General features: G+C 71.2%; 59 protein-coding genes (2 of these 59 running past the window's edge). 31 read left to right on the forward strand and 28 right to left on the reverse strand.

Annotated elements, in window-relative coordinates; all coding sequences use genetic code 11:
• The 9 genes in view from ACGFJ7_RS25390 to ACGFJ7_RS25430 are tightly spaced (at most 30 nt apart) and all read left to right on the forward strand, a layout consistent with a single transcriptional unit that may run on beyond the window.
• Window positions 1-135: the 3' end of an ArsR family transcriptional regulator gene (locus ACGFJ7_RS25390; RefSeq protein WP_360259403.1), read on the forward strand. It extends 603 nt beyond the left edge of the window; the window shows 135 of its 738 coding nt (coding positions 604-738); its start codon lies off the left edge, out of view; the stop codon is at window positions 133-135.
• The gene (gene sufB, locus ACGFJ7_RS25395; protein ID WP_360259405.1) at window positions 132-1,553 is read left to right on the forward strand and encodes a Fe-S cluster assembly protein SufB; all 1,422 of its coding nucleotides are present in this window, start codon (window positions 132-134) and stop codon (window positions 1,551-1,553) included. Before ACGFJ7_RS25390 ends, sufB begins: the two co-directional genes overlap by 4 nt.
• Window positions 1,554-1,583: 30 nt before the next feature.
• The gene (gene sufD, locus ACGFJ7_RS25400) at window positions 1,584-2,714 is read left to right on the forward strand and encodes a Fe-S cluster assembly protein SufD (RefSeq protein ID WP_392644130.1); all 1,131 of its coding nucleotides are present in this window, start codon (window positions 1,584-1,586) and stop codon (window positions 2,712-2,714) included.
• 2 nt (window positions 2,715-2,716) lie between these two features.
• The gene (locus tag ACGFJ7_RS25405) at window positions 2,717-3,049 is read left to right on the forward strand and encodes a non-heme iron oxygenase ferredoxin subunit (protein ID WP_360259410.1); all 333 of its coding nucleotides are present in this window, start codon (window positions 2,717-2,719) and stop codon (window positions 3,047-3,049) included.
• The gene (gene sufC / locus ACGFJ7_RS25410) at window positions 3,046-3,807 is read left to right on the forward strand and encodes a Fe-S cluster assembly ATPase SufC (protein ID WP_097322442.1); all 762 of its coding nucleotides are present in this window, start codon (window positions 3,046-3,048) and stop codon (window positions 3,805-3,807) included. Before ACGFJ7_RS25405 ends, sufC begins: the two co-directional genes overlap by 4 nt.
• A 21-nt stretch (window positions 3,808-3,828) precedes the next feature.
• On the forward strand, window positions 3,829-5,058 hold the full coding sequence (locus ACGFJ7_RS25415; RefSeq protein WP_360259413.1) for a cysteine desulfurase: 1,230 nt from the start codon (window positions 3,829-3,831) through the stop codon (window positions 5,056-5,058).
• Window positions 5,058-5,513, forward strand: coding sequence for a Fe-S cluster assembly sulfur transfer protein SufU (sufU, locus tag ACGFJ7_RS25420; RefSeq protein WP_360259416.1), 456 nt, complete (start codon window positions 5,058-5,060; stop codon window positions 5,511-5,513). The genes ACGFJ7_RS25415 and sufU overlap by 1 nt, the downstream gene beginning before the upstream one ends.
• Window positions 5,426-5,848 carry a metal-sulfur cluster assembly factor gene (locus tag ACGFJ7_RS25425; RefSeq protein WP_392644133.1) on the forward strand — a complete coding sequence of 141 codons (423 nt, stop codon included), beginning with the start codon at window positions 5,426-5,428 and terminating at the stop codon, window positions 5,846-5,848. Before sufU ends, ACGFJ7_RS25425 begins: the two co-directional genes overlap by 88 nt.
• 30 nt (window positions 5,849-5,878) lie before the next feature.
• Window positions 5,879-6,628 carry a maleylpyruvate isomerase family mycothiol-dependent enzyme gene (locus tag ACGFJ7_RS25430; RefSeq protein WP_392644135.1) on the forward strand — a complete coding sequence of 250 codons (750 nt, stop codon included), beginning with the start codon at window positions 5,879-5,881 and terminating at the stop codon, window positions 6,626-6,628.
• Window positions 6,629-6,633: 5 nt separating this feature from the next.
• Here ACGFJ7_RS25430 and ACGFJ7_RS25435 read toward each other — a convergent pair whose 3' ends face one another.
• The 3 genes from ACGFJ7_RS25435 to ACGFJ7_RS25445 form a co-directional block, all read right to left on the reverse strand.
• Window positions 6,634-8,073: a type II CAAX prenyl endopeptidase Rce1 family protein gene (locus ACGFJ7_RS25435; RefSeq protein WP_392644137.1), complete on the reverse strand. Its 1,440-nt coding sequence runs from the start codon at window positions 8,071-8,073 to the stop codon at window positions 6,634-6,636.
• A 61-nt stretch (window positions 8,074-8,134) separates the two neighbouring features.
• A complete protein-coding gene (locus ACGFJ7_RS25440) occupies window positions 8,135-8,830 on the reverse strand; it encodes a histidine phosphatase family protein (RefSeq protein WP_360259423.1) in 696 nt (231 codons plus the stop codon).
• Between the two features lie 9 nt (window positions 8,831-8,839).
• Entirely contained in the window at window positions 8,840-9,823 is a 984-nt protein-coding gene (locus tag ACGFJ7_RS25445) for a GlxA family transcriptional regulator (protein WP_392644139.1), read from the reverse strand.
• Between the two features lie 70 nt (window positions 9,824-9,893).
• Between ACGFJ7_RS25445 and ACGFJ7_RS25450 the strand changes: the two genes are divergently transcribed.
• The 3 genes from ACGFJ7_RS25450 (at window position 9,894) to ACGFJ7_RS25460 (ending at window position 12,434) form a co-directional block, all read left to right on the forward strand.
• Window positions 9,894-10,625: an MBL fold metallo-hydrolase gene (locus ACGFJ7_RS25450; RefSeq protein WP_392644141.1), complete on the forward strand. Its 732-nt coding sequence runs from the start codon at window positions 9,894-9,896 to the stop codon at window positions 10,623-10,625.
• 6 nt (window positions 10,626-10,631) lie between these two features.
• On the forward strand, window positions 10,632-11,531 hold the full coding sequence (locus ACGFJ7_RS25455; RefSeq protein ID WP_392644143.1) for a hypothetical protein: 900 nt from the start codon (window positions 10,632-10,634) through the stop codon (window positions 11,529-11,531).
• A gap of 144 nt (window positions 11,532-11,675) precedes the next feature.
• Window positions 11,676-12,434 (forward strand): LysE family transporter, encoded by a 759-nt coding sequence (locus tag ACGFJ7_RS25460; RefSeq protein ID WP_360259433.1) that lies wholly within the window; start codon window positions 11,676-11,678, stop codon window positions 12,432-12,434.
• On the opposite strand, the gene ACGFJ7_RS25465 is transcribed toward ACGFJ7_RS25460, so the two are convergent.
• Entirely contained in the window at window positions 12,431-13,099 is a 669-nt protein-coding gene (locus ACGFJ7_RS25465) for a DNA alkylation repair protein (protein WP_360259436.1), read from the reverse strand. The genes ACGFJ7_RS25460 and ACGFJ7_RS25465 overlap by 4 nt on opposite strands.
• 32 nt (window positions 13,100-13,131) lie before the next feature.
• Between ACGFJ7_RS25465 and ACGFJ7_RS25470 the strand changes: the two genes are divergently transcribed.
• Window positions 13,132-13,764, forward strand: coding sequence for an acVLRF1 family peptidyl-tRNA hydrolase (locus tag ACGFJ7_RS25470; protein WP_360259438.1), 633 nt, complete (start codon window positions 13,132-13,134; stop codon window positions 13,762-13,764).
• Here the strand turns inward: ACGFJ7_RS25470 and ACGFJ7_RS25475 are convergent.
• A complete protein-coding gene (locus ACGFJ7_RS25475; protein WP_392644145.1) occupies window positions 13,761-14,672 on the reverse strand; it encodes a neutral zinc metallopeptidase in 912 nt (303 codons plus the stop codon). The genes ACGFJ7_RS25470 and ACGFJ7_RS25475 overlap by 4 nt on opposite strands.
• A gap of 209 nt (window positions 14,673-14,881) precedes the next feature.
• Between ACGFJ7_RS25475 and ACGFJ7_RS25480 the strand changes: the two genes are divergently transcribed.
• The 4 genes from ACGFJ7_RS25480 to ACGFJ7_RS25495 all read left to right on the forward strand — a co-directional run bounded on the left by ACGFJ7_RS25480 (window position 14,882) and on the right by ACGFJ7_RS25495 (window position 20,006).
• Window positions 14,882-16,486: an ABC-F family ATP-binding cassette domain-containing protein gene (locus tag ACGFJ7_RS25480; RefSeq protein ID WP_360259442.1), complete on the forward strand. Its 1,605-nt coding sequence runs from the start codon at window positions 14,882-14,884 to the stop codon at window positions 16,484-16,486.
• 440 nt (window positions 16,487-16,926) lie between these two features.
• Window positions 16,927-17,154, forward strand: coding sequence for a helix-turn-helix domain-containing protein (locus ACGFJ7_RS25485; RefSeq protein ID WP_097322431.1), 228 nt, complete (start codon window positions 16,927-16,929; stop codon window positions 17,152-17,154).
• A gap of 23 nt (window positions 17,155-17,177) precedes the next feature.
• On the forward strand, window positions 17,178-17,945 hold the full coding sequence (locus tag ACGFJ7_RS25490; RefSeq protein ID WP_360259524.1) for an enoyl-CoA hydratase/isomerase family protein: 768 nt from the start codon (window positions 17,178-17,180) through the stop codon (window positions 17,943-17,945).
• Between the two features lie 138 nt (window positions 17,946-18,083).
• Window positions 18,084-20,006, forward strand: coding sequence for an ABC transporter ATP-binding protein (locus ACGFJ7_RS25495; protein WP_360259526.1), 1,923 nt, complete (start codon window positions 18,084-18,086; stop codon window positions 20,004-20,006).
• On the opposite strand, the gene ACGFJ7_RS25500 is transcribed toward ACGFJ7_RS25495, so the two are convergent.
• From ACGFJ7_RS25500 to ACGFJ7_RS25515, 4 genes are read right to left on the reverse strand one after another with little or no spacing between them, the layout of a single operon-like run.
• Window positions 20,003-20,560 (reverse strand): TIGR03086 family metal-binding protein, encoded by a 558-nt coding sequence (locus tag ACGFJ7_RS25500; protein WP_360259444.1) that lies wholly within the window; start codon window positions 20,558-20,560, stop codon window positions 20,003-20,005. The two genes, ACGFJ7_RS25495 and ACGFJ7_RS25500, sit on opposite strands and share 4 nt — an antisense overlap.
• Window positions 20,557-21,105, reverse strand: coding sequence for a G/U mismatch-specific DNA glycosylase (gene mug, locus ACGFJ7_RS25505; RefSeq protein ID WP_392644147.1), 549 nt, complete (start codon window positions 21,103-21,105; stop codon window positions 20,557-20,559). Before mug ends, ACGFJ7_RS25500 begins: the two co-directional genes overlap by 4 nt.
• A complete protein-coding gene (locus tag ACGFJ7_RS25510; protein WP_360259449.1) occupies window positions 21,102-21,863 on the reverse strand; it encodes an SDR family oxidoreductase in 762 nt (253 codons plus the stop codon). Before ACGFJ7_RS25510 ends, mug begins: the two co-directional genes overlap by 4 nt.
• A gap of 24 nt (window positions 21,864-21,887) precedes the next feature.
• Window positions 21,888-22,604 carry a helix-turn-helix transcriptional regulator gene (locus ACGFJ7_RS25515; RefSeq protein ID WP_360259452.1) on the reverse strand — a complete coding sequence of 239 codons (717 nt, stop codon included), beginning with the start codon at window positions 22,602-22,604 and terminating at the stop codon, window positions 21,888-21,890.
• Window positions 22,605-22,716: 112 nt separating this feature from the next.
• On the opposite strand from ACGFJ7_RS25515, the gene ACGFJ7_RS25520 reads away from it, so the two are divergent.
• Together ACGFJ7_RS25520 and ACGFJ7_RS25525 are read left to right on the forward strand one after the other, a co-directional pair.
• Window positions 22,717-23,055: a nuclear transport factor 2 family protein gene (locus tag ACGFJ7_RS25520; RefSeq protein ID WP_360259454.1), complete on the forward strand. Its 339-nt coding sequence runs from the start codon at window positions 22,717-22,719 to the stop codon at window positions 23,053-23,055.
• A 196-nt stretch (window positions 23,056-23,251) separates the two neighbouring features.
• On the forward strand, window positions 23,252-23,704 hold the full coding sequence (locus ACGFJ7_RS25525) for a DUF3592 domain-containing protein (protein ID WP_392644274.1): 453 nt from the start codon (window positions 23,252-23,254) through the stop codon (window positions 23,702-23,704).
• On the opposite strand, the gene ACGFJ7_RS25530 is transcribed toward ACGFJ7_RS25525, so the two are convergent.
• From ACGFJ7_RS25530 to ACGFJ7_RS25545, 4 genes are all read right to left on the reverse strand, one after another.
• Window positions 23,643-24,086, reverse strand: coding sequence for a hypothetical protein (locus ACGFJ7_RS25530; RefSeq protein WP_360259456.1), 444 nt, complete (start codon window positions 24,084-24,086; stop codon window positions 23,643-23,645). The two genes, ACGFJ7_RS25525 and ACGFJ7_RS25530, sit on opposite strands and share 62 nt — an antisense overlap.
• Entirely contained in the window at window positions 24,083-24,934 is an 852-nt protein-coding gene (locus tag ACGFJ7_RS25535) for a DUF692 domain-containing protein (protein WP_392644150.1), read from the reverse strand. The genes ACGFJ7_RS25530 and ACGFJ7_RS25535 overlap by 4 nt, the downstream gene beginning before the upstream one ends.
• On the reverse strand, window positions 24,927-25,838 hold the full coding sequence (locus ACGFJ7_RS25540; protein ID WP_392644151.1) for a TIGR04222 domain-containing membrane protein: 912 nt from the start codon (window positions 25,836-25,838) through the stop codon (window positions 24,927-24,929). Before ACGFJ7_RS25540 ends, ACGFJ7_RS25535 begins: the two co-directional genes overlap by 8 nt.
• A gap of 68 nt (window positions 25,839-25,906) precedes the next feature.
• Complete coding sequence (locus ACGFJ7_RS25545; protein WP_360259461.1) at window positions 25,907-26,485, reverse strand: helix-turn-helix domain-containing protein; 579 nt, start codon at window positions 26,483-26,485, stop codon at window positions 25,907-25,909.
• Between the two features lie 165 nt (window positions 26,486-26,650).
• Here ACGFJ7_RS25545 and ACGFJ7_RS25550 point away from each other — a divergent pair, with 165 nt between their 5' ends.
• Window positions 26,651-27,301 carry an HAD family hydrolase gene (locus ACGFJ7_RS25550; protein WP_360259463.1) on the forward strand — a complete coding sequence of 217 codons (651 nt, stop codon included), beginning with the start codon at window positions 26,651-26,653 and terminating at the stop codon, window positions 27,299-27,301.
• Window positions 27,302-27,446: 145 nt separating this feature from the next.
• Window positions 27,447-28,364, forward strand: a complete 918-nt coding sequence (locus ACGFJ7_RS25555; protein WP_392644153.1) for a serine protein kinase RIO — start codon at window positions 27,447-27,449, stop codon at window positions 28,362-28,364.
• Between the two features lie 52 nt (window positions 28,365-28,416).
• On the opposite strand, the gene ACGFJ7_RS25560 is transcribed toward ACGFJ7_RS25555, so the two are convergent.
• From ACGFJ7_RS25560 to ACGFJ7_RS25570, 3 genes are all read right to left on the reverse strand, one after another.
• Window positions 28,417-28,662, reverse strand: coding sequence for a DUF2630 family protein (locus ACGFJ7_RS25560; RefSeq protein WP_360259465.1), 246 nt, complete (start codon window positions 28,660-28,662; stop codon window positions 28,417-28,419).
• Window positions 28,663-28,785: 123 nt separating this feature from the next.
• Window positions 28,786-29,448: a response regulator transcription factor gene (locus ACGFJ7_RS25565; RefSeq protein ID WP_360259468.1), complete on the reverse strand. Its 663-nt coding sequence runs from the start codon at window positions 29,446-29,448 to the stop codon at window positions 28,786-28,788.
• Complete coding sequence (locus ACGFJ7_RS25570) at window positions 29,436-30,593, reverse strand: histidine kinase (RefSeq protein WP_360259471.1); 1,158 nt, start codon at window positions 30,591-30,593, stop codon at window positions 29,436-29,438. The genes ACGFJ7_RS25565 and ACGFJ7_RS25570 overlap by 13 nt, the downstream gene beginning before the upstream one ends.
• A gap of 132 nt (window positions 30,594-30,725) precedes the next feature.
• Here ACGFJ7_RS25570 and ACGFJ7_RS25575 point away from each other — a divergent pair, with 132 nt between their 5' ends.
• Complete coding sequence (locus ACGFJ7_RS25575; RefSeq protein ID WP_360259473.1) at window positions 30,726-31,148, forward strand: DUF6069 family protein; 423 nt, start codon at window positions 30,726-30,728, stop codon at window positions 31,146-31,148.
• Between the two features lies 1 nt (window position 31,149).
• Here ACGFJ7_RS25575 and coaD read toward each other — a convergent pair whose 3' ends face one another.
• From coaD to acnA, 3 genes are read right to left on the reverse strand one after another with little or no spacing between them, the layout of a single operon-like run.
• The gene (gene coaD, locus ACGFJ7_RS25580; RefSeq protein WP_360259475.1) at window positions 31,150-31,557 is read right to left on the reverse strand and encodes a pantetheine-phosphate adenylyltransferase; all 408 of its coding nucleotides are present in this window, start codon (window positions 31,555-31,557) and stop codon (window positions 31,150-31,152) included.
• 4 nt (window positions 31,558-31,561) lie between these two features.
• Window positions 31,562-33,373: an ATP-binding protein gene (locus tag ACGFJ7_RS25585; RefSeq protein WP_360259477.1), complete on the reverse strand. Its 1,812-nt coding sequence runs from the start codon at window positions 33,371-33,373 to the stop codon at window positions 31,562-31,564.
• A 58-nt stretch (window positions 33,374-33,431) separates the two neighbouring features.
• On the reverse strand, window positions 33,432-36,206 hold the full coding sequence (gene acnA / locus ACGFJ7_RS25590; RefSeq protein WP_360259479.1) for an aconitate hydratase AcnA: 2,775 nt from the start codon (window positions 36,204-36,206) through the stop codon (window positions 33,432-33,434).
• Window positions 36,207-36,397: 191 nt separating this feature from the next.
• On the opposite strand from acnA, the gene ACGFJ7_RS25595 reads away from it, so the two are divergent.
• The 3 genes from ACGFJ7_RS25595 to ACGFJ7_RS25605 all read left to right on the forward strand — a co-directional run bounded on the left by ACGFJ7_RS25595 (window position 36,398) and on the right by ACGFJ7_RS25605 (window position 40,954).
• Window positions 36,398-36,787 (forward strand): hypothetical protein, encoded by a 390-nt coding sequence (locus tag ACGFJ7_RS25595; RefSeq protein ID WP_360259534.1) that lies wholly within the window; start codon window positions 36,398-36,400, stop codon window positions 36,785-36,787.
• Between the two features lie 112 nt (window positions 36,788-36,899).
• A complete protein-coding gene (pulA, locus tag ACGFJ7_RS25600; protein ID WP_392644156.1) occupies window positions 36,900-40,115 on the forward strand; it encodes a pullulanase-type alpha-1,6-glucosidase in 3,216 nt (1,071 codons plus the stop codon).
• Between the two features lie 83 nt (window positions 40,116-40,198).
• On the forward strand, window positions 40,199-40,954 hold the full coding sequence (locus ACGFJ7_RS25605; protein WP_392644276.1) for a class I SAM-dependent methyltransferase: 756 nt from the start codon (window positions 40,199-40,201) through the stop codon (window positions 40,952-40,954).
• Window positions 40,955-41,037: 83 nt separating this feature from the next.
• Here ACGFJ7_RS25605 and ACGFJ7_RS25610 read toward each other — a convergent pair whose 3' ends face one another.
• Window positions 41,038-42,324, reverse strand: coding sequence for an RNA polymerase sigma factor (locus tag ACGFJ7_RS25610; protein ID WP_392644158.1), 1,287 nt, complete (start codon window positions 42,322-42,324; stop codon window positions 41,038-41,040).
• Window positions 42,297-42,716: a YciI family protein gene (locus tag ACGFJ7_RS25615; RefSeq protein WP_360259488.1), complete on the reverse strand. Its 420-nt coding sequence runs from the start codon at window positions 42,714-42,716 to the stop codon at window positions 42,297-42,299. Before ACGFJ7_RS25615 ends, ACGFJ7_RS25610 begins: the two co-directional genes overlap by 28 nt.
• 299 nt (window positions 42,717-43,015) lie before the next feature.
• Here ACGFJ7_RS25615 and ACGFJ7_RS25620 point away from each other — a divergent pair, with 299 nt between their 5' ends.
• The gene (locus tag ACGFJ7_RS25620; protein ID WP_360259491.1) at window positions 43,016-43,513 is read left to right on the forward strand and encodes a hypothetical protein; all 498 of its coding nucleotides are present in this window, start codon (window positions 43,016-43,018) and stop codon (window positions 43,511-43,513) included.
• 34 nt (window positions 43,514-43,547) lie between these two features.
• The gene (locus ACGFJ7_RS25625; protein WP_392644160.1) at window positions 43,548-44,447 is read left to right on the forward strand and encodes an SDR family NAD(P)-dependent oxidoreductase; all 900 of its coding nucleotides are present in this window, start codon (window positions 43,548-43,550) and stop codon (window positions 44,445-44,447) included.
• On the opposite strand, the gene ACGFJ7_RS25630 is transcribed toward ACGFJ7_RS25625, so the two are convergent.
• A complete protein-coding gene (locus tag ACGFJ7_RS25630) occupies window positions 44,429-45,166 on the reverse strand; it encodes a metallophosphoesterase (protein WP_360259496.1) in 738 nt (245 codons plus the stop codon). The genes ACGFJ7_RS25625 and ACGFJ7_RS25630 overlap by 19 nt on opposite strands.
• A gap of 74 nt (window positions 45,167-45,240) precedes the next feature.
• On the opposite strand from ACGFJ7_RS25630, the gene ACGFJ7_RS25635 reads away from it, so the two are divergent.
• A complete protein-coding gene (locus tag ACGFJ7_RS25635; RefSeq protein ID WP_392644162.1) occupies window positions 45,241-45,963 on the forward strand; it encodes an aminoglycoside adenylyltransferase domain-containing protein in 723 nt (240 codons plus the stop codon).
• Here the strand turns inward: ACGFJ7_RS25635 and ACGFJ7_RS25640 are convergent.
• A complete protein-coding gene (locus ACGFJ7_RS25640) occupies window positions 45,960-47,447 on the reverse strand; it encodes an aminopeptidase P family protein (protein WP_360259501.1) in 1,488 nt (495 codons plus the stop codon). The genes ACGFJ7_RS25635 and ACGFJ7_RS25640 overlap by 4 nt on opposite strands.
• 94 nt (window positions 47,448-47,541) lie before the next feature.
• The gene (locus ACGFJ7_RS25645; protein WP_392644164.1) at window positions 47,542-48,186 is read right to left on the reverse strand and encodes a superoxide dismutase family protein; all 645 of its coding nucleotides are present in this window, start codon (window positions 48,184-48,186) and stop codon (window positions 47,542-47,544) included.
• Between the two features lie 102 nt (window positions 48,187-48,288).
• On the opposite strand from ACGFJ7_RS25645, the gene ACGFJ7_RS25650 reads away from it, so the two are divergent.
• Window positions 48,289-49,227: a carbohydrate kinase gene (locus tag ACGFJ7_RS25650; protein ID WP_360259506.1), complete on the forward strand. Its 939-nt coding sequence runs from the start codon at window positions 48,289-48,291 to the stop codon at window positions 49,225-49,227.
• Here ACGFJ7_RS25650 and ACGFJ7_RS25655 read toward each other — a convergent pair.
• Genes ACGFJ7_RS25655 through ACGFJ7_RS25670 form a run of 4 tightly spaced genes read right to left on the reverse strand, consistent with a single transcriptional unit; the run spans window position 49,224 to window position 51,927 of the window.
• The gene (locus ACGFJ7_RS25655; RefSeq protein ID WP_360259543.1) at window positions 49,224-49,616 is read right to left on the reverse strand and encodes a hotdog domain-containing protein; all 393 of its coding nucleotides are present in this window, start codon (window positions 49,614-49,616) and stop codon (window positions 49,224-49,226) included. The genes ACGFJ7_RS25650 and ACGFJ7_RS25655 overlap by 4 nt on opposite strands.
• A 37-nt stretch (window positions 49,617-49,653) precedes the next feature.
• On the reverse strand, window positions 49,654-51,147 hold the full coding sequence (locus ACGFJ7_RS25660) for a PH domain-containing protein (protein ID WP_392644166.1): 1,494 nt from the start codon (window positions 51,145-51,147) through the stop codon (window positions 49,654-49,656).
• A complete protein-coding gene (locus ACGFJ7_RS25665) occupies window positions 51,144-51,656 on the reverse strand; it encodes a PH domain-containing protein (protein WP_360259548.1) in 513 nt (170 codons plus the stop codon). Before ACGFJ7_RS25665 ends, ACGFJ7_RS25660 begins: the two co-directional genes overlap by 4 nt.
• A gap of 10 nt (window positions 51,657-51,666) precedes the next feature.
• Window positions 51,667-51,927 carry a hypothetical protein gene (locus ACGFJ7_RS25670; RefSeq protein WP_392644169.1) on the reverse strand — a complete coding sequence of 87 codons (261 nt, stop codon included), beginning with the start codon at window positions 51,925-51,927 and terminating at the stop codon, window positions 51,667-51,669.
• A gap of 271 nt (window positions 51,928-52,198) precedes the next feature.
• On the opposite strand from ACGFJ7_RS25670, the gene ACGFJ7_RS25675 reads away from it, so the two are divergent.
• Together ACGFJ7_RS25675 and ACGFJ7_RS25680 are read left to right on the forward strand one after the other, a co-directional pair.
• Window positions 52,199-53,329 (forward strand): MoxR family ATPase, encoded by a 1,131-nt coding sequence (locus ACGFJ7_RS25675; RefSeq protein ID WP_360259550.1) that lies wholly within the window; start codon window positions 52,199-52,201, stop codon window positions 53,327-53,329.
• On the forward strand, window positions 53,311-54,009 hold the 5' portion of the coding sequence (locus tag ACGFJ7_RS25680; RefSeq protein WP_392644171.1) for a DUF58 domain-containing protein. Its footprint extends 309 nt past the window's final position; 699 of the gene's 1,008 nt are visible here — the first part of the coding sequence; it begins with the start codon at window positions 53,311-53,313; the stop codon falls past the right edge of the window. The genes ACGFJ7_RS25675 and ACGFJ7_RS25680 overlap by 19 nt, the downstream gene beginning before the upstream one ends.

Below are 54,009 nucleotides of genomic sequence, written 5' to 3' on the forward strand. Positions count from 1 at the left end.
CGCCTCATCGGCACCCACGTGCAGCGCCTCGCAACCATCGCGCACGGCGACGGGGTGTGCACCACGCACATCCCGGCACCGACCCGCGCTGCACAAAAGACCGAGCTGACCACCACGGTTAGGACAGATACATGACCGACCAGATCGCTACTCAGGAAGAGCACCTCGCCGCCCTCGGCAAGTACGAGTACGGCTGGGCCGACTCGGACATCGCCGGCGCCGCGGCGCAGCGTGGCCTGTCCGAGGCCGTGGTGCGCGACATCTCCGCCAAGAAGAACGAGCCCGAGTGGATGCTCAACCTCCGGCTCAAGGGCCTGCGCCTGTTCGACCGCAAGCCCATGCCGAACTGGGGTGCCGACCTCACCGGCATCGACTTCCAGAACATCAAGTACTTCGTGCGCTCGACCGAGAAGCAGGCCGCCAGCTGGGAAGAGCTGCCTGAGGACATCAAGGCCACGTACGACAAGCTCGGCATCCCCGAGGCCGAGAAGCAGCGCCTCGTGGCCGGCGTCGCCGCGCAGTACGAGTCCGAGGTCGTCTACCACGCGATCCGCGAGGACCTCGAGGAGCAGGGCGTCCTGTTCCTCGACACCGACACCGCGCTCAAGGAGCACCCGGAGCTCTTCCAGGAGTACTTCGGCACCGTCATCCCGGTCGGCGACAACAAGTTCGCCGCGCTGAACACGTCGGTGTGGTCGGGTGGCTCCTTCATCTACGTGCCGAAGGGCGTGCACGTCGACATCCCGCTGCAGGCCTACTTCCGGATCAACACCGAGAACATGGGCCAGTTCGAGCGGACGCTGATCATCGCCGACGAGGGCTCCTACGTGCACTACGTCGAGGGCTGCACCGCGCCGATCTACTCGTCCGACTCGCTGCACTCCGCGGTCGTCGAGATCGTCGTCAAGAAGAACGCCCGGGTGCGGTACACGACCATCCAGAACTGGTCGAACAACGTGTACAACCTGGTCACCAAGCGCGCCACCTGCGAAGAGGGCGCGACCATGGAGTGGGTCGACGGCAACATCGGCTCCAAGGTGACCATGAAGTACCCGGCCGTCTACATGACCGGCCCGTACGCCAAGGGCGAGGTCCTCTCGATCGCCATGGCCGGCGAGGGCCAGCACCAGGACTCCGGCGCCAAGATGGTGCACGCCGCGCCGCACACCTCCTCGACGATCGTCTCGAAGTCGATCGCCCGGGGCGGCGGCCGGACCTCGTACCGCGGCCTGGTCCAGGTCCTCGAGGGTTCGTCGAGCTCCAAGAGCACCGTCAAGTGCGACGCACTCCTTGTCGACACCGTGTCCCGCTCGGACACCTACCCTTACGTCGACATCCGCGAGGACGACGTGGCGATGGGGCACGAGGCGACCGTCTCCAAGGTCTCCGAGGACCAGCTCTTCTACCTGATGAGCCGCGGTCTCACCGAGGACGAGGCGATGGCGATGATCGTGCGTGGCTTCATCGAGCCGATCGCCAAGGAGCTTCCGATGGAGTACGCGCTGGAGCTCAACCGCCTCATCGAGCTCCAGATGGAAGGCGCCGTCGGCTGACGACGGCTGAAGAGACGACTAAAGGACGACATGACAACCGAGGCCATCGCCCCGCCGCCGAGCACCAAGTCGCAGGTGCTGCGCTCCTTCGACGTCAACGACTTCCCAGCCGTCACCGGCCTGGAGGAGGACTGGCGTTTCACCCCGATCAAGCGTCTTGGTGACCTGATCAAGGCGACGTCGCTGACCGGCGTGGCGCCCTCGGTCGAGCACGGCGACCTGCCCGTCGGCGTCTCCGTGCACGAGGTGGCCACGGCCGACGCCATCCTCACGCCGTTCGACCGCATCAGCGCCCTGGCCTACGGCTCGGCCGCGCACGTCACCAAGATCGATGTGGCGACCGAGACCGAGCCGGCCGACCCGGTCGTGATCCGGGTCGTCGGCAAGGGCGGGGACGCGGCGGCGGCCCGTACGGTCGTCAAGATCGGCGCCTTCTCCAAACTGACCCTGATCCTCGAGCAGGTCGGCACGGCCACCCTGGCCGACAACATCGAGGTCGTCATCGGCGACAGCGCGCAGCTGACCTTCGTCACGCTGGCCGAGTGGGACGCCGGCACGGTGCAGGCCCAGCACGTGAAGTTCCGGGTCGGCAAGGACGCCCGGGTGCAGCACGTGCAGGTGGCGCTCGGCGGCGACCTGGTCCGCCAGTTCACCAGCGTGGAGTACGCGGGCCGGGGCGGCGACGCCGAGCTGTGGGGCCTGTACTTCTCCGACGCCGGCCAGCACTTCGAGCATCGCCAGCTGGTCGACCACGCGGTTCCGGACTGTCGCAGCTACGTCGGATACCGCGGCGCGCTGCAGGGCAAGTCGGCGCAGACCGTCTGGGTCGGCGACGTGCTCATCCGCGCGGCGGCTACGGGCACCGACACGTACGAAATCAATCGGAACTTGATTTTGACCGACGGCGCCATCGCCCACTCGGTGCCCAACCTCGAGATCGAGACCGGCGAGATCGTCGGCGCCGGCCACGCCAGCGCGACCGGCCGCTTCGACGAGGAGCAGCTGTTCTACCTGATGGCCCGCGGTATCCCCGAGGGCGAGGCGCGCAAGCTCGTCGTCCGCGGCTTCTTCGCCGAGCTGATCAACAAGATCCCGTCCGAGGAGCTGCGCGAGCGCCTGGGCGACGTGATCGAGTCCCGCCTGGCCGAGGCCGGAGCGTAAAAGTGAGCTTCGAGCTGGTCGGCCCGGCGGCGGACGTCGCCAAGGGCGAGGTGATCTCGGTGGAGCTCGACGGCACCGAGATCGCCGTCGTGCACGCCGACGACGACAACTTCTACGCCGTACGGGATGAGTGCAGTCACGCCTCGGTGGCCCTGTCCGAGGGTGAGGTCGAGGGTTGCATGCTCGAGTGCTGGCTGCACGGCTCCCGGTTCGACGTGCGCACCGGCGAACCCAGCGGCCCGCCCGCCTTCGAGCCGGTGGCGACCTTCCCCGTCGAGATCCGCGACGGCGACATCTATGTATCGACTATTCCGAGCAATGGAGTAAACCCGTGAGCACCCTGGAGATCCGCGACCTGCAGGTGTCGGTCAAGCTGCCCGAGGGCGAGCTGAAGCCGATCCTGGCCGGGGTCGACCTCACCGTGAAGTCGGGCGAGACCCACGCCATCATGGGTCCGAACGGCTCGGGCAAGTCGACGCTGGCGTACTCCATCGCGGGCCACCCGAAGTACGAGATCACCGGCGGCACGGTCACCCTCGACGGCGAGAACGTGCTCGACATGACCGTCGACGAGCGGGCCCGCGCCGGCCTGTTCCTGGCCATGCAGTACCCGGTCGAGGTGCCCGGCGTCTCGGTGGCGAACTTCCTGCGTACGGCCAAGACCGCCATCGACGGGGAGGCGCCGAAGCTGCGCACCTGGGCCGGCGAGCTGCGCGGCGCCATGGAGAAGCTGCAGATGGACCCGGCGTTCGCCCAGCGCAACGTCAACGAGGGCTTCTCCGGCGGTGAGAAGAAGCGGCACGAGATCATGCAGCTCGAGCTGCTCAAGCCGAAGATGGCGATCCTCGACGAGACCGACTCCGGCCTCGACATCGACGCGCTGCGCATCGTCAGCGAGGGTGTCAACCGGGTCCGCGAGACCGGCGAGACCGGCCTGCTGCTGATCACCCACTACACCCGCATCCTGCGCTACATCAAGCCGGACTTCGTGCACGTCTTCGTCGCCGGCAAGATCGTCCAGGAGGGCGGCCCGGAGCTCGCCGAGCAGCTGGAAGCCGAAGGCTACGAGCGCTACGTCGGCACCCGCGTCTGATTTCCTTGTAGGAGTAGAACGATGACGTTCGACGTGGCCCGGGTCCGAGCCGATTTCCCGATCCTCTCGCGGGAGGTCAACGGCCACCCGCTGGTTTATCTGGACAGCGCCAACACCTCGCAGAAACCCCGGCAGGTGCTCGAGGTCATGCGTGAGCACAACGAGCGGCACAACGGCAACGTGTCCCGCTCGGTGCACACTCTCGGCACCGAGGCCACGTCGGCGTACGAGGACGCCCGCGGCAAGATCGCGGCGTTCATCGGCGCCACGAACCCCGACGAGATCATCTTCACGAAGAACTCGACCGAGGCGATCAACCTGGTGGCGCACTCGCTCGGGCAGCACCTCGGCCTGACGGCGGGCGACGAGGTGGTGATCTCCGAGATGGAGCACCACTCCAACATCGTCCCCTGGCAGCTGCTCTGCGAGCGCACGGGCGCGACGCTGCGCTGGTTCGGGGTGACCGACGAGGGCCGGCTCGACGAATCTCCTCTGGATGAGCTGGTCAACGAGCGTACGAAGATCGTCTCCCTGGTGCACATGTCGAACACGCTCGGCACGATCAACGACCTGTCGCGGATCGTCGAGCGGGCCCGGCAGGTCGGCGCGCTGGTCATGCTCGACGCCTCGCAGTCGGTGCCGCACCTGCCGGTCGACGTCCGCACGCTCGGCGCCGACTTCATCGCGTTCACCGGCCACAAGATGCTCGGCCCGACCGGCATCGGCGTCCTCTGGGGCCGCTACGACCTGCTGGCCGAGATGCCTCCGTTCCTGGCTGGTGGTTCGATGATCGAGACGGTCACGATGGCCCGGACGACGTACGCGGCGCCGCCCGCCCGCTTCGAGGCCGGCACGCCGCCGATCGCCGAGGCCATCGGGCTCGGCGCGGCCGTGGACTACCTGAACGCGCTCGGCATGGAGGCCGTCCACCAGCACGAGCAGGACATCACGGCGTACGCCCTGAAGGTGCTGGCCGATGTGCCTTATGTGCGCCTTTTCGGCCCGGCCACGCCGGACGGCCGCGGAGGCACTTTGTCCTTCGACGTCGAAGGGGTGCACCCGCACGATGTGGGCCAGGTCCTCGACGCGCTCGGCGTGGAGGTCCGCGTGGGTCACCACTGTGCCAAGCCGGTGTGCGCGCGGTTCGGGGTGCCGGCGATGACCCGTGCGTCGTTCTACCTCTACACGACCACGGACGAGATCGACGCTCTCGCCCGCGGCCTCGACCAGGTGCGGAAGGTGTTCGCCTGATGATGCTGGACGGGCTCTACCAGGAGATCATTCTCGATCACTACAAGCACCCGCACGGGCGCGGTCTGCGTGATCCGTTCGACGGGGAGGCGCATCACGTCAACCCGACGTGCGGGGACGAGATCACCGTGCGGGTCGCGTCGGACTTCTCTGACATTTCGTACGATGGGCTGGGGTGCTCGATCAGCCAGGCGTCCGCGTCGGTGCTGTACGAGCTGCTCCAGGGGCGCGACGCGGACGACATCGCGGGAATTCACGAAGCTTTCGTGGAGCTGATGCAGGGGCGCGGCCAGGTCGAACCCGACGAGGACGTGCTGGGGGACGCGGTGGCCTTCGCCGGAGTGGCGAAGTTCCCGGCCCGGGTCAAATGTGCGCTGCTGCCGTGGATGGCGTTCAAGGACGCCGCGGCACGCGCCGGTGTGGATGTGGGCGCTGCCCCGGAGGTGAAGGCATGACTGACGTAGCCAAGGCGTCTATCGCCGATATCGAAGAAGCCATGAAGGACGTCGTCGACCCCGAGCTCGGGATCAACGTGGTCGACCTCGGGCTCGTTTACGGTACGCACGTGGACGACGACAACGTGGCCACGCTCGACATGACGCTGACGTCGGCGGCCTGCCCGCTGACCGACGTGATCGAGGACCAGACCCGGACCGCGCTGACGGCCGGACCCGGTGGCGGCATCGTCTCCGACTTCCGGATCAACTGGGTGTGGCTGCCGCCGTGGGGCCCCGACAAGATCACGGACGACGGGCGCGAGCAGCTGCGGGCCCTCGGGTTCAACGTCTGACTGTCATACCCGGCTGATAGAACCCCGGGTATGACTATCCCTTACACCGAGCTCCTGTCTCTCATCGACGACCGGTCGGCGGCGCTGCGTTCCGCGCTCGCCGCCGCGCCGGATCGGTCGGCCCGGGTGCCCGGCTGTCCCGGGTGGACGCTGGCCGACCTGGTCGCCCATCTGGGCGCGGTCCACCGGTTCTGGGCGGGCGCGGTGAGCATGGCCGACCCGTCCCGACAGCCGGGCGACGACGACGTCACCGACCAGCACCCACACGGTGATCTCGTGGAGTGGTCGGCCGCGTCGACCGAACTGCTGCTGTCGGCGCTGCGCTCGGCCGAGGCCGACACCCCGGTGTGGGCCTGGTGGGCCGCCTCGGGCACGCCACTGACCGCGGGGGCGGTGGCGCGCCATCAGGTGCAGGAAGCGGCGGTGCACGCTTTCGACGCCCAGGAGACGATCGGCCAGGCGGAGCCGCTGCCGGCCGCGATCGCCGTCGACGGCGTGGCGGAATTCCTCTCGGTCGGGCTGGCCTCCACGGGGGAGTGGCCCTATCGCCCGGCCCGGATCGCGTTCTCGGCGACCGACGGCCCCGTCTTCACCGTCGACCTTTCCCCTTCCGGTGTACGCCTGGACCCACCGGCCGCCGGCGACCCCGTGGCCACGGTGCACGGGCCGGCGAGCGACCTGGTTCTGGCCCTCTACGGCCGCGTCCCCTTCGACAACCTGCGGGTGGACGGCGACCGAGGCGTACTGACCGAACTCCAGAACTTCGTCGACAACGACTGACCCGCTCAGGCCCCAGGGGCCGGCCGCCGCAGCTTGGGAACCGCGGGGGCCACGGGCGCTCGGCCCGGCACGACGGGAACGTTCCCCGCGCCCGCGCCCGCGCGTGGAACGTTCCACGCGCTCGCGCCCCCGCCACTCGCCGCCCCGGTCCGGGCCGGCTCGGCCGCCGCGGTCACTTGCCCACCTGACGCCGTGCCGCTGCTCGCGGGCTGCGCCTCGGTCTTCAGATCGCCTGACACTGTGCCGGTGCTCGCGGGCTGCTCCACGGTCGCCTGATCACCCGACGGCGCGCCGAGGATTGCCGGCCGTCCTTCGATCACCTGGTTACTTTCCGGCGCTGGTCTCTCTCCTGCCGAGCTCGGCGGCGGGTATTCGGGCTGGGCGGCGGCGGGTTGGGCTTCGGTCGGTTGGCTGTGGGCCAGTGCGGCGGCGGGTTGGGCTTCGGTCGGTTGGCTGTGGGCCAGTGCGGCGGCGGGTCGAGCTTCGGTCGGTTGGCTGTTGGCCAGGGCGGCGGCGAGTTCGGCTCTCGACAGAGCTCCGGCCTGCACCCTCGCGCTCGCGGGTCGCGCCCCTGCCGGTATGCGCGGCGGCTGGGTTTGCGGCAGCGCGGCTCGGCGCTGGTCGGTGGGCGGCTGGGCTTCGGCCGTCTGGGCTCGGGCTGGGCGGGCTTCGGCTGGGCGGGCTTCGGCTGGGCGGGCTTTTGCTGGGTGGGCTTCGGCTGGGGTGGCGGGGAGGGGCGGGGGTGGGATGTGCAGGAAGGCGATCAGGTCGACGACGACGTGCAGGGCGATCGCTGGGAGGAGGGTGCCGGAGAGCACGGTGAGGCCGGTGAAGGCCACGGCCAGGGCGGCGACGCCCACGACGCCCTGGGCGCCCTGGTAGAGGTGGGTTGCCGCGAACAAGGCGATGCTGAGCGCGCAGGCCACTACCAGGGGCAGGTCGAAGAGGATGACGCCGGCGGCGGTCAGGAGGCCGCGGAAGACGATCTCCTCGGTGATGCCGGCGGTGACCGCTACGGCCGCGGCCAGGCCTCGTTCCCGGGGCGTGCGCGGGAACATGGGTGCTGCCTTGTCGCGCGTGGGCACCGTGCCGCCGGCCTGCGCGTGGCGTCGGAGGCGGTTGCCGGTGATCACCACGACGGCGAGCAGGAACGCTGTCAGGGCCCAGGCCAGAGCGGGGCCGAACGACGGCAGCGAGGCCGCTACGCCGCCGCCCGACCAGGTCAGGCCGAGGTCGGCCAAGGTCAGGACGGGGCTGTCGACGACCGGCAGGAGGGCGAAGACGGCCAGGGTCCAGCCGCCGAACAGGAAACGGCGGTAGAACCAGATCCGGCCGTCGGGGCGCGCCGCGATCTGGGCCATCGCCCGGCCCGGGCGCAGCAGGTTCGTGACCACGTCGGACAGGAGCGCCAGGACCAGCGCCGCGACCAGCACTTTGGCAAGCACGATCGAAGATCATGACGATCCGGGGCCGCGGCGGCAACCACCGTTCGGCTCGTCCCGGCGCTCAGCCCTGCGGCAGGTGGTCCACCGAGTTGTAGTAGGCCAGCTCGAGCCGGCCGTCCACCTCGACGAAACGGGACAGCGACGCGTTGCGGACGTTGCCGGCGGCGCGTTCGGCCGCGACGACCTGGTCCCAGTCCAGCTTCTCGATGACGGCCCGCATCATCAGCACGACGGCGTCGTGGGCGACCACGATGACCCGCTCGCCCGCGTGGTCGCGGTTGAGGTCGTCGAGGAAGGCGCCCAGGCGTACCTCGATATCGGCGAACGACTCGCCGTTCGGCGGCGCGTAGCGGTACTCGCCCGCGTCCGTACGGCGTTTCGCCTCGCCCGGGAAACGCTCGGCCACCGCCGCCCGGGTCATCATCTCCAGGTCACCCAGCAGCCGGTCGACCAGCCGGTCGTCGGTGGCCGGCGCGGGCAGGCCGACGCCGGACGCCTCCGCGGCGAGCCGCCACGTCTCGCGTGCCCGCAGGTAGGGCGACGTGATGACCACCTGGGGCCGGTCGTTCTCGGGCAACTGGCCGAGCCATTCACCCAGCGCCGCCGCCTGCTGCTCCCCGCGCTCGGTCAGCGGCACCTCGGCGTCGCGGCCGCTCACCTCCGCCTCCAGCAGCCCCTCCGCGTCAGCGGCGGGGAAAGCGACGTTGGCCAGGCTCTGCCCGTGTCGGACGAGGACGAGTTCGGCAACCACACCCATGATCGAACCCTATCCCGCCGGCGGCGGACCGGCGCGGAAGCTCTCCCGGTACGACTGCGGTGGTACGCCGACCAGGCGGCGGAAGTGGGGGCGCATGGCCACGCCGTCGGTGAAACCGCTGGCCCGGGCCACCGCGTTCATCGGCAGGTCGGTGGTGGACAGAACGTGCTGGGCGCGCAGGACCCGTTGGTGCAGCAGCCACTGCAGGGGTGAGCAGCCGGCGGCCTCCCGGAAGCGGCGGTCGAAGCTGCGGCGGCTCAGGTGGGCCGTGGCCGCGAGACGGTCGATGTCGAGGGCGGTGTCGTCGAGGTGCTCGAGGGCGTACCGCATGGCGGCGGTGACCGGATCGTCGTGGCCGAACGCGGGTACGGGCCGTTCGACGAACTGGGCCTGACCGCCGGCCCGCTGCGGGGCCACGACGAGAGCGCGGGCCGTGGCGTTGGCGACCGCCGTCCCGTGGTCGCGGCGCAGCAGGTGCAGGCAGGCGTCCAGGCCGGCGGCGCTGCCGGCGCTGGTGATCACGCGGCCCTCGTCGACGAAGAGCGCGTCGTGAACGACCTCGACCTTCGGGAATCGTTCGGTGAACTCGCGCAGGCACACCCAGTGGGTGGTGGCCCGCCGGCCGTCGAGCAGCCCGGCCTCGGCCAGCACGAACGCGCCCAGGCACAGGCCGACCACGGTGGCGCCCTCGTCGTACGCCCGAACCAAGGTCTTCCGGACCGGCGCGGCGATCGGCGGGCCGCCCGGCCGGCGCCAGCCGGGGACGATGACCACGCCGGCCCGGTCGAGGGCGGCGAGCGGGTGTGGCGCGCTCATGGTGATGCCGCCGGTCGTCGCCAGCGGACCGGGACGTTCGCCCGCGGTCAGCAGCTCGAACGTCGGGCCGCCGCGCGGACCGTGGTCGATCTCGAAGACGCGGGGCGCGACCGCCACTTCGAGGATCGAGGCGCCGTCGCCGATCAGCACGCCGATGGTGGTCGCGTCACGCGTCATGGCTGGAACCTATCGCACGATGGCTTTCCAGCCACTGCCGTCGAGGCGCGACGACGGCGAAAGTGGGGTCATGACCTTTCGTGGCTTCGGCGGCCCGACCGTGACGTTCCGGCTCGGCGGCCTCACCTTTCTGACCGACCCCACCTTCGACGACGCCGGCGACTACCCGATCGGCGACCGCGTCCTGACCAAGACCGCCCCGGCGGTGGCCGGTCCGGAGGCCGCCGGCCACGTCGACGTCGTGCTGCTCTCCCACGATCAGCATCCCGACAACCTCGACCGCGGCGGGCGGGCGTTCGCCGCCACGGTGCCGTTGGTGCTGACCACCCCGCTCGGCGCCGAACGGCTGGGCGGCAACGCCCGCGGCCTGCAACCGTGGGAGAGCACGACCGCCGGCGACGTACGCGTCACCGCGGTGCCCGCCCAGCACGGCCCGGACGGCACCGAACACCTGGTCGGCCCGGTGACCGGATTCGTCGTGGAGGCCGGCGGCGAGACGGTCTACGTCAGCGGCGACAACGCCTCGCTCGACGTCGTCCGCGAGATCGCCGCCCGTTTCCCGCACATCGACGTCGCCGTCCTGTTCGCCGGCGCGGCCCGCACCCCGCTGGTCGGCGACCACAACCTGACGATCAGCGCCGCCGACATGGTCGAGGCGGCCCGCCTCCTCGGCGCGCGCACCGTCGTACCCGCGCACATCGACAGCTGGGCGCACTTCACCGAATCCATCGACGACGTACGGGCCGCCTTCGCCGCCGCCGGCCTCCAGGACCGCCTCCGCGAACCGGATCCGGCAAGATAACGCCGCATGACAGGCGTACGGCTTTTCGTCCCGGGGACGGCGACGACGATGGCGCAGTGGCAGGACTCCCTCCGGCGCTGCGGTCTGACGCTGGACGACGCGGCGGTCGAGTGGGTGGCCAACGACGGCTCGTTCGGTGCGGCGTTCGGCTACGGCACCATGTCGGCCGAGGAACAGAGCGCGGTAGCCGAGGCGGGCGGTGCGCTCATCCTCGACCTACCGGGGTACCTGGACGCCGCGACGGCGAGGCTGATCGCCGGGCTCGGAAAGGCCGGAGCATTGGGCGTACGGCTCGAGCAGTCGAAGTTGGGATGGCCGGTGGGCCGCTGGGTCGAGGCGCTGGAGAGCGGCGACCCGTGGGAGGTCTACCACTGTGCCGTCGTGGCGTTGCAGGACGGCGGTGTGTCGCGAACGTGCGGCATGCACGCCTTCGGGCTGCCGGACGCGCTCGTCGAGGCGCCGCCGGCCCAGGCGAACGAACTCCTCGGCGTCCTGAACGTGTATCAGCTGGCGGAGGACCCGGTGCTGGTCACCGGCGACACCTTCACGCCCGACCGGGACACGCCGCGCCGCCGCCTGGAGCGCTGGCCCGACGACGGATATCCGCCGGGCCACCCGTGTCACAACCCGTTCGGGGTCTGGCGTCTGGGTCCCGAGGGCGGCCGGGCGGACCCGCGGGGCGAACAGCGGCCGGTCTTCATCCCTCCGCTGGCCGCCGTGCTCACCGCGGCCGAGGAGAAGGCCGGCCGGCCGCTGAGCCGGGACGAGGTCGAGCGCTTCACCGCCGAAGGCGCCTGCGTCATGATGAGTCACGCCGATGCGAAGGGCCTCGAACGCCGGCGTGGGTACGCCGATCTCGAGCCCGAACTGGTCTGGGAGCAGTGGCGGGCCGTACGCGCTAATTGAGTCGCGGTCAGCGGGTACGCCGGCGCATGATGGCGGCGTGACCAAGCCGATTGCCTTCCTCGCCGTCTCTGTCGCTCCGGCCGGTCGGGCCGCGCGGCAGCAGCAGGCCGGGCGTCGCGGATCGGCGGTCGTCGCACAGCCGTCATGAGCGCGGCGTTCATGGCCGGCGTCGTCGCCGGCTATGGTGTCGCGCTGCCCATGGGCGCCATCGGGGTGCTCATCGCCGGGCTCAGCGCTCGGGTGTCGCTGCGGGTCGGCGCCGCGGCCGGTCTCGGCGCGGCCACCGCCGACGGGGTCTTCGCGGCGATCGCCGTGGCCGGGGGAGCGGCGGCGGCGACCGCCATCGCGCCGATCGCGGCGCCGCTGCGCTGGGTGGCCGCCGTCGTGCTGCTGGGACTGGCCGCGATCACAGCGCGAGCCGCCTTCCACACGCCGCCGAAGCGCGCCGATCACTCGGCAGGCCGTGACGAGCATCCGGCAGAGCGCGCCGAGCACCCGGAAGAACGCGCCGAGTACACGGCGGAGCGCGCCGATCACTCGGCGGAGGGCGAGCACCCGGCGGGGCGTAACGAGCACCCGGGGGAGCGCGACGGACGCCTGGCGGAGCGGGGCGAGCGCTCGGCGACGCCGCTCAAGGCGTACGCCGGCGTGCTCGGACTGACGCTTCTGAACCCGGCGACGGTGATCTATTTCGCGGCGCTGGTGCTCGGGAGAGGCGGTGCGGGCGGCGGTGCCTGGTTCGTGGCGGGCGTCGTGCTGGCCTCGGCCAGCTGGCAACTCGTGATCGCCGGCGGTGGCTCGCTGATCGGCCGATGGCTGACCGGCGAGCGTGGGCGCGTGATCACCGCGCTGGTCTCCAGCGCCGTGATCGCTGTGCTCGCCGTGAAGCTTCTAGCCGGCTAAAGATGCTTTGTGGCCTCCCGGATCGACAGGCCGGAGAGCCGGGCGTGGTTCTCGCTGACGAAGGCGCGGACCGCGTCCGGGGCGGTTCGCGCGTACTGCCGAAGAGCCCAGCCGATCGCCTTGCGGACGAAGAAGTCGCGGTGGCCGGACTGGGCGCGGCAGTAGGCGAAGAGGCGGTCGGTGTCGGTGTCGGCGCCGTAGTGCAGTTGGTGCAGGATCGCCGTGCGGACCACCCACTTGTTGTCGTCGGCCGCCCACTGGTCCATCGCCGTGCTCAGCGACGGATGCCGGCGCACGAGGTCGCCGGTGAACCGGGTCGCGAGGGGATCGACCGTGTCCCACCAGCTTTTCGTGGTGACCAGCGTGCGAACCACGTCGAGGAAGCCGGGGCCGGGCACGTCGACGTGGCGGGCCAGGTAGGAGCAGGCGACGTACTGGTATTCGCGTTCGTCGCGCTGCCACAGCGCGAGGGCGTCGGCGCGCAGCTCGTCCTCGGCCGGTTTCGGGCGGCCGGCCAGGGCGGCCCGTTCGAGTTTGCGCAGGGCGGGCGAGGCCAGGCCGAGGAACGGGAACTGGTCGCGCATGTATTTCGCCTGGGCCGCCGCGCGGGCCGGGTCGGCGGCGGGCCGCAGCAGGGCGTCCAGGCGGGGCAGCAGGTCGGTCACGACCCGGATCCTGCCACCGTAGTGTGACAAGAATGAGTGAACGAGCGGCCGCCGGCGGCGGGAAATGGGTGGATGTCGCGCCGGGCCGGCTGCCTCGCTGGCTCGAGAACTTCGAGCGCCGCCACGGCCCGTACCGGGAAACGGGCTTGACCTTGATCGCCGAGGACGGCGCCACGGCCGCCTGGCAGGTGCCGCCGGGCGCGCCGCCGGTCGAGACGATGGCGGAGCTGATCGCCGAGGCCGGCCGGCCTCGGCGGCTGGGGCTGCTGCTGGCCCGCAAGGGTGCCGTCGCCGTGGGCATCGCGCAGGGTGACGAGCTGGTCGCCTCCAAAGTGGACACCCACTACGTCCAGGGCCGGACGGCCGCTGGTGGCTGGTCGCAGCAGCGCTTCGCCCGGCGCCGCGACAACCAGGCCAAAGCGGCCACTGCCGACGGCGCCGGCATCGCCGGGCGCATTCTTCTTCCGGAGGTACGCGGTCTGAGCGCGCTCGTCACCGGCGGTGACCGGGCGGCGGTCGACGCGATTCTGGCCGCGCCTCAGCTGGCCCCGGTGGCCGCCGTCCGGGCCGAACGGTTCCTGGACGTGCCCGAGCCCCGGCACGCGGTGCTGGTGTCCGCGATAGCCGGGGCCCGGTCGGTGTCCGTACTGGTCAAGGAGCCTTAGAACGAGGTGTCGCAGCTCTTCGGGTCGCCGGTGTTGTAGCCGGTGCTGAAGGACTGCTGGCGCTGGGCCGAGGTGCCGTGGGTGAACTCGGCCGGGTTGACCGTGCCGCCGCCCTTCTGCTGCAGCGTGTCGTCACCGATCTGGCCGGCCGTCTGGATGCCCTCCTGGATGTCCTGCTCGGTCAGGCTCTTGAAGATGCGCTGGCCGTTGGCCGAGGTGGTGGTGCTGGCCGCCTTGGACCAGACGCCGGCGTAGCAGTCGGCCTGGAGTTCGAGCTTGACCGAGAGCGCGTTCTTCTCCGAGTTGCTCGCGCCTTCCTGCGCGCGGCGCATCTTGGCCTCGGTGCCCGTGATGTCCTGGATGTGGTGGCCGTACTCGTGGGCCAGCACGTACGGCTGGGCGAACTCGCCGGGGGCGCCGAGCTGCTTGGCCAGGACCTGGTAGAAGCTCAGGTCGATGTACACCAGGTTGTCGCCGGGGCAGTAGAAGGGGCCGACCCCGGAGTCGGCCGCGCCGCAGGCCGTGTTGACGCGGCTCTTGAAGAAGACGGTCTTGGCCGGCTGGTACTGCATGCCGAAGGCCTCGGGTGTCTCCTGCTTCCAGAAGGCCTGGATCGAGTTGACGTAGAGCACGTTGCGGCAGTCGAGCTGCTTGGTCGCGCTCGCCTTGTCGCCGCACTCCTGGTTGATGTTGCCGTTGTCGCCCGCCTGGTTGGAGCCGTCGCCGCCCATGGCGTTGATGCCGAAGTAGCCTCCGACCACGGCGATGACGAGCGTGATGATGATGCCCACGAGGCCGCCGCCACCGATGGGGATCGGCAGGCCACCGAGGCCGCCACCTCCGCCGCCGGATAGACGTCGATCCTCGACCTGACTGGTATCGATGTCGGCGTTCTCGTTGAGTTCCATCTCATCCCTCACTGAGCGTTGTGCCCGGCGTGTACCCGTTGATCTTGATCGTTAATCGGTTGGGAGGTGTCAGCGGGTGCCCGGTACTATTGCCGGGTGCTGCTCTGCGAAGACTGACCTGCCCCGCGCCGACCGCCTCCCGTGAGATGGCCGGCGCTTTCGCGTGTCCGGAGTCAGCCTTCTTTATCTTCGAGAGCGAGCTTTTAATCATGATCACCGCCACCGGACTGGAACTACGCGCCGGCGCCCGCATCCTGCTCTCCCCGGTCACCCTGCGGGTGCAGCCGGGCGACCGGATCGGGCTGGTCGGGCGCAACGGCGCGGGCAAGACCACCACCCTGAAGGTGCTGGCCGGTGAGGGCCAGCCGTACGCGGGCGCCGTCGAGCGCACCAGCGAGGTCGGCTACCTCCCGCAGGACCCCCGCACCGGCGACCTGAACGTCACCGGCCGCGACCGCGTGCTCAGCGCCCGCGGCCTCGACTCGATCATCGCCGAGATGCAGAAGCTCGAGATCGAGCTCGAGGAGAGCGCCGACGAGAAACTGATCCGCCGCTACGGCCACCTCGAGGACCAGTTCTCCGCCCTGGGCGGGTACGCGGCCGAGGCCGAGGCCGCCCGCATCTGCTCCAACCTGGGCCTGCCCGACCGGGCACTGGCCCAGACCATCGGCACCCTTTCCGGCGGTCAGCGCCGCCGCATCGAGCTCGCCCGCATCCTGTTCGCCGACTCCGGCCAGAACGGCAAGGGCATCCTGCTGCTCGACGAGCCCACCAACCACCTCGACCAGGACTCGATCGCCTGGCTGCGCGGTTACATGGCCCAGCACAAGGGCGGCCTCGTGGTGATCAGCCACGATGTCGAGCTGCTCGACGCCGCGGTGAACAAGGTGTGGTATCTCGACGCCAACCGCTCGGTGGTCGACATCTACAACGTCGGCTGGAAGAAGTACCTCGAGTCGCGCGAGACCGACGAGCGCCGTCGCCGCCGCGAGCGGGCCAACGCCGAGAAGAAGGCCGGCGCCCTGATGGCGCAGGCCGACAAGATGCGGGCCAAGGCCACCAAGACGGTCGCGGCGCAGAACATGGCCCGCCGGGCCGAGAAACTGCTGGGCGGCCTGGAGGAGCAGCGCGTCTCCGACAAGGTGGCCAAGGTGCGCTTCCCCAGCCCGGCCCCGTGCGGCAAGACGCCGCTCACGGCGAGCGGCCTGTCGAAGTCGTACGGCTCGCTCGAGATCTTCACCGATGTCGACGTGGCGGTCGACCGCGGTTCCCGGGTCGCGATCCTCGGCCTCAACGGCGCCGGCAAGACGACGCTGCTGCGCATGCTGGGCGGGCTGCTCGAGCCCGACACCGGCGAGGTGCGGGCCGGGCACGGGCTGCGGCTGGGCTACTACGCCCAGGAGCACGAGACGCTCGACGTCGACCGCACGATCCTGGAGCACATGCGCAGCGCCGCGGCCGAGCAGACCGACACCGAGCTCCGCAAGATCCTGGGCGCGTTCCTCTTCTCGGGTGACGACGTCGACAAGCCGGCGGGTGTCCTCTCAGGTGGTGAAAAAACCCGTCTGGCGCTCGCCACGCTGGTCTGCTCGGGCGCCAACGTGCTGCTGCTCGACGAGCCGACGAACAACCTCGACCCGGTCAGCCGGGAGCAGGTGCTCGACGCCATCGCCAACTACCCGGGCGCGATCGTGCTGGTCACGCACGATGCCGGGGCCGTGCAGGCGCTGAAGCCGGACCGGGCGATCCTGCTGCCCGACGGCGACGAGGACGCGTGGAGCGACGACCTGCTGGAGCTCGTCGAACTCGCCTGATCGACGGGTTGATCGGCAATCATCGCGATCGTCGGTTGTCAACCAGTGCCCACACAGACAGTGCGACGTTCGGGCGTTTGCGGTCAGGTCGGGCATCGCCGTGATCGCGGCAAAGTTGGCACACTCGTGATCGGAGCGCTCGGTGCGTGTCGCATCGACGCTGCGTCATATCCGGCCGACGGCTGTCCTCGATCGAGTGTTTGTGCAGGTGATCGATGGTCTTGGTCCGGGTCGTACCGATGTGGACCGGCCAGTCGGAAAGCTGCCGCCCCTAACGTCAGTTAACTGTCTGACATTGATGGCCGTGGTCATCGTCAAGTTCCTGACAGTGGCAAATGGGCACGTTGGCTAAGCCTGGATACCTAGCGCATGATCGTTGGAGGCGGTCTAATAGGTGAGACCGTATCGAACCGCACAGTCTCCGGATGTGAGGATTCAGCATGCCAGCCACGGGCACCGCCAGCAGCACCGAGAAGGGTCGGCGAATCGTCGGCACAGAGCGCCAGTCGTTAGCGAAGGATCTGGTCAAGCGTTACACCTCCGGTGAGAGCATTCGCGCGCTCGCCGCATCGACCGGTCGTTCCTACGGATTCGTGCACCGCGTACTCACCGAATCCGGCGTGCAGCTACGCCAGCGTGGCGGCGCGCGTCGCCGCAAGAAGGCGTGACGACCGGCAACGCCGCACCCGGCATCCCCGCCGACGAGTCGGGCGTTCGCTACGACCTGGACGGGCCGGTGGCAACGGTGACGTTGTCCCGGCCCGACGTGCTCAATGCGCAGACACCAGCGATGTGGGCCGAGCTCGCGAACATTTCGCGGAAATTACCGGGCGACGTGCGAGTCGTCATTGTCCGTGGTGAGGGACGTTCCTTTTCCGCGGGCCTGGATCTGTCGGTCGCGCGTGGTGATGGCGATTCTTCACTCGTGAAGCTCGCGCAGTTGTCACCCGAGGAGTGCGCCGATCGGATTGCCGGCTTCCAAGCCGCGTTCACCTGGCTGCGTAACCCGTCCTTCGTGACGATCGCCGCCGTTCAGGGGCACGCCATCGGCGCCGGTTTCCAGCTAGCGCTCAACTGCGACCTTCGGGTACTCGCGGACGACGCGAAGTTCTCGATGGCCGAGGTGACGCTCGGGCTCGTGCCGGACCTGGGCGGGACGAAACGTCTCGCCGAACTGACCGGACCGTCCCGCGCGCTCGAGATCTGCCTGACCGGCCGGCGCATCCCCGCCGACGAGGCCGAGCGCATCGGCCTGGCCACCACGGTCGTGCCCGCCGCCGAGCTCTCCGGCACGGTCGCCGACCTCACGGCCGCCATCATCGCCGCCGACGCGGGCGCCACCAGCGAGATCAAGGCCCTGCTGTCGGGGGCCGGGCTCCGGTCGTACGCCGAGCAGGACCGCGCCGAGCGTGAGGCTCAGACCCGCCGTGTCCGCGAATTGCTGGGACCCGGCGAGTAACCCATCCGACCGCCCCACCGCCACCCTTAACCGGACTGAAGGCCTCCGGGAATTCTCGCACCGCCCGGGTTGTCGTACCCCCGGGGCAGAATGTCGCTGCCCACACTTCACGACCGCCCGGGAGGTGACGAGATGAGCATGCCCAGCTGGACCATGCTGCGCTCGATCCAGAACTCGGACCGGGTCGCCGAGCACCGCCTTCGCCGGGGCACCACCCGGCGGATCCTGCGCTACGCCCGTCCCTATCGCCGGGACATCCTGGTCTTCCTGCTCACCGTGGTGCTGGCCGCCGGTATCGGCGTGGCCACGCCCCTTCTCGCCGGCCACGTGGTCAACGCGATCACCGGCGGTGGCGCCGGCGCCGCGTCGCTTGTGGTCCGCCTCGCGCTGCTCATCGGCGCGCTCGCCGTCATCGACGCGTTCCTCTCGCTCGCCCAGCGGTGGTACTCGGCCCGCATCGGCGAGGGCATCATCCTCGACCTGCGGACCCGGGTGTACGACCACGTCCAGCGCATGCCGCTGCAGTTCTTCACCCGCACCCAGACCGGCGCCCTGGTGAGCCGGCTCAACAACGACGTCACCGGCGCCCAGCGGGCCTTCACGTCCACCCTGTCCGGCGTGGTCAGCAACGTCATCCAGCTGGTGCTCACCGCCGCCGTGATGTTCAGCCTGTCCTGGCAGATCACCGTGCTCTCGCTGATCATGCTGCCGCTGTTCATCATCCCGGCCCGCCGGGTCGGCAAGCGGCTGGCCGACATCACCCGCGAGTCGTACAACCTCGACGCCAAGATGAACGCGACCATGACCGAGCGCTTCAACGTCTCCGGGGCGATGCTGGTCAAGCTCTTCGGCCGGCCCGAGACCGAGGCCGCCCGCTTCGGCGAGCGGGCCGCCCGGGTCCGCGACATCGGCGTGCAGCAGGCGATGTACTCACGCACGTTCTTCGTCGCGATGCTGCTGGTCGCCTCGCTCGCCCAGGCGCTGACGTACGGGCTGGGCGGCTGGCTCGCGGTGGCCGGCAGCGTCACCGCCGGCACGGTCGTGACCCTCGCGCTGCTGCTGACCCGGCTGTACGGGCCGTTGACCGCGCTCAGCAACGTGCGGGTCGACGTGATGAGCGCGCTGGTCTCGTTCGACCGGGTCTTCGAGGTGCTCGACCTCAAGCCGGGCATCGAGGAGAAACCCGATGCGGTCGACCTGCCCGCCGGCGGCGGCCGGGTCGAGTTCCGCGACGTGCGCTTCCGCTACCCGAGCGCCGACGAGGTGTCGCTGGCGACGCTGGAGGACGTGGCCACGCTCGACCGCACCGAGCAGGCGCCGGTGCTGCGCGGCGTCGACTTCACCGTCGAACCCGGCCAGATGGTGGCCCTGGTCGGCCCGTCCGGCGCCGGCAAGTCGACGACCTCGATGCTGCTGTCGCGGGTCTACGACGTCACCGAGGGTTCGGTACGGGTCGGCGGCGTCGACGTCCGCGACGCCACCCTCGACTCGCTGCGCGACACCATCGGCGTGGTCACCCAGGACGCCCACCTGTTCCACGAGACGATCGCGGAGAATCTGCGGTACGCCCGGCCGGACGCCACCGAGGACGACATGTGGGAGGCGCTGCGCGGCGCCCAGGTCGCCGACCTCGTCCGCGGCCTGCCCGACGGGCTGGAAACGGTGGTCGGCGAGCGCGGCTACCGCTTCTCCGGCGGCGAGAAACAGCGCCTGGCCATCGCCCGGTTGCTGCTCAAGCGCCCGTCGATCGTCGTGCTCGACGAGGCCACGGCCCACCTCGACAGCGAGTCCGAGGCGGCGGTTCAGCGGGCGCTCACCACGGCCCTCGAGGGGCGTACGGCGCTGGTCATCGCCCACCGGCTCTCCACGGTCCGCGACGCCGACCAGATCCTCGTGCTCGACAAGGGCCGCGTCGTCGAGCGCGGCCGCCACGACGAACTGGTGACGGCCGGTGGGCTCTACGCGGAGCTGTACCGCACGCAGTTCGCCGAGACCTCCCCCGCGTCGTACACCGAGGAGGTCGAGGTGGTCACCGTGCCGGCCCGCTCGATCGAACCTTAGACGCAGGCCCGGCCACTGATGGCGAGCAGCCGGACGAAGTCGCTGGCGCCCTCGGGCACCGGGACCTCGTCCTCGAAGACGCCCATCTGGCGGGCCTGCGGGGCCATCTGGGCGATGACCGGTGACAGGACCTTGACCGCGGCCGGGTCGGGCTCGTAGCTCTGCCCGGTCGCCTGGGCCAGGTCCCAGCCGTGCACGGTCAGGTCGACCAGGACGAGGTTGCCGACGACCGGCTGGGGCAGGCCCATGCCGGGGGAGTTGCCCTCCAGCGCGGCCGGGTCGGACCAGGCCTTGATCAGGGTGGCGGTCTCGTCGGTGAAGCGCCGGCGCCAGTCGCCGGTGATCACGTCCGGGGTGGTGCTGAAGTCGGGCTGCTCGCGCACGGCCAGGGCCTGGAAGTTGACCACCACCTGGAACAGGTGGTTGAGCAGGTCGCGGACGCGGAACTCGGCACAGGGCGTCGGCTCGTCGAGCTGGTCGTCGCGGACCTCCCGGATCACCGGGAGCGTCCGCTCGGCCGCGGCCGCCAGCAAAGTACTGATCTCGGTCGTCATGGCCTAGACGGTAGCGAACCGAGCAGCTCCCGGAAGGCCCCCGCGAGGGTGTCCACGGTGTAGTGGGCGTTCAGGCCGCTCGGGTTGGGCAGCACCCAGACCGGTCTTCCACCGACCTGCTCCTCTTGTGGCCCCATTGTGGCTTTCGGCCGGGCGAACGCCGTCCGGTACGCGGTGACGCCGAGTACGGCGAGAATTCTCGGCGCGACATTCCGAACTTTCTCCGCCAAGGCTTCGCCGCCTTCGACCAGCTCGGCGGGGGAGAGCTCGTCGGCGCGGGCGGTGGCCCGGGCGACCACGTTGGTGATGCCGAGGCCCATCGCGGGCAGCTCGAACTGCTCGGACGGGCGCAGCAGCCGGTCGGTGAAGCCCGAGCGGTACAGGGCCGGCCAGAAACGGTTGCCGGGACGGGCGAAGTGGTGGCCGGTCGCCGCCGAGTACAGGCTCGGGTTGATGCCCGAGAACAACACCCGCAGGCCCGGGCCGATCAGGTCGGGGATGGTGCGGTCGGCGGCGGCCGCTATCTCGGCCGGGGTCGGCTTCACAGCGCGCGCGTGTTCCCGCCGTCGACGGTGATCAGGGTGCCGGTGACATAGCTGGCCGCGGGCGAGAGCATGAACGCGGCCACCCGGCCGAACTCGGCCGGCTCGCCCAGGCGGCGCATCGGGATCTTCGACGCCACGTCGGCCGCGGCGGCCGAGGCGTCGCCGGTCGCCGCGAACAACTCCCGGTTGCGGTCGGTCATGATGCGGCCCGGGAGCAGGCTGACGATGCGGACGCCACGCGGGGCGTACTCGTCGGCCATGTCCTTGGCCGCCATGGCGAGACCCGGCCGCAGGCCGTTGGACAGACCGAGGCCGGTCAGCGGGGTCTTGACCGAGGTGGAGAGCACGAGCGCGATCGCACCGCTCTCCGGCAGCGCCGCCGCGAAGACGCGGGCCGCGCGCATCGTACCCAGGAAGACCGTCTCGAAGGCGTCGCGCCACTGCTCGTCGGTCATCGTGGCCGCGGTGCCCAGGGCCGGCCCGCCCACCGAGATCATCGCGCCGTCGAAGCGGCCGAACCGGTCCACAGCGGTGTCGGCCAGCAGGCGCGGCGCTTCGGGGTCGGCGAGGTCGGCCACCACCCCGGCCGCGTACCGCTCGCCGCCCAGCTGGTGGACCGCTTGCTCGACGCGGTCGCTGTCGCGCGCCGAGATCACCACCTTGGCGCCGTCGGCGACGAGCGCCTCGGCCGTGGCGAACCCGAGCCCGCGCGAGGCACCGGTGAGAACGTAGACGCGATCGGCCAATCCGAGATCCATACCCCCGATCCTGCCAGCCGCCGGTCAGCGGCGGTGCAGGGCGGCGGCCGTCGCCTCGTCGGCGGGGAGGAAAGACTCGATCGCCAGCTCCGACAGGGTGACGTCCCGGGCGGTGCCGAGCACCGAGGTGATGCTGAAGAAGCTGAGATCGTCGATCCGTAGCGGTACGACCGGACCGGCGCCCGACCGGTCGACACCACCCGGATAGCCGCGGAGTTCGTCCCGGAGATCGGCCATGTCGGACACACGGTCGAGAATGTGGCCCCGCCACTCGGCCAGGTTGCGGATGCGGGGCGCCAGGCCGTCGGGGTGCAGCGACAGGCGCAGCACGTTGACCGGCGGTTCCAGCAGCCACGGCGCGCAGCCTTCGACCAGCGGCCCCACCGCGGCGTTGGCGTCGATCATCGTCCAGTTCCGGTCGACCAGCAGTGCCGGGTAGGGCTCGTGCCCCTTCAGCACGTTCCGCAGCGACTCGAGGATCGCGGCCAGGGGTGCCCCGCTCAGCGCCGACTCGGAGTAGGCGGGGGCGAAGCCGCCGGCCACCAGCAGCTCGTTGCGGGACCGCAGCGGCACGCCCAGTTGCTCGGCCAGCCGCAGGATCATGTCGCGGGTCGGCCGGGACCGCCCGGTCTCGACGAACGAGAGGTGCCGGGCCGAGACGCCGGCCTGCGCCGACAGCTCCAGCTGACTCATCCGCCGGCCGGTCCGCCACTCGCGCAGTCGCTGCCCCACGTCGCTCATACCCGCCGACCCTAGGGCCGGCGGCCTCATGGCGGCCATTACCTCCGAGGTAATCGACGGCCCTACCGGTGGCGGGCGACGGTGGTCGCACCGACAACGAGAGGACGAAACGATGAGCGACTTCGAGACCGTGGTGGACCGCTACCTCGCCGCGTGGAACGAGACCGACGCCGGCGCTCGCCGGGCCGCGATCGACAACCTGTTCGCCGAGGACGTCCGCTACGTCGACCCGCTGGCCGCGGTGTCCGGCCGGGCCGCCCTGTCCGAGCTGATCGGCGCGGCCCAGCAGCAGTTCCCCGGCCTGAAGTTCACGCCGGGCGGCCTGATCGACGGTCACCACGACCAGGTCCGCTTCACCTGGACCCTCGGCCCGGCGGCCGGCTTCGACGTGGCCCAACTCGACGAGCAGGGCCGGATCACCACCGTGCTGGGTTTCCTGGACCGTGCTTAGTCCATCGCGTCGGGTGCGCCGAGTCCGCGTGAGGCGCCCGTGACCAGCGCAACTGCCATGTCGTGCCCTCCTGGGTGATCATGGTCGGGTGACCGGGCGACGCGCGAAGAAGCCGAAGTCTTCGCGCAAACGCCGGGGTCTGGCGCCCGGCCCAGCCGGACCGACGGTAGAGCTTTCTCCCACGGCCGCGTGGCGTATGTACGTCGCGTTCGGCCTGGCCGGCCTCAGCGCGGTAGTGGTGGGAATCGCCCTGTTCATGGTGGCCCGCGAGGAGGTTCTTCTGGACCTTCATCACCGGGTCACGGAAGGCACTGTGATCGGTATCTCGACTTCGGTGCGCGGGCCCGGCAGTGCCGACGTCGTCTACTCCGCCGATGGCCGTGAGCACACGACGTCGGTCGGGCAGCCGTGGTGGGGAGGAAGCGTCTACACCGGCGACCACGTCCGTATCGAGTACTCGCCGTCGCATCCGTCTCTGGCCCGCCGGGCCGGTGCGCACGACGCCCTGAGCCTGGTCGGCGGACTAGCCGCCTGCACCGTCGCCGGCGTGGCCTTTGAAGGTCTACGGCGGCGGCGCCGGCGGCGAGTCACGGGCGGCGCAGGATCCAGGTGCGGCCGGCCGCGTGCAGGGCGGCGGCCCCGGCGATGAGGCGCAGTGCGGGCGCGCGGCGAGCCTGGGGAGCCGACCGGCCGTCGTACTTCCAGGTCGCCTCCCGCTCCGCCAGCTCCGGTGCCGCCATCGGGGGCAGCGCGTCCCGGGCGGCCAGGTCGCGCGCGAAGTCCCAGCCGTCGCGCAGGGAGCCCTGCGTGGGCCGGGCCGTGGCCCACTTCGCGAACTCCTGTTTCCACCGGTCACCGAGGCCGGCGGCCAGCAGCGGCCACTGCCGTGCCACCTCGCCGGCCCGCTTGCGCAGCAGCGCCACCCGCGCCGCCTCGAAGCGGAAACCGTCGAAACCTTCCGGTACGGCTCGGCCCGCGGTGAGCGCTTCGACGAGGGCGGCCTGGCGGTCGGCCAGGCTGTCCGCCGTCATGTGACGGGCGGGTAGCCGGAGGCCTTGGCGATGGCGTCCAGCTCGGTTCGGAGGTCGGCCGCCGGCGGGTAGTCGCCGTCGCGTTCCAGCATGAGGGCCGGCGGGCGGTGGCGCGCGCACAACGAGGCGACCAGATCGAGGACCGGCTGGGGTACGGCGTCGGTGTGCGTGTCGTGGTAGAGCCCCTGATGCTCGGCGCCGCCGGCCACGTGGGTGTAGGCGACCCGGTCCAGCGGGAGCCGGCCGAGAAGGTCCTCGGGGTCGGTACCGCGGTTGCGGGCGTTCGCGTAGACGTTCGCCACGTCGAGCAGGAGCAGGGCGCCCGTACGGTCGAGGATCTCGGTGATGAACTGGGCCTCGGTCAGCTCGTCGTCGGGCCAGTCGAACAGGGCGGCGATCGGCTCCAGGGCGATCGGGACGCTCAGCGACGCCTGCACCCGCCGCACGTTGGCGGTCACCGCGGCCACGGCCTCGCGGGTGCGGGGCAGCGGCAGCAGGTGCCCGGCCTCGATGCCGCCGGCCCGGACGAAGGCGATGTGCTCGCTCACCAGTGGGGCGCCGAGCCGGTCGGCCACGGCCGCGAAGTGTTCGACCCGCTCGGCCGGCACCGGCTCGGCCCCGCCCAGGGAGAGCCGGACCCCGTGCGGGATGACCGTGACACCGCGGGCCATCAGCTCCTCGAGCCCGCCGGGCAGGTCGCCGTGCGCGTGGACCGACTCGGCGACCACCTCGGCGAACCGCAGCCCCGGCAGCTCGGCGACGAACCCGGCGATCTCGGGCCGCCACCCGATGCCGACGCCGTACTCGGCCTCGCTACCGAACACGATGCCCGTACGGTCGTCAGCCACCGCAACCGCCTCCGCCGCCGCAACCACCGCCGCCTCCGCAGGAGGAGCTGCTGCTGCAACTGCTGCCGGAGCCGCCGTCGCTGCCGCCGCCACCCCCGACCGAGCCGGTCGCCCCGCCCGTGGCGGCGATCCGCTGGACTTCGGCCTCGGCCGCGAAGGCCGGGTCCATCGTGTAGAGCGAGCTGGATCCCCAGAGGGCCACGCCCATGGCGGCGCCGGTGGCCCCGTACGTCGCGTACGAGGGCGACTGGCTGGGGGAGAGGTGACGGTTCTGGTCGCGCAGGCCGCGCATGTGGCGGCGGGCGGCGTCGGTGGCCCAGCGCCGGCGGGTGTAGAGGGCGATCGTCAGGATCACGGCGAAGAAGACCAGCGGGATGAGGAAGCCGACCGGCTTGTCGTTGGCGGTGCCGTCGATGATGCGGGCTACGCCGACGAGGACGAGCGCGACGCCGGCCAGCGCCCACGCCCGGGCCTCGCGCAGCTTGGCCGCGCTGATCGCCACCCCGCTCGCCTCGAGGTGGTCGCGCAGCTGCTCGACCGCGGAGACCACCGCCTGGTCGGTGAAGACCTCGCGGGCCCGCAGGCCCCGGGCGGCGGCGTTGTAGATGGCGCTGTCGAGCGGGGTGACGCCGCCGGGCAGCGGCCCGGTCTGTACGAGCGTGCGGCCCGGTCCGGTGCCGATGGCGCCGGCGGCGCGCAGGCCGCCCATCGCCGAGTAGACCGCCAGCTTGTCGCCGCCGTTGAGGTAGGCGAGCTGCTGCGGGCCGAGGTGGTCGACCCGGGCGAACCGGATGCCCCGGAAGAGGGTCTTGCGGTGGAAGTAGGCCAGCATCGCCACCAGGACCATGGCGGCGATGTAGTAGATGAGGAAGGTCGGGCCGGGGATCCCCCACGTGTCGTTCATGGGCTTTAACCTCCCGTGCTCGTCGCGTCTATGGCCCTCATTGTGCAGACGCGCGCAACGGCCGGGCGTCAGGCCCGGCGGACGGCTTCCTCGACGACGTCGAGCACCCGGCTCAGCTCGCCCGGCGGGCGCCCGGTGGCCAGGTGGAGCACGAGACCGTCGTACGCCAGCTCGAGGAACTGGGTCAGCACCTCGACCGGCACGTCGTCCCGCAGGACCCCGGCCTCGCGCTGGCGCTGAAGGCGCTCGCGGGTGGCGTCGGCGATGGCCGCGGACCGCTCGGCCCAGCGCTTGGCGAAGGCCGGGTCGGTGCGCAGCCGCCGGGACACCTCGAGTTGGCTGCCGAGCCAGCCGGCGGTGTCACCGTCGCTGTTGCCCGCGCGGTCGAGCAGGTCACGCATCACCTGGACGAGACCGTTGCGGGTCACCGTCGCGACCATGGCGGCGGCGTCGTCCTCGGCCACGGCGAGGAAGAGCGATTCCTTGTCGCGAAAATGGTGGAAAATCGCCCCTCGGGACAGCCCGGTGGCGTCCTCGAGGCGGCGCACGGTCGCGCCTTCGTAGCCGAACCGTGCGAAACAGTCACGCGCGGCGGCGAGAATCTCGTGTCGGCGCGCGTCTAGCTGGTCCTGGCTTACTCTGGGCACGTTCTGGATCGTGTCACGCGGCCGGGCGGCCATGCAATCCGTACGTACGTCTTGCCAGACACGCCACGGCCATCGGACGGATGCTGCGAATTCCCCCATCCCGCCCGTCACTTGTTTACAGCCGCGGACTGTTCGCCCGCCCGTTCGGTCACGTAAGGTGCCCGCGTGCCTCTCGTCCTGATCGCTCTCGACGACACCCTGCTCGACCGCAGCGGTGCCTTCAAGCTGTGGGCGAAGGGTTTCCTGGACGAGATCGGAGCCTCACAGGACGATCTCGACTGGTTACTCTCCGTGGATGCTGACGGTCTGACTCCGCGCTGGGACCTGGCCGATCTGATCCGCGAGCGGTACGCCCTCGGAATTCCCTCGATCGACGTCGTCGACGAGCTGCACGAGGGCCCACTCGCCTACGAGAAGCTTGATCCACTGGTCGGCTGCGCCCTGAAGATCGCCGCGGACGCGGGCTTCGTCCCGGTCGTGGTCACCAACGGGCGGGCGGAGATTCAAGAAGCCCGCATTCGCCGTACGGGTCTCGACCGTTACGTGGCCGATTGGGTGATCTCCGAGCAGGCCGGCGTGAGCAAGCCGAACCCACGGATCTTCGCGCTCGCCGCGCAGCGGGTCCGGATGCGGCTCGGCGGGGCGTGGGTGGTCGGCGACAGCCCCGAGGCGGACATCGGCGGCGCGGCCGCCATGGCCCTGCCCAGCGTGTGGCTGCATCGGGGCCGCAAGTGGATGGACGACCGGTTCGCGCCGACCCGCGTGGTCGGCAACGTGATTCAGGGTCTGTCGGAGATCATGGCAACCGCGCGATAAATAGGTTGCGCGACCTCCACGGGCCCGGCAAAGTGACCCGCGTACCGACGAGAGAGAGGGAGGTGGACTCCATGGCTGTCTTTGTGATGACTGCTGCCCGGATTCCAGAACTTCTTCTTCCTTCTTTCTCCGAGGAGACCCTTCAGTGCGAGAGCACGACTCTTTCGGCCCGGCAACCATGCGCCGCGGCCGTCGCAAGTTCGACGACGACGACTCGAACTTTCTGAAGCGCGGGCGGCTCGAGCCGCAGCTTCACGAGGATCCCGACCTTCCCGAGGTCGGCGACCGCTGGTCCACCTGGGACGGCGCCCTGCACGGCCCCGAGCCGCGCCCCGACTGGGTGCGCACCGAGCACGGCGCTGTCGACACCGAACTGGGCATGCTCAAGACCGGCAAGGAAGCCGACGTCTTCCTGGTCCGGCGGGAGATCCCCGACACCGACAAGGTCAGCATGCTGGCCGCCAAGCGGTACCGGGACGGCGATCACCGGCTCTTCCACCGCGACGCCGGATATCTCGAGGGCCGCCGGGTTCGCCGGTCCCGCGAGATGCGGGCCATGAACAACCGCACCGCCTTCGGCAAGGAGATGATCTCCGGGCAGTGGGCGGTCGCCGAGTTCGGCGCCCTATCCCACCTGTGGGAGGTCGGCCAGGAGAGCGGCCTGGTCCGGGTGCCGTACCCGGTGCAGCTCATCGGCACCGAGCTGATGCTCGAGTTCATCGGCGACTGGGAGACCGGCGAGGCGGCGCCCCGGCTGGCGCAGGTGCGCGCCGACCCCGACCAGCTCGCCGACCTGTGGCGGCAGATGACCGACGCCCTGTCGGTGCTGGCCCGGGCCCAGGTGGCGCACGGCGACCTGTCGCCGTACAACACGCTGGTGCACGACGGCCGGCTCGTGCTGATCGACCTGCCGCAGATCGTCGACGTCGTCGCCAACCCGCAGGGCGCCGACTTCATCGCCCGTGATGTGCGCAACGTCGCGGCCTGGTTCACCCAGCGCGGTCTGCGAGTGGACGCCGACGAGCTGCTGGAACGGCTGCTCTACGAGGCGGGGCTGCGATGAGAAGGCCCGGCCCGCGGCCGCCGAAACCTCGGCGCCCGCGGCCGGAGCCGCGTCACTGCAGGTAGCCCTCGACCTCGCCGACGCTGTGGGCCTGCTCGGAGTTCGGGTCGTTGCCGAACTCCCGGGCGGCCCGCCGCCGGCGCAGCAGGTCCCAGCACTGGTCGAGCGCTTCTTCGAGTTCCTTGAGCCGCGAGTGCTCCTCGCTGGAGGAGATCTCGCCCTTGGCCAGCTGCTGCCGCAGCTTGTGCTCCTCGTCAACCAGGCCGTTGATCCGGCCCAGAACAGTTTTGTCATCCATGCGAAGAGCCTAAAGGCAGCCCCGCCGGACCCTCACCCGGTCACGCTGTGACGAAGCGCGCCCTCAACGGCGAGGCCGGCGGCGCGCCGTGGCGAGCAGCCGGCGGATGGGCGTGGTGGCGGATCAGGCGAGGCCGGCGTCGTGGGCCAGCAGGGCGATCTGGGTGCGGTTGTCGAGGGCCAGCTTGGTCAGGATGTGTGAGACGTGGGACTTGACCGTGGCCAGGGTCATGTCGAGGGCGGCGGCGATCTCGGCGTTGTTGTGGCCCCGGCCGATGCTGACGACCACGTCGTGTTCGCGGGGGCTCAGCGTGGCCAGCACGGCGCGGGCGCTCGTGTAGGCCCCGGCCTGGACGGCGACCCGGTCCATCAGGCGCCGGGTGACGCGCGGCGACAGGATCGGCTCGCCGGCCGCCACCTGCCGGATGGCGTCGGCGATGCGGGCCGGCGGCGTGTCCTTGAGCAGGAAGCCGCTGGCGCCGGCCCGCAGGGCGTGCAGGATGTTCTCGTCGGTGTCGAACGTGGTCAGCACGATGATCTCGGGCGGCCGCGGGCGCGCCCGCAGGCGGCGGGTGGCGGTGATGCCGTCGACCCGGGGCATCCGCAGGTCCATCAGCACGACGTCGGGCGCGTGGGCGTCGGCCGCCCGGGACACCTGGTCACCGTCGTCGGCCTCGCCGACCACAGCGATGCCGGGCGCGCCGTCGAGCATCATGGTCAGCCCGGCCCGGACGAGCGCGTCGTCGTCGACCACGAGCACGCGCACCGGCTGAGTCATGCCGGCCATGGTAGCGACGCACACAGCCGGAATTCGCCCTCGCTCGCCTGGTGATCGAGCCGCCCGCCGGCCAGCTGCACCCGCTCGGTGAGCCCGACCAGCCCGGCCCCGCCCGACCACCCGGGCGGCGTCCCGTCGGGCGGCAGCGCATTGACCAGCTCGACCTCCAGCCCCGCGCCCGGACCGCCGCGCAGCGCGACCCGGACCGGCTGGCCGGCGGCGTGCTTGCGGGCGTTGGTCAGCCCCTCCTGGATCACCCGATACGCCGTGCGGGCGACCGTCGGCGGCGCCTCGGCCGGCGCCGCCACCGCCTCGCGCAGCAGCACCTCGGTGCCGGCGCCGCGGGACTCCTCGACCAGGCGCGGAACGTCGGCCAGCACCGGCTGCGGACGGGACGCCTCGCCGTCCGGCGGGTCGTCGTCGCGCAGCAGCGAGATCACCTCACGGAGCTCCTCGAGAGCCTGATGGACCCCGGCGCGGACGACCCCGGCGGCCTGGGAGAGGCGCTCGGGCGACGAGTCGGGCCGATACTCCATCGCGCCGGCGAACGTCGCCAGCAGCGACAGGCGGTGGGCGAGGACGTCGTGCATCTCGCGGGCGATCTTGCGGCGTTCCAGCATGCGCGCCTCGGCCACCCGGCGGCCCTGTTCGGCCTCGGCCCGGTCGGCCCGCTCGCGCAGCGAGCGGATCAGCGCGGCCCGGGCCTGTGCCCACGCGCCCCAGCCCAGCAGCGCCCCGTAGCCGATGGTGATCAGCACGAGCCACCACCCGTACGGCATCGAGCCGTTGGGCCGCCAGGCCCCCTGAACCGCGTGGGCGGCGATACCCGCCCCCGCCACGGCGATCGCGACCGGGAACGGCCGCCGCCACGACACCTGCAACGCGCCGATCGTGGCGGGCGGGGTGGCGGCCGGTGACACCGCGGCCAGGACGGTGAGCACGGCCGTGCCGAGGACCGGGCGCCAGGCCAGCAGCGGGGTGACCGCCCAGCTCAGCAGGCCGGCCGCGACGTCGAGCGCGAACAGCGGGCCGAGCGCCCGGCCGCCTCCGTGGCCTCCCCACAGGGCGAACAGGGTGGAGGCGATCAGCACTCCTGACACGGCCGCGATCGTGGCGACGGCGGCGGCGCCGGGAGGGCGGAAAGTGGCGGTCACGGGGCGACGCTAACCGGTGGGCAGTCGTCGGCGACACCTACTTAAGTAGGTGCCGGCGCCCTCCCAAAGAAGGGCCCGGCGATGTCCGAGGTCCGATGTGCACACCCGGCCTCAGGGCCCACGCTCATCGGCATGACGAACAACATGCGGGACCTCGAGACCACGACCACCGCCACCTGGACCGGCCGCGCCGTCACGGTCGTGGCCGGCGCCGCCGGCTCCCTGCTGCTCTGGGCCGTGAACGTCCCGTGGGGCGGCCTCGACCTCGCCGTCCGGCAGGGCGGCGAGGTCCAGTCGATCGGCGCCGCCGCGGTGGTGGCCACCGCGCTGATCGCCGGCCTGGCCGCCTGGGGGCTGCTCGCGCTGCTGGAGCGCAAGGCCCGCCACCCCGTCCGCGCCTTCCGGATCATCGCGACCGTCCTGCTGCTCGTCTCGCTGGCCGGCCCGCTGGGCGGCGGCGTGGGTCTCAGCAGCAAGCTGGTCCTGCTGGGCATGCACCTGACGGTCGGCATCGCCCTGATCATCGGCCTGCCGGGCCGCCGCTCGTGCCGCTGAGTCAGGCGCCGAGGGATCGGGCGGCGGTGGAGGAGACCGTGACCAGCGCCGGGCGGGCCGCCATCAGCAGGGTGGTGACGCCGAGGGATTCGTTCATGGCGGCCAGCTCCTGCTCATGGCGGATGTCGGTGGCGTTGCGGACGCCGCGGATGATGACGTCGATGTCGTGCTCGCGGCAGAACGTCGCGGTCAGGCCGGCCCAGGCTACGACCTCGACATTGTCCCAGTACGCGGGCAGGACCGCCCGCACCGAGGCGGCCCGCTCGCCCTCGGCCCGTTCCGGGTGCTTGGCGCTGTTCACGGCGACGAGCACGGTCAGATGATCGGCCACCTGGCGGGCCCGGTCGGCGATGTCGAGATGACCGGGCGTGAGCGGGTCGAACGTGCCCGGATAGACGGCGCGCACCATCGACTCAGATTAGCGTTTGCGGGTGGGCGACATCCGCTTTCAGCGCCACGGGGGTGCCGGTGGCGGCGGGCAGCGAGAAGGTGATGATCGTGCCGCCGCCGCGGTTGTCCTCGGCGGTGATGACGCCGCCGTGCCGTTCGACGATGCGGTGGCAGATCGCCAGGCCGAGGCCGGTGCCGGGGATGCCCGAGGACTGGTGGGCGCGGTGGAATCCGTTGAAGATCGCCTCGTGCTGGCCGGCCGGCACGCCGAGGCCGCGGTCGGCGACCTGGACGACGACCTTCCGGCCGTCCTCGGTCCGGTGCGCGGTGACGTCGACGCGCGGCGTCCGGCCCGCCGCCGTGTATTTGACGGCGTTGCCGATCAGGTTGTTCAGCAGCTGCCGGATCAGGGCCGGGTCGGCCGCGACCGGGGGCAGGTCGCCGACGTAGATGGTCGGCATCGAGCGGCGGGCCGCGCTGGCGGCGTCGAGATGGGCGATCGCCACCTCGTCGGCCAGGGCGTGCAGGTCCAGGTCGACCGGCCGGATACCCCCCTCGCGAGCGGCGGCGTAGGTGAGCAGGTCGTCGATGAGGGTGCCCATCCGGGTCACCCCCGCCGTGATCTTGCGGAGGTCGGGACGGATCTCGGCCACGTCGACCGCGGACCGGCCCTCGAGTTCCTCGTCGAGAAACTCGGCGTGGGCCTGCACGGTGGCCAGCGGGGCCTTGAGGTCGTGGGCGACGACGCCGGCGAACGCGGTGAGGTCGGCCTTCTGCTGGCGCAGCACGATCTGGGTGGACCGCAGGTCGGCCGTCGCGGCCTCGACCCGGGACTCGGCCCGGGCCCGCCCGCTGGCCAGCGTGTGCACGAGCAGGGCGAGCGCGACGGTGAACAGCAGCCCGGCCAGGGTCACCGCCGCCGGCAGGTTCTTCGTGCCGGGCATCGTCGACGTGGGGGAGGCGACGACGATCGTCCAGTGCCGCTGGGCCACCGGGATGGTGACGGTTCGGTGCAGGTCACGCAGTCCGGGCGCGGGGGCGCGCAGGGTCGCCACGACCGAGGGCACAGCGTCGAGGCCCTGAGCCTGGAGGGTGACGTCGATGCCGCTCTGCGCGACCAGGCGGAGACTGTCGCCGAGGAAGGTCTCGCTGCGCAGGCCCATCAGCAGCCAGCCGCGGAACGGCTTGACGCCGTGGGCGCCGGCCGGTCCCCACAGGCCCGTGGTCAGCAGGAACGAACTCTGCCTGACCCCTTCCGGCAGGGTCTCGTCCCGCTTGAGGACGAACGGGTCGGAGAGCGTGACCTGGCCGGTGCGCCGCGCCTCGGCGAACGTCGCCGCCGGGACGGCGCTCGCCGCGAGATCGCTGGTCGTGGTCGAGGGCGTGCTGCCGTCAAAGCGTACGGAGAAGATGGGAAAGATGTGTTCCTGGAAGTTCGTGTCGGGGCTCAGCCGGAGATCCGGTACGCCACGACCGCGCCATTTCGCCTGAGCCGCGGCCACGCCGGGGCGGTCGGTGGCGATCAGATAGGTCAGCGAGGTGGCCCCGGCCAGCCGCAGCTGGGTGAGCGGGGCCGCGGTCTGCGCGAACTTCGAGGCGTTCAGGCTTTCGAAGGCGCCGATCGCGCCGGCCGTCGTGCGCAGCGTGTCGATGTAGCGGGCGGCCTGGTTGGTGACGGCCTGGGCGACGAGCCCGGCGCGGCGGTCCATGACGGCGTCGAATCCCTGACGCTGCTGCTGGTCGAGGAGCACGCCGCCGCCGACGCTGGCCAGGACGCCCACCACGATCACGACGACGGTCCAGGCCCATGTCTGCCGCCTGGAGAGAGCCCTCACCCCTACCCGATCGGCACGACCCCGGCGGGACTGAGCAGCCCGCCGGGGTCGGCACGAATCAGGAGTTGAGCATCTTGCGGAGCACGTACTGCAGGATGCCGCCGTGCCGGTAGTAGTCGGCCTCGCCGGGCGTGTCGATGCGGACGTCGGCGTCGAACTCGATGCCGGTGTCCGTACGGACCTTGACCGTGCGCGGGGTCTCGCCGTCGTTGAGCGCGGTCACGCCGGTGATCGTGAAGGTCTCGGTGCCGGTGAGGCCCAGCGACTCCGCGTTCGTCTTCGGCGGGAACTGCAGCGGCAGCACGCCCATGCCGATCAGGTTCGAGCGGTGGATGCGCTCGTAGCTCTCGGCGATGACGGCGCGGACGCCGAGGAGCATGGTGCCCTTGGCCGCCCAGTCGCGCGACGAGCCTGAGCCGTACTCCTTGCCGGCCAGGATGACCAGCGGCACGCCGGCCTCCTGGTAGGCCACCGAGGCGTCGTAGATCGTGCTCTGGTCGCCGGTGAGGTGGTTGACCGTGAAGCCGCCCTCGACGCCCGGCACGAGCTGGTTGCGCAGCCGGATGTTGGCGAACGTGCCCCGGATCATGACCTCGTGGTTGCCGCGGCGCGAGCCGTAGCTGTTGAACTCGTGCCGCGGGACGCCGTGCTCGGCCAGGTACTTGCCCGCGGGCGAGTCCGGCTTGATCGAGCTGGCCGGCGAGATGTGGTCGGTCGTGACCGAGTCACCCAGCTTGGCCAGCACGCGAGCGCCCGAGATGTCGTTCACCGGCTGCGGCGAGGCGGCCATGCCCTCGAAGTAAGGAGGCTTGCGGACGTACGTCGACTCGTCGCTCCACTCGAAGGTCTTGCCCTCGGGGGTCGGCAGCGACTGCCACTTCTCGTCGCCGGCGAACACGTCGGAGTACGCGGTGCTGAAGCCCTCGGCCCCGATCGCCGACGCGATGACGTCGTCGACCTCCTTGGCGGTGGGCCAGATGTCGTTCAGGTAGACCGGCTTGCCGTCCGAGCCCGTGCCGAGCGGCTCGGTCGTGATGTCCAGGTCCATCGTGCCGGCCAGCGCGTACGCCACGACCAGGGGCGGGGACGCCAGGTAGTTCATCTTGACGTCCGGGTTGATCCGGCCCTCGAAGTTGCGGTTGCCGGAGAGCACGCTGACCGCGGTCAGGTCGGCCTCGTTGACGGCGGCCGAGACCTCCTCGGGCAGCGGGCCCGAGTTGCCGATGCAGGTCGTGCAGCCGTAACCGACCAGGTTGAAGCCGATCTTGTCGAGGTACGGCGTGAGGCCGGCCCGGTCGTAGTAGTCGGAGACCACCTTGGAGCCCGGGGCGAGGGTGGTCTTGACCCACGGCTTGCGGGTCAGGCCGCGCTCGACGGCCTTCTTCGCGAGCAGCGCCGCGCCGATCATGACCTGCGGGTTCGACGTGTTGGTGCAGGAGGTGATCGCGGCGATCACCACGGCGCCGTGGTCGAGCTCGTACTCGACGCCGTCCTCGCCCTTGACCCGGGTCGGCTTGGAGGGTCGGCCCTCGGCGCCGTTGGCCGCGCTGACCAGGTGGTGCGGCTTGTCGGCGGCCGAGTCCTCGTGGTTGGCCGGCGGGTCGCTGGCCGGGAAGGACTCCTCGCTCGCCTCGTCGGCCGGCCCGGAGTCGGTGACGTAGTTGGTGAGGGCCTCGCGGAACATCGGCTTGGCCGCGTTCAGCGGCACCCGGTCCTGCGGGCGCTTCGGGCCGGCCAGCGACGGCACGATGGTCGACAGGTCGAGCTCGAGCTTCTCGGAGTAGTCCGGCTCGGCGTTCGGGTCGAGCCAGAGACCCTGACGCTTGGCGTACGCCTCGACGAGCGCCACCTGCTGCTCGGAGCGGCCGGTGAGCTTGAGGTACTTGATCGTCTCGTCGTCGATCGGGAAGATCGCGACGGTCGAGCCGTACTCGGGCGACATGTTGCCGATGGTGGCCCGGTTGGCCAGCGGCACGGCGCTCACGCCGGGGCCGTAGAACTCGACGAACTTGCTGACCACGCCGTGCTCGCGAAGCATCTCGGTGATCGTCAGCACCAGGTCGGTGGCGGTCGTGCCGGCCGGCATCTCGCCGTTCAGCTTGAAGCCGACGACCCGCGGGATCAGCATGCTGACCGGCTGGCCGAGCATCGCGGCCTCGGCCTCGATGCCGCCGACGCCCCAGCCCAGCACGCCCAGGCCGTTGACCATGGTGGTGTGCGAGTCGGTGCCGACCACGGTGTCGGGGTAGGCCTGGCCGTTGCGCTCCATGATCGTACGGGCCAGGTATTCGATGTTGACCTGGTGCACGATGCCGGTGCCGGGCGGCACGACCTTGAACTCGTTGAACGCGGTCTGTCCCCAGCGCAGGAACTGGTAGCGCTCGCGGTTGCGCTGGTACTCCAGCTCGACGTTGCGGGCGAAGGCGTCCTCGCGGCCGAACAGGTCGGCGATGACCGAGTGGTCGATGACCAGCTCGGCCGGGGCGAGCGGGTTGACCTTGGTCGGGTCGCCGCCCAGCTCCTTCACGGCCTCGCGCATGGTGGCCAGGTCGACCACACAGGGCACACCGGTGAAGTCCTGCATCAGGACCCGCGCCGGGGTGAACTGGATCTCGACGCTGGGGTCGGCGGTCTGGTCCCAGCCGCCGAGGGCGCGGATGTGGTCGGCGGTGATGTTCGCGCCGTCCTCGGTCCGCAGCAGGTTCTCCAGCAGGATCTTCAAGGAGTAGGGCAGGCGGTGGTGCCCCTCGACCTTGTCGATCGTGAAAATCTCGTAGCTCGCGTCACCGACGCGCAGCTCGCTCTTCGCACCAAAGGTGTCGAGGCTGGCCACGTCATCTCCTTCACACCCAGCGATCGTCGGACAAGTCTTTCGCACCGAATGAGCGGCCTTCGGGTTAGGCATACCTAACTCTCGGTTCACGTTTCCCGTAAACCGTACGTCCGTCTTGTAAGGCCGCGCAAGGCGGGGTCGGGCATCCCTCTCACGTTTACTCCCGTTGGGCCGTGGGCACACCTCGAACCGTGCAGGCACCCACCGATTCCGATGGGCTGACCGAGTTCTTCGACCGCTACGGGACCGCGCTGACCAGTGGGGACGTCTCGGCCATCGCGAACTGCTACGCGCTGCCGGGCATGGTGGTGGCCGACTCGTACAGCTTCACGTTCGCCTCGCCGGCCGCCGTCGCCCTGTCGTTCCTGGGTGCCGCGCCCGCGTACCAGGAGCAGCAGATCGTCGCCGCCCACGCTCAGTTGACCGAGGTGCAGCCGCTGTCGGCCCGGCTGACCATGGTCGCTGTCGAGTGGGAGTACCTGGACAGCTCGGGCAACGCCGTGCCCGGCGAACGCTACCGCTACCTGCTGCGGGTCGACGAGCACGGCCCTCGGATCACCACGGTCGTGGCGACGCACTGAATTGAGTTCATTCAAGGTCTACCTGGGCCGACGACGCGCCGCAGCCTACCGCCCTGGTCTCCACGGCCCTGAATAATCCTCAATTGTCGGAGGCCGGTGCGAGGATGTTCCGGTGACCACGATCGAGATCGACTCCGTCGCGCCCGCTTCTCTGGTCCGCTCATCGCCGCGCTGGCTGCTCGTGCACTACGTACGGCCCGACGGTGACTATGCGGCCTGGTCGCTGCACGCCTGGGGTGACATCGAGCCGGGGCAGATCAACGGCTATCCGGGCGGCCGCCCTTTCGCTGGTGAGGACTCTTACGGCCGGTTCGCCTGGGTCGCGCTGACCCCCGGGGCGCGGGACGTCGGGTTTGTTCTCGTCGATCGTGCCGGGGTCAAGGACGTTCCGGACGACCGGCACGTCGACCCGTCGGTGATCTCCGAGATCTGGCTGCGGCCCGGCGACCCGACGATCTACACGTCACCGCGCAGTTCCGACATCTCCGATTCTTCCGGCGACGTGATCATCCACTACCGGCGGCCCGACGGCGACTACGCGGGCTGGGGACTGCACGCCTGGGAGGGCACAAAATCCAAGCCCGTCTGGCGTACGCCGATCATGCCCTCGGCGTGGGACGCGTTCGGCGCCGTCTTCCGGGTGCCGGTGCGCCCCGACGCGATCGGGCTGCGCTTCGTCCTGCATCGCGGCGAGCAGAAAGACCTGCCCGACGACCAGCGGATCGACCTCTCCGTAGCCCGCGAGTTGTGGCTGGTCGGCGGCACGGTCGCCCCCGTCCGGCCCGACGTGGGCACGCTCGGCCCGGAACTCGACCCGGCCCGGTCCCTGGCCGTCTTCGTCGACCGGACGACCATCGCGCTGCCCGGCGACCTGGCCGACCGGGCCGCGGTGTTCGCGCTGGCCGGCGACGACCTCGAGGTGCCTCTGACACCGCGGCCGGGCGGGCTGTTCCAGGCGCAGAGCCGCAAGTTCCCCCACCTGCGGGCGTACCGTGCCTTCTCGGTGCGCGAGCTGGGCGACGCGGTGCTCGGGTCGCTGCTGCGCGGGCAGTTGCTCGTCGTCGGCCAGGACCCGCGCGGTGAGGTCACCGCCCTGACCGGCGTGCAGATGGCCGGCGTGCTCGACGACCTCTACGCCGACGCGGCCGACGCCGAGCTGGGGCTGGTGCTCGACGCGGAACGCTCCTTCGTGGCGGTGTGGGCGCCGACCGCCCGGTCGGTGGCGCTGGAGATCTTCCGTACGCCGGCCGACGATCCCAAGGTCCTGCCGATGGACCGCGACGACGTGACCGGGGTGTGGTCGGCCGGCGTCAAACGCAAGTGGCTGGGTCGCTACTACCGTTTTCGCGTCGAGGTCTGGCATCCGGCCGCCCAGCGGGTCGTGACGGCCGGCGTCACCGACCCGTACTCGCTGGGTCTCGCCGCCGATTCGACGCACAGCCTGCTCGTCGACCTCGACGATCCCGCGCTGGCCCCGCCGGGCTGGGACGCGCTGGCCAAACCGGCGCCGGTGGCGCCGGCCCGCATGCAGATCAGCGAGGTGTCGATCCGCGAGTTCTCGATCTTCGATCAGTCGCTGCCGGCCGCGCTGCGCGGCACCTACGGCGCCTTCGCCCACCTCGAGTCCGACTCGATGCGGCATCTGCGCTCGCTTGCGGACGCGGGCCTGACCCACGTACACCTCCTGCCGGCCTTCGACTTCGCGACCGTGCCCGACCGGCGGGCCGATCAGGCGACGCCCGCCTGCGACCTGGCGACCTTTCCGCCGGACTCGCCCGCGCAGCAGGCCGCCGTCATGGAGATCGCCGACGAGGACGGGTTCAACTGGGGTTACGACCCGTGGCACTACACGGCGCCCGAGGGCAGCTTCGCGGCCGACCCGGCCGGGCCGTCGCGCATCCTGGAGTTCCGCACCATGGTGGCGGCGCTGAACGCGATCGGGCTGCGCGTGGTCATGGACGTGGTCTACAACCACACGATGCACGACGGGCTCGGCCGCTTCAGCGTGCTCGACAAGATCGTGCCGGGCTACTATCACCGGCTGCTGGCCGACGGCACCACCGCCGAGTCGACCTGCTGCCCGAACACGGCCACCGAGCACATGATGATGGGCCGGCTGGTCGTCGACTCGGTCGAGACCTGGGCCCGGCAGTACAAGGTCGACGGATTCCGCTTCGACCTGATGGGACACCACCCCCGCGCCAACATCCTCGAGGTGCGGGTGACGCTCGACCATCTGCCCCACGGCAAGGACATCTACCTGTACGGCGAGGGGTGGAACTTCGGCGAGGTCGCGTACGACGCGCGGTTCGCCCAGGCCACTCAGATCAACATGGCCGGTACGGGCATCGGCACCTTCAACGACCGCCTGCGCGACGCCGCCCGCGGCGGTGGCTCGTTCGGCGACCCGTCGGTGCCGGGCTTCGCGACCGGGCTGGGCTCCCGGACGCCGCTGTACGTCCACGACGAGATCAAGGTGGGTCTGTCGGGCGCCCTGTCCACGTACCGGTTCGTGACGCACACCGGTGCCGAGCTGAGCGGTGCCCAGATCGACTACAACGGCTCGCCGAGCGGGTACGCGCTGTCGCCGGGCGAGACGGTCAACTACGTCGACGCCCACGACAACGAGATCCTGTACGACGCGATGGCCTTCAAGCTGCCGCGGTCCAGCTCGGCCACCGACCGCGCGCGCATGCAGATCCTGGCGCTGTCGCTGGTGGTGCTCGGCCAGGGCGTCGGTTTCGTGGCGATGGGCAGCGAGCGGCTGCGCTCGAAATCGCTCGACCGTAACTCGTTCAACTCGGGCGACTGGTTCAACCAGATCCGCTGGGACCCGGCCCTGGGCAACGGTTTCGGCCTGGGCCTGCCGCCGGAGGCGGACAACGAGGACCAGTGGGACCGGGCCCGGCCGCTGCTGGCCGACCCGGCGCTGGTCCCGCCGCCGGAGGCGATCGAGATGACCGCCGAGCGCTACCGCGAGTTGCTGCGGATCCGGCGTTCCTCGCCGGTCTTCGGCCTGCCGACCGCCGAGGAGGTGCAGCGCCGCCTGACGTTCCCGCTGGGCGGCCCGGCCGAGACCCCCGGCGTGATCGTGATGTGCCTGGACGGCACCGGCCTCGACCCGCGGTGGAGCACGATCGTGGTGGTCTTCAACGCGACCGAGGAGACGGTGCAGCAGGAGGTGCCGGCACTGGCCGGGGTGGACCTGCGCCTACACCCCGAGGTGGCCGGTTCGGCCGACCCGCTGCTGCGCACGGCCACGGCGGCCGGCGACCTGCTGACGGTGCCCGGGCGCTCGGTCGCGGTCTTCGTGGCCGACGTACGGTGAGTCTCGACGGACGCCGGGGATGCGCGAACCTCCGCCGCTCGCAAGAATGGGTCCAGCGCGGAAAGGGGGAGCCGTTGCGCGAGGTGAACTACGACGATCGGCAGCATCTGGTCTACGCCCGGGCCAGGGCACTGCCGCCCGAGACGATGACCGAGTGGCTGCGCGCCTTCGCCCGCCACGCGCCGCCCGGGCGCCCGCTGACCGTGCTCGACCTCGGCTCGGGCACGGGCCGGTTCACCCCGCTGCTGGCCGACGAGTTCGGCGGTCCGGTCTACGGCGTCGAGCCGTCGGTGCGCATGCGCGAGGTCGCCGAGGCGAACGCGACCCACCCGGCGGTGACATACCTGGAGGGCTCGGCCACCGAGATCCCCCTACCCGACGCGAGCTGCGACCTGGTGCTGCTCTTCCTGGTGCTTCACCACGTCCGCGACCACAGGGCGGCGGCGGCCGAGATCGCCCGCGTCCTGCGCCCCGGCGGCCGGGCCCTGATCCGCAGCTCGTTCCCCGACCGCATGCCCGAGCTGCTCTGGTACAGCTACTTCCCCGGCGCCCGCCTGGTCGACGAGCAGGTCTTCCCGCGCATGGACCCCCTGATCGAGGACTTCGCCGAGTCCGGCCTGACCTACGTGACAGTCGACCGCATCCAGGAACGCATCGCCGACAGCCTCTCCGACTACGCCGACCGCCTACGCCTGCGCGGCTCATCCACCTTCGAGCGCCTGACCGAGGAGGAGATCCTCGACGGCTTCGCCGCCCTGGACGCCGCGGTAGCCACCGAACGCCACCCCCGCCCAGTCGACGAGGAAAGCGACCTCCTGGTCCTGGAACGCGCCCCTTAACAGCGCGCCGGTGTCGCGCCGCGTCGTCTCGTGGCGCGTTTCCTTCGCGCCGCGCCTCTCCTTTGGCGCCGCGCCCTCACGCGCTAGAGTGCGGCCGCCTTTCCGAGTAGGACGAAGCGTTCCCGGGCGTTCGTGCAGAGGCGGGCGGCCAGCTCGAGCTCGGCCCGCGCCTCGGCGGCCCGGCCCAGGCGGGCGAGCAACTCCCCACGCACCCCGGGGAGCAGATGCGAGCCGGGGAGCCGGTCGCGGGCGGCCAGATCGTCCACGATGGCGAGCGCCTCCGCCGGTCCACTCGCCATCGCCACCGCGACGGCCCGGTTGAGCTCGACGACCGGTGACGGCGCGACCCGGCCGAGCGCCTCGTAGAGAAGAACGATGCTGTCCCAGTCGGTCTCGGCCACCGAGGCGGCCGCGGCATGGCAGGCGGCGATCGCGGCCTGTAACCCGTACGGCCCCAAGCCCTTTCCCCACGCCGTGGCCTGACTCAGCGCGGCCTGCCCACGGCGGACAGCCGACCTGTCCCATCTCCTCCTGTCCTGATCCTCCAACAGGATCGGTTCGCCGTCCGGGCCGGTGCGCGCGGGAAAGCGCGCGGCCGTCAGCTCGAAGAGCGCCTGCAACCCGTACACCTCGGGCTCGCCCGGCAGCAACGCCGCCAGCATCCGGGCCAGCCGGATGGCCTCGTACGCCAGATCCTCGCGCACCAGCCGGTCGCCCGAAGTCGCCGTCGAGCCCTCGGTGAAGATCACGTAGAGCACGCTGAGCACCCCGCCGAGCCGCTGTCTTCGCTCGCCGGCCGGCGGCAGCGCGAACGGCACCCGCGCCGCCGCGATCGTCTTCTTGGCGCGGGTGATGCGCGCCTGGATCGTCGGCACCGGCACGAGGAAGGCGCGGGCAATCTCCTCGCTGGTCAGCCCTCCGACCGTGCGCAGGGTGAGTGCCACCCGGGCTTCGGGGGAGAGGACCGGATGACAGGCCACGAACATCAGCGCCAGAACGTCGTCGTCGATCCGGTCCGGGTCCCAGAGCAGGTCGCCCTGACCGTCGTCAGCAGCCGTCCCGGCCGCGGGCACGTACCGCTCGTCGCCGCCGGCGGCCAGCAGCGCGTACCGCTCGTCGCGGGCCGCCCGGCGGCGGAAGCTGTCGATTGCCCGGCGCCGCGCGGTCGCGAGCAGCCAGCCCACCGGGTTGTCCGGCGTGCCGTCGCGGGCCCAGGAGACGAGCGCTTCCGCCACCGCCTCCTGGGCGACGTCCTCGGCCAGCTCGAGATCGCCGGTGTAGCGGGCGAGCGCGCCGACGATGCGCGGTGACTCGATGCGCCAGACGGCCTCGAGTTCCTTGGTCACAGCTGCCCGGTCTGCTCGCGCCACGCGCGCTCCCTGATGACCCACTCGTTGTCCTGTGGGAACTCGTCGATGCTGGGCACCCGCCGGATCTCGGTCTTGGCGCCCGGGAACGCCGGCATCCGCTTGGCCCACTCGATCGCCTCCTCCTTCGAGGCGACGTCGATGATGTAGAAGCCGCCGAACAGCTCCTTGGTCTCCCCGTACGGCCCGTCGGTGACCACCGGGGTCTCACCGCTGTAGTCGACCACCACGCCCTGCGCGGCGTCGTCGAGCCCCTCGGCCGCGATCAGGACGCCCGCCTTGATCAGCGTCTCGTTGAAGCGGCCGACCGTCTCGAGCATCTCGTCGAACGAGACTTCGCCCATCTTGGCCAGGCCCTCGTCGGTGTTGCGCATGATCAGGATGTACTTGGCCATCGTGCTCTCCTCGCGTCGGTGCGGTCGCTCGTCGACCTTCTCACTGACAGGTCGAACGGCGGACCCTCCCATCGACGGGGTTCCGGAAGTTTTTTACCCCGACTTTGGTATGGGGCCGACCCCTACCTTCGGCTCTCCCCACTCATGGCCGTCGGGAGCAGAGTGGGCGGCGTCGTTCCTTGACAACTCCACAGCGACACACCACAGCGATACAGCCCGGCAACCGGTGAGGATGCGCGGCTGCGCTAGATTGCGGGTCCCCTGCCCCGCACCCGCGGGCGTGATCACGGAGGTTGACAGTGCGGCTCGCGTGGGCCCTTGGCGGCATCGCCCTGGTGGCGGCGATCGGCGGATGCACGTCGGACGAGCCCAAGACCTCGACCTTCGTCACGCCGTCCCCGTCGGTGGTCACCTCGCCGCCGCCGTGGACCGAGCCGGCCGACTACTCATACGTGCTCACCCGCGGCTGCGACGACGCCAAGCCGCTCGGGCGCTACCGCGTGACCGTGGCCTCGGGCGAGGTGGCGTCGACCGAGCGGCTGGACGCGTCGGCCGCCGCCCCGGCGAGCAGCAGCGAGGTCGACCTCGGCCCGGTCACCGGCGAGCAGGGCGAGGAGATCGACGCCTTCACGCTGAAGCAGCTGATCGACAACGCGCAGACGGCCGCCGACGACGGCGGTGAGGTCACCCGCACGTTCACCCCGGACGGACTGCCGGTGAAGATCTCCATCAACGTCTCCGAGGAAGGCCCCAGCGGGGCCGAGTGCTTCGCGGTCAGCGACTTCAAGACCTCTTGACCTCGAGTGCGCTCGAACGCCTAGCTTCGCCGGTATGACGACTAGGTTCGATGCGCACAGCACGGCGGCCCAGGTGCTCTCCGGCGTGGACCTGAGCGGCCGCACCGCCATCGTGACGGGCGGATATTCCGGCATCGGGCGGGAGGCGGCGCTCGCCCTCGCCGACGCCGGGGCGTACGTGATCGTCCCGGCGCGCCGGCCCGAGGTGGCGCGGCAGGCGCTGCGCGACGGCCGGATCGACATCCGGCCGATGGACCTCGCCGACCTCGCCTCGGTGGAGAAGGCCGCCGGCGAGATCGTAAGCGACCGCCCGGCGGTCGACATCGTCATCGGGAGCGCGGCCGTGATGGCCTGCCCCGAGACGCGGGTCGGTCCCGGCTGGGAGGCCCAGTTCGCGATCAATCACCTCGGGCACTACGCGCTGGTGGCGCACCTGTGGCCCGCGCTGAAAGCGGCCGAGGCGGCCCGGGTGGTCATGGTCGCCTCCGGGCGGTCGCCCGAGGACCGCATGCGGTGGGACGACATCCATTTCACCCGGGAGTACGACAAGTGGGCCGCGTACGGGCAATCGAAGCTCGCCGCCGTGCTGTTCGCCCACCGCCTCGACCAATGGGGGGTACGCGCCTTTTCCGCCAGCCCCGGGTGGGTGCTCTCGCCGTTGCAGCGGCACTTGGCGCGCACGGAGATGATCGAGGCCGGCTGGATCGACGCCGAGGGCCGGCCGGCGCCGGGGCTGTTCCGCAGTGCCGCTCAGGGCGCCGCCACGCCGGTGTGGGCGGCGACCTCACCGGGCGCGGAGCCGTTCGGCGGCTCCTACTGCCGCGACTGCGCGGCTACCGAGACCTACTCGACCGACGGGCCGGAGGGTGAACGGCTCTGGGACCTCTCCGCGGACCTCACCGGGCTGGACCCGCGTCAGAGTACGACGCGGTAGTGGGTGGTCAGCCGGCCGTCGTCGTCGAGGATGTGGAACGCCAGCATCGAGGGCAGATCACGGGTGATCACGTCGTCGCTCTCGAAGGGCAGCAGCAGAGTCGAGGCGATGCTGGGCGCGACCAGCATCGGTTTGCCGGCGAAGGTGCTCGCCGCGGCCGTATGGGCGTGACCGCAGAGCACCGCCACGACGTTGCCGTGAGCGGCGACGATCTCGGCCAGGCGCTCGGTGGAGAACTGCCGGATCTCGTCGATGAACGGCACCTGAAGCGGTACGGGCGGGTGATGGAAGCAGATGAACGCCGGCAGGTCGGCGGCGGCGGTCAACTCAGCTTCCAGCCAGTCGAGGGTCTCGGGCGCCAGGAGGCCGTCGTTGCGGCCCGGGATGCTGGAGTCGCACATCGCGAAGAACATGCCGCCGACCCGGTGCGCCGAGTTGATCGGGCCGCCGCTCGGTGTCTCCTCAAGCAGAATCTTGCGGTACGCCTCGCGGACGTCGTGATTGCCGGGCAGCAGCAGCGTCGGCACCGGCAGGTCGAGCACCTGGCGCATCCGCTCGTACTCCTGGGCGAAGCCGTGGTCGGCGATGTCCCCGGTCACGAGCACCACGTCGACCGGAACCGGAAGCCCGGCGAGATAGCGCATGACACGCCCCGCACGCTCGACGCTGCGGTCCCCGCCGTCGATATGGACGTCGCTGATATGGGCAATCACGTTCACGCCGCAATCGTATGGCTACGCTTCGCCCTTGTGGACCGCTCGCTCTGTCGGCTTACCGGCAACAAGACCCGCTCATGACCGCACCCGCTCAGCGCATCGCGGCCGCCGTCGCCGACGTTCTGGGACCGTCGGCCCGGTCGGTGATCCTGCATGGCTCCCTGTCGTCCGGCGGCTTCCGGCCGGGCCGCAGCGACATCGACTTACTGGCCGTGACCACCGATCGCCTCACCGACACCCAGATGGACGCGCTGGAGGCTGTGGTCCGCGAGGCCGACCTGGGCGGCCAGGCTTCAGGGGTCGACCTCGATGTCGTGCTCGCGGAGACGGCGGCGGCGCCGTCACCGCGGCCACCTCTCGAGTTGCACGTCGGGCGGTACGAGACCCTGTTCGAGGTGGAGCGCCGGGCCGGGGTCGCGCCCGACCTTCTCGCCGAGCTGTCAATGGCGCGGGCCGGCGGAGAGGCACTGCACGGCCAACCGCCGGGTGAGGTGATCGGGCCCGTCCCGACCCGCTGGGTCGTGGACCGAGGCCGTCAGTGGCTGCGCACCTGGCTGGGCCTGACCGAGGACGACGACCACGCGGCCTTCATGGTCCTGACCGCCTGCCGCATCTGGCATCTCGCGGTCGAGGGCAGCCACCTGCCCAAGGTCGCGGCCGGCCGGTGGGCGCTCGAGCGGCGGCCGAGCCTGATCGCGGTCCGTCAGGCCATCCGCCGGATCGAGCAGGATGATCCCACCCCGATCGATCCGGCGCGACTGGCCGTAGTGCTCGAGACCGTGTTGAAGGAGACGGACTAGCCCGGCAGGCGGGGGCCGGCCTCACGCTGGGAGGCGAGCCAGGCCTCGACGTCGGCCGACGAGCGGGGCAGGCCGGCCGACAGGTTGCGGCAGCCGTCGGCCGTGACCAGCACGTCGTCCTCGATGCGGACACCGACGCCGCGCAGCTCCTCGGGGACCAGCTCGTCCTCGGGCTGGAAGTAGAGGCCGGGCTCGACCGTGAGGACGTAGCCCTCCTTCAGTTCGCCGTCGCGGTAGTTCTCGTTGCGGGCGTTGTTGCAGTCGTGCACGTCGATGCCGAGCATGTGGCCGAAGCCGTGCAGGGTCCAGCGACGGTAGACGGTGCTCTCCTCGCTCATCGCCTCGTCGACGCTGACCGGGAGCAGGCCCAGGTCGTTCAGCCCTTCGGCCAGGACCCGCATGCAAGTCGTGTGCACGTCGCGGAAGAGCACGCCGGGCTTGATGGCGTCCATGCCCGCCTGCTGCGAAGCGTGGACGATGTCGTACACCTGGCGCTGCAGCGGGGTGAACGAACCGGAGACGGGCACCGTGCGGGTCACGTCGGCGGTGTAGAAGTTGTCGCCCTCGACGCCCATGTCCATCAGGAGCAGCTCACCGGGCTTGGTCACCCCGGTGTTGCGGACCCAGTGCAGGATCGTCGCGTGGCTGCCGGCGCCGACGATCGAGGTGTAGCCGACGTCGTTGCCGTCGTGCCGGGCCCGCAGGCCGAAGACGCCCTCGAGCAGCCGCTCCTTGACCCCGCGGTCGGCCGGCAGGATGCGCGCCACGTCCTCGAAGCCGCGGACCGTCGCGTCGATCGCGGCCTGGAGCTGAGCGATCTCCCACTCGTCCTTGACGAGCTTGAGCTCCGAGATCACCCAGGCCAGCTCACGGTCGCGGGGCTTGTCGCGATCGGGCTCGTAGGCCAGCACGGCCCGGTCGACCGCCGCGTCGAGACCGCGCAGGACGCGGGTGCGGCCCGGCGCCGAGTTCGCGAGGGCGGTGCCGAGCTCGCCCAGCGACGCGGTCTCGACGCCCAGCTCGGTCGATTTCTCGCCCAGCGTGTGGGTGCGGCCGACCCACAGCTCGCCGTTGCGGCTGCGGAAGAAGGCGTCGGTGTCCTTCGAGTTGCGCTGGTGGGTGTAGAGCACGGCGTCGTGCCCGGAGCCGCTCGGCCGCAGCACGAGCACGCTGTCGGGGTCGCGGTCGCCGGTGAGGTAGACGAAGTCGCTGCCGGGGCGGAACGTGTAGTCGGTGTCGTTGGCGCGCACCTTCTCGTTGCCGCTCGGGATGATCAGAGTCTCGCCGGGGAAGGCCTCGGAGAGCGCGGCCCGGCGCTTGGCGTAGTTCGGCACCTCGGGGCGAGGCGTGACAGCGATCGGGTCCTCACGCCACCCGGTGCGCATGAACTGCAGAAACGCCTCGGGGAAGCCGGGGTCGTGCGACTCCGTCTTCGCGGCGGGTTGCGCCTTGCCCTGAGTCTTGCCGTCACCCTGCTCGGCCATGGGTGTTGCCTCCGATCGTCGATCCGCCCCCGACGTTACCGCCTGGCTCCGGCGGAACGCAGTCCCGGGAGACGATGATCAACATCCCGCCCACTCAGCGGGCGGGCAGGGTGAGGCAGGCGGCCCGCTCGCCGGCCGTCCCGGCCGCTCCGGCGCGGGTACGGGTGGTCAGTGTGTGGATGACCAGCGAGCGCGGCGAGGACCCGGCCGTGAAGCTCCAGCGCTGCTCGCTCGTGACGGTGGCCGCGCCGGTGGCGTCGGCGGTGAAGTCCAGCCAGATCTCGTTGCGCGGGTTGGCGTAGGACGGGTTCACCGAGGGCGTCTTGGGGTCTTTCTGGTGCTGGAAGTGCGGGCCGGCGTCGGCCGGGGCGGCGGTGCAGGGGGCGGTGTGCAGATGGGCGCCGTACGACCGGCGGGGGATCAGGCCGCTGGTGGTCAGGCGGACGATCATGCCGGCGGCGTTGCGGGCGATGCCGACCTCGGCCCGCGCGCCCGGGGGAACCACCGTGGGCTCGTAGGTGATCGCCGGGGAGTCGGGGCGGTAGGGCAGGAAGGTGCCGGCGGCGACGGTGTCGGGCGCCCATGACACGGCCGGGGACGCGCTCATGGCGCCCTGGTAGACCACCCAGGCCGAGGCCGAGGCCGCCGAGGGCAGGGCGGCCGGCTCGACCTCCACCGAGTTGGTGCAGGCGGCGAGCAGAGCGGCGGGAGCGGCGAGGGCCAGGGCGCGGAGGATCATCGGGTGATCTTCTCAAAAAGGTACTTATCGGGCGAGTACTGGCGCCGCGCGTCCCGGGGCGCAAGGCTGGCGGTAATCACGGCGGAGTACAGGGAGACGGCAATGGGCTATGCGGTGGTGCTCGGTGAGGCGCTGATCGACCTCCAGGAGGCCGAGCACGACGGCGGGGTGGTCTACCGGCAGGCGATCGGCGGGGCGCCGCTCAACGTCGCGGTCGGGGCGACCCGGCTCGGCGGCGATGTGCGGTACGCGGGGTCGCTCAGCCAAGACGTCCTCGGCGACCGGATCGCGACTTTCCTGCGCGAGACCGGCGTCGGCGTGGACGGCGTCAAGCGGGTGGCCGTGCCGACCACGCTGGCGGTGACCACCTTCGTGGGCGCTGAGCCGACCTTCACGTTCTACGGCGAACCGCCGTCGTACTCGCTGCTCGCGCCCTCGGACGTCGACCTCGGCGCGGTCAGGGGCGCCGATGTGCTCTACGCGGGCTCGATCTGCCTGCTGCGGGAGCCGTTTCGGGCCGCCGCCCGGGCCGCCTGGCACACGCCCGGGCCGCTGAAGGTGTTCGACCCGAACGCCCGGCCCACACTGTTGCCCGACGGGGCGGCGGTGACCTCGCTGCGCGAGCTGTCCGAGGAGTTCTTCGCCGGCGCCGACCTGGTGAAGCTCAGCGCGGCCGACGCTGAAGTTCTCTACGACGGCGCGGCGCCCGACGTCGCGGCCGAGCGGATCCGCGGGCTCGGCGCCAAAGCGGTGGTGGTGACCCGCGGGTCGAAGGGTGCCTACGTGGCCGCCGGTGACGGCACCGCGACGCTACCGGCCCCGGTGGTCGACGCGGTCGACGCGACCGGTGCCGGGGACTCGGTGATGGGCGCTCTGATCCGCCGCCTGCTCGCCGACGGGCTGCCCAAGGACCTCGACGGCTGGCAGCGCAACGTGCGGTTCGCGCTGGCCGTGGCCGGCCTGGTCTGCGAGCGCCGCGGCGGCGCCGTCGCGATGCCCACGCAGGAGGAGCTCACCGCCCGCTGGGGAACGCTCGCCTAGTCGCCGAGCGCCTTGGAGATGAAGCGCTGGCGATCGAGGATCACGCGCTCGACGCGGACCTCGGCCACGAGTTCCTCGCCATCGCGGACGGCGACGTCGAAGATCAGCTTGCGGCCGTCCACTTTGGCCAGGGTGGCCAGGGCGGTGACCCGGCGGCCGAGGGGGGTGGGCGCCCGATGCTCCACCTCGGCCCGGGTGCCGACCGTGGTGAGGCCGCCGGGGATGGTGCGGGCGGTGGCGGCGACCGTGGCCGCCTCGGCCAGCGCCAGCACGCGCGGCGTGCCCAGCACGGGCACGTCGCCCGAGCCGAGCGCCTGCGCGGTGTCGGCGTCGGTCACGGTCAACTCCACCCGGGCGCTGAGACCGGGCGAGAAATCCGGAAGCTCCATGTCCAGAGCTTAGGGCCGCGCGGGGTAGGACGGGGGCCTAGGACTGCTCGGGCCGTCGCCAGTAGGAGTCGTCGGGGCCGTTCTCCATCGTGTCGCCCACCGTGCCTTCCACAGCGCCCGAGCCCGAGGCCGGGACCGCCACGGCGGACGGGTCGAGGCGGTCGGTGAGCAGCGGGGCCGGGCGGCGGGCCAGGCGGGCCCGCTCGGCCAGCTCGCGGGCGAGGGCCCAGGCCTCGGCCAGGTCCCGGTCCTTGGCCTGGCCCGAGCGGCCCCGGGCCGTGTCGGCGTAGACGGTGGCCAGGCCCAGCCGGCGCTGCACGGGACCCTGCACGACGCGGACGCTTTGCAGGCGGGCGTACGGCACGATGTGCATCTCGCGGGTGAACAGGCCCCAGCGGCTGACGAAGACCTCCGGCGCCAGGCCCACCCCGAGGGAGCGCAGTGCCACCGGGTTGAGCCAGCGGGCCCGCTTCGGCGGTGGGCTGGTGGCCAGGGTGGCCAGGTCGACGCCGGGCAGGACGTCCCACACGAGGGCGCGGGCCGTCGCGAAGTCGCCGACCGGCAGGAGACGGTCTGATCCCTTGCTCTCGCCGGGCTCGCCCGCGTAGCCGGCGATGTCCAGGCGCAGGTGCAGCCAGCCCTGTGCCCGCCACAGCAGCGGCCAGGTGACACCCACCGCCTGCACCCGGTTCAGCGGGACGATCTGGCTGCGGGTCTCGAGCAGGCCGAAACGCACCACGAGGCGGCCGTCCGGGTCACGGGCGAGCCGGAAGTCCCAGTCCTGCAGCACCCGGCGCACCGGTTGCAGCAGCACGCCGGCCATCGCGGTGACCGTGCTGGCGATGCCGATGAAGGTCCAGGAACCTTCGAGCACGAACTGCATGACGACGAAGGCGATGCCGACCGGGAGGAAGAACGCCTGCGGGGTGAGGAGCTGGCTCACCACCAGATCGCGGTTGCCGACGCGCAACAGCGGGCGTTCGACGGCAGTCGTCTCGAAAGCGGCCGCGGGCCCGGTCGCGGAGGGTGGGGTCACCGTCGCGGGCCCGGCCAGCGCGAGCAGGCGCTCGCGCAGGGCGGAGGCCTCGCGCACGGTCAGGAACGACAGGGGCGCCTCGGTCTTGCCGCCGCCGATCACCTCCAGGCGCAGCTCGGCGAGGCCGGTGAGCTGGGCCAGCAGGGGACGGCGGAGCTCGACGGCCTGCAGACGTTCGAGGGGGATGGCCCGGTTGCGGCGCCAGATCACGCCGTCGGAGATGCGCAGCTCGCGGCCGACGACCTGATATCCGGTGGTGAGCCAGCCGACGATGGAGAAGATGACGACGCCGACCGCGAGGACGAGCACGACGAGCGTGAATCGCTCGAGGCCGACCCGCGACAGCGTCTGCCAGGACAGCGCCGCCACGATGACCGCGATGCTCTTGGCGCCGTGCAGCAGTGGGCTCAGCGGGTGAAGGCGCCGCCGCGGCTCCTCCTGCGCGGTGGCGGCGGGTGGAGCGGCGGCGGGCGGGTGGGGACCGGGGGTGCTCACAGGCCCTCGGCCCGGTCCTCGCCCAGGGCGGTGAGGCGGTCGCGCAGGCGGGAGGCCTCGGCCGGGGGCAGGCCGGGAATGCGGGCGTCGCTCGCGGCGGCGGCGGTGTGCAGTTGCACGGTGGCCAGGCCGAAAGCCCGTTCGAGCGGGCCCGCGGTCACGTCGACGAACTGCATCCGCGCGTACGGGACGATCGAGAGGCGGCGGATCAACAGGCCGTGCCGGACCAGAAGGTCCTGGTCGCGTTCGGCGTAGCCCCAGGCGCGCACGGCGCGGACCGTGACGAAACAGCGCCAGATCGCGTTGAGGACGACCAGCAGGATGCCCAGGCGCCACAGCCAGTGGCCCTGCAGGGCCCAGCCGACGGCCAGCCCGGCCACGATCACCAGCGACCAGGCGATGCGGACGATCAGCTCCACAGTGATCAGCTTCGGGGAGACCGGGCGCCACTCGACGGTGTCGGGCCACGGCTCCAGGGCATCGACGGCGGCACTCTGCGGCTCGGTCACAACTCGAAGCCTAGGAGATGGGCGCGCTCGACGCCGTACCGAAGGGCGTCACTTCGCGCAGGAAACCCCGGAGATCGAGGAAGTTTCCCAGGGAAATCCGATGTTCCTCGCACGCGAGCCACGTTTTGCGGTAATCGGGGGCGTGCAGCTTGGGGTTGTTCCACCGAAGTTGCCACACCGCTTCAGCCCGACAACCCTTGGCGGAGCACTGAGGGCTGAGTTCCACAGGGCTGAGTTCGACCGGGCTGGGTTCCATCGGGCTGGGTTTCATCGGAAAATTATGCGCCGGGCGACCACGGGGGAAGTCGCCCGGCGACGCGATGAATGTTACACGGTTCACGGCGTGACGCATCCACCCGGCTCGGGTGCCCGATCCGGCGTATCGCGCAGAAAGATCGACACGTCCGACCCATGGTGGCGGTCACCGGCGGCGCGTAATGCGACACCACGAGCGCGCTCTCAGGTCGGTCGTGTAAGTCTTGAGCGTCGGCAGCACGCCGGCGCGAGGAGTCGATGGCATTTTCGACCGCTGTGGAGGACCGGTGGCTCAGCCGCTCACGCCCGAGACCGAGAACAACAACGGCGCGGCCGCGCCGGTGCCCCCGGCACAGGACGCCTCGCAGCTCGAGCGCGCGATGTTCGAGGTCAAGCGGGTGATCGTCGGGCAGGACCGGATGGTCGAGCGCATGTTCGTGGCGCTGCTGGCCCGCGGGCACTGCCTGCTCGAGGGCGTGCCGGGCGTGGCCAAGACGCTCGCCGTCGAGACCCTGGCCCGGGTCGTCGGCGGCACGTTCTCCCGGGTCCAGTTCACCCCCGACCTGGTGCCGGCCGACATCGTCGGCACCCGCATCTACCGGCAGAGCAGCGAGAAGTTCGACGTCGAGCTCGGGCCGGTCTTCGTCAACTTCCTGCTCGCCGACGAGATCAACCGCGCGCCGGCCAAGGTGCAGTCGGCGCTGCTCGAGGTGATGGCCGAGCACCAGGTGTCGATCGGCGGGCAGTCGCACGCCGTGCCCGACCCGTTCCTGGTGATGGCGACGCAGAACCCGATCGAGCAGGAGGGCGTGTACCCGCTGCCCGAGGCGCAGCGCGACCGCTTCCTCATGAAGATCCTGGTGGGCTACCCGACCGACGCCGAGGAGCGGGAGATCGTCTACCGGATGGGCGTCAGCGCCCCCGAGCCCAAGCCGGTCTTCACCCCGGACGACCTGATCGGCCTCCAGCGCCGGGCCGACCAGGTGTTCGTGCACAACGCCCTGGTCGACTACACCGTCCGGCTGGTGCTGGCCACCCGCGCCCCGGCCCAGCACGGCATGCCCGACGTGGCCCAGCTCATCCAGTACGGCGCGAGCCCGCGCGCCTCGCTCGGCATCGTCCGGGCCACCCGCGCGCTGGCGCTGCTGCGCGGCCGCGACTACGCGCTCCCGCAGGACGTGCAGGACATCGCGCCCGACATCCTGCGCCACCGCCTCGTGCTCAGCTACGACGCGCTCGCCGACGACATCCCGGCCGACCACATCGTCAGCCGCATCATGCAGAGCGTCCCGCTGCCCTCGGTCGCGGCCCGCCAGGGCACCTCGCCCAACGGCACCCACCCGTCCGCCGCGCCCGTCAGTGGGGTCCCGCAGGGCGCGCCGGCCCAGAACGGAGCGGCATGGCCGGCGCAGCACTGAGTGGGCTGGCTCCCGAGGGCGAGACCGGGACCGCCCGGGCCGAGGCGGTGCTGTCCCGGCTCCAGCTGCTGGTCACGCGCAAGCTCGACGGGCTGCTGCAGGGCGACTACGTCGGCCTGCTGCCCGGGCCCGGCAGCGAGGCGGGGGAGTCGCGCGAGTACCGGCCCGGCGACGACGTGCGCCGCATGGACTGGCCGGTCACCGCCCGGACCACGCTGCCGCACGTGCGCCGCACGGTCGCCGACCGTGAGCTGGAGACCTGGATGGCGGTCGACCTGAGCGCCAGCCTCGAGTTCGGCACGGCCCAGTGGCTCAAGAGCGACCTGGTGATGGCCGCGGCGACGGCGATGGCCCACCTGACCGTGCGCGGCGGCAACCGCATCGGTGCGGTCGTGGGCACCGGCACCGGCGTACGGGCGAAAAGCGGACCCCGCTGGGGCCGCAAGCGGGACCCGCAACCGCAACCCGGCAGCGAGGTCGTCCGGATGCCGGCCCGGCCCGGCCGCAAGGAGGCGCAGGGTCTGCTGCGCGCGATCGCCCGCACCGAGATCCGGCCCGGGCGCGCCGACCTGGGCGCTCTCATCGACATGCTGAACCGGCCGCCGCGGCGGCGGGGCGTGGCCGTGGTGATCAGCGACTTCATGGCGCCGGTGGAGGGCTGGTCGCGGCCGGTCCGCAAG

It is taken from the genome of Actinoplanes sp. NPDC048988 (assembly GCF_043197815.1).
Taxonomy (GTDB): Bacteria; Actinomycetota; Actinomycetes; order Mycobacteriales; family Micromonosporaceae; genus Actinoplanes.

Coding starts and splice junctions, on each gene's coding strand:
- ACGFJ7_RS25670 (WP_392644169.1), bottom strand. CDS start 51,927: ATGAAACCCAGCCCGATGGAACCCAGCCCGGTCGAACTCAGCCCTGTG.
- ACGFJ7_RS25565 (WP_360259468.1), bottom strand. CDS start 29,448: ATGGCCGGCATGACTCAGCCGGTGCGCGTGCTCGTGGTCGACGACGAC.
- ACGFJ7_RS25560 (WP_360259465.1), bottom strand. CDS start 28,662: ATGGATGACAAAACTGTTCTGGGCCGGATCAACGGCCTGGTTGACGAG.
- ACGFJ7_RS25495 (WP_360259526.1), top strand. CDS start 18,084: ATGCCCAGCTGGACCATGCTGCGCTCGATCCAGAACTCGGACCGGGTC.
- ACGFJ7_RS25515 (WP_360259452.1), bottom strand. CDS start 22,604: ATGAGCGACGTGGGGCAGCGACTGCGCGAGTGGCGGACCGGCCGGCGG.
- ACGFJ7_RS25625 (WP_392644160.1), top strand. CDS start 43,548: ATGACGACTAGGTTCGATGCGCACAGCACGGCGGCCCAGGTGCTCTCC.
- ACGFJ7_RS25430 (WP_392644135.1), top strand. CDS start 5,879: ATGACTATCCCTTACACCGAGCTCCTGTCTCTCATCGACGACCGGTCG.
- ACGFJ7_RS25575 (WP_360259473.1), top strand. CDS start 30,726: ATGACGAACAACATGCGGGACCTCGAGACCACGACCACCGCCACCTGG.
- ACGFJ7_RS25500 (WP_360259444.1), bottom strand. CDS start 20,560: ATGACGACCGAGATCAGTACTTTGCTGGCGGCCGCGGCCGAGCGGACG.
- ACGFJ7_RS25440 (WP_360259423.1), bottom strand. CDS start 8,830: ATGGGTGTGGTTGCCGAACTCGTCCTCGTCCGACACGGGCAGAGCCTG.
- ACGFJ7_RS25415 (WP_360259413.1), top strand. CDS start 3,829: ATGACGTTCGACGTGGCCCGGGTCCGAGCCGATTTCCCGATCCTCTCG.
- ACGFJ7_RS25480 (WP_360259442.1), top strand. CDS start 14,882: ATGATCACCGCCACCGGACTGGAACTACGCGCCGGCGCCCGCATCCTG.
- ACGFJ7_RS25510 (WP_360259449.1), bottom strand. CDS start 21,863: ATGGATCTCGGATTGGCCGATCGCGTCTACGTTCTCACCGGTGCCTCG.
- ACGFJ7_RS25655 (WP_360259543.1), bottom strand. CDS start 49,616: ATGGAGCTTCCGGATTTCTCGCCCGGTCTCAGCGCCCGGGTGGAGTTG.
- ACGFJ7_RS25540 (WP_392644151.1), bottom strand. CDS start 25,838: ATGAACGACACGTGGGGGATCCCCGGCCCGACCTTCCTCATCTACTAC.
- ACGFJ7_RS25650 (WP_360259506.1), top strand. CDS start 48,289: ATGGGCTATGCGGTGGTGCTCGGTGAGGCGCTGATCGACCTCCAGGAG.
- ACGFJ7_RS25640 (WP_360259501.1), bottom strand. CDS start 47,447: ATGGCCGAGCAGGGTGACGGCAAGACTCAGGGCAAGGCGCAACCCGCC.
- ACGFJ7_RS25475 (WP_392644145.1), bottom strand. CDS start 14,672: ATGGAACTCAACGAGAACGCCGACATCGATACCAGTCAGGTCGAGGAT.
- ACGFJ7_RS25530 (WP_360259456.1), bottom strand. CDS start 24,086: ATGACGGCGGACAGCCTGGCCGACCGCCAGGCCGCCCTCGTCGAAGCG.
- ACGFJ7_RS25525 (WP_392644274.1), top strand. CDS start 23,252: ATGTACGTCGCGTTCGGCCTGGCCGGCCTCAGCGCGGTAGTGGTGGGA.
- ACGFJ7_RS25615 (WP_360259488.1), bottom strand. CDS start 42,716: ATGGCCAAGTACATCCTGATCATGCGCAACACCGACGAGGGCCTGGCC.
- ACGFJ7_RS25460 (WP_360259433.1), top strand. CDS start 11,676: ATGAGCGCGGCGTTCATGGCCGGCGTCGTCGCCGGCTATGGTGTCGCG.
- sufB (WP_360259405.1), top strand. CDS start 132: ATGACCGACCAGATCGCTACTCAGGAAGAGCACCTCGCCGCCCTCGGC.
- ACGFJ7_RS25645 (WP_392644164.1), bottom strand. CDS start 48,186: ATGATCCTCCGCGCCCTGGCCCTCGCCGCTCCCGCCGCTCTGCTCGCC.
- sufU (WP_360259416.1), top strand. CDS start 5,058: ATGATGCTGGACGGGCTCTACCAGGAGATCATTCTCGATCACTACAAG.
- ACGFJ7_RS25455 (WP_392644143.1), top strand. CDS start 10,632: ATGACAGGCGTACGGCTTTTCGTCCCGGGGACGGCGACGACGATGGCG.
- ACGFJ7_RS25445 (WP_392644139.1), bottom strand. CDS start 9,823: ATGACGCGTGACGCGACCACCATCGGCGTGCTGATCGGCGACGGCGCC.
- sufD (WP_392644130.1), top strand. CDS start 1,584: ATGACAACCGAGGCCATCGCCCCGCCGCCGAGCACCAAGTCGCAGGTG.
- ACGFJ7_RS25450 (WP_392644141.1), top strand. CDS start 9,894: ATGACCTTTCGTGGCTTCGGCGGCCCGACCGTGACGTTCCGGCTCGGC.
- ACGFJ7_RS25470 (WP_360259438.1), top strand. CDS start 13,132: ATGAGTGAACGAGCGGCCGCCGGCGGCGGGAAATGGGTGGATGTCGCG.
- ACGFJ7_RS25425 (WP_392644133.1), top strand. CDS start 5,426: ATGTGCGCTGCTGCCGTGGATGGCGTTCAAGGACGCCGCGGCACGCGC.
- ACGFJ7_RS25635 (WP_392644162.1), top strand. CDS start 45,241: ATGACCGCACCCGCTCAGCGCATCGCGGCCGCCGTCGCCGACGTTCTG.
- ACGFJ7_RS25520 (WP_360259454.1), top strand. CDS start 22,717: ATGAGCGACTTCGAGACCGTGGTGGACCGCTACCTCGCCGCGTGGAAC.
- ACGFJ7_RS25485 (WP_097322431.1), top strand. CDS start 16,927: ATGCCAGCCACGGGCACCGCCAGCAGCACCGAGAAGGGTCGGCGAATC.
- coaD (WP_360259475.1), bottom strand. CDS start 31,557: ATGGTGCGCGCCGTCTATCCGGGCACGTTCGACCCGCTCACGCCCGGT.